This is a genomic window from Exiguobacterium sp. QJM3NY_9 (genome assembly GCF_056173545.1).
Genome location: NZ_CM149679.1, coordinates 1,016,249 through 1,073,308, shown reverse-complemented (window position 1 = coordinate 1,073,308; position 57,060 = coordinate 1,016,249). Strand labels below are relative to the sequence as shown.

59 protein-coding genes and 1 riboswitch (1 of these 60 running past the window's edge) are annotated in these 57,060 nt (G+C 47.3%); of the genes, 24 read left to right on the top strand and 35 right to left on the bottom strand.

Going from position 1 to position 57,060, the window contains the following annotated elements; genetic code table 11:
* From AC0VYQ_RS05335 to AC0VYQ_RS05305, 7 genes are all read right to left on the bottom strand, one after another.
* Positions 1-868, bottom strand: the 5' portion of a protein-coding gene (locus tag AC0VYQ_RS05335; RefSeq protein WP_214771618.1) for an ABC transporter ATP-binding protein. The gene continues 20 nt to the left of window position 1, outside the view; the window shows 868 of its 888 coding nt (coding positions 1-868); its start codon is at positions 866-868; its stop codon lies beyond the left edge, outside the window.
* Positions 852-1,586 (bottom strand): ABC transporter permease subunit, encoded by a 735-nt coding sequence (locus AC0VYQ_RS05330; RefSeq protein ID WP_029333661.1) that lies wholly within the window; start codon positions 1,584-1,586, stop codon positions 852-854. The genes AC0VYQ_RS05335 and AC0VYQ_RS05330 overlap by 17 nt, the downstream gene beginning before the upstream one ends.
* Entirely contained in the window at positions 1,583-2,347 is a 765-nt protein-coding gene (locus AC0VYQ_RS05325) for an ABC transporter permease (RefSeq protein WP_475404396.1), read from the bottom strand. The genes AC0VYQ_RS05330 and AC0VYQ_RS05325 overlap by 4 nt, the downstream gene beginning before the upstream one ends.
* On the bottom strand, positions 2,334-3,530 hold the full coding sequence (locus AC0VYQ_RS05320; protein WP_214893122.1) for an ABC transporter substrate-binding protein: 1,197 nt from the start codon (positions 3,528-3,530) through the stop codon (positions 2,334-2,336). Before AC0VYQ_RS05320 ends, AC0VYQ_RS05325 begins: the two co-directional genes overlap by 14 nt.
* A 15-nt stretch (positions 3,531-3,545) precedes the next feature.
* A complete protein-coding gene (locus AC0VYQ_RS05315; protein WP_214765320.1) occupies positions 3,546-4,304 on the bottom strand; it encodes an SDR family NAD(P)-dependent oxidoreductase in 759 nt (252 codons plus the stop codon).
* Positions 4,301-5,275 (bottom strand): MBL fold metallo-hydrolase, encoded by a 975-nt coding sequence (locus AC0VYQ_RS05310; RefSeq protein WP_214893119.1) that lies wholly within the window; start codon positions 5,273-5,275, stop codon positions 4,301-4,303. Before AC0VYQ_RS05310 ends, AC0VYQ_RS05315 begins: the two co-directional genes overlap by 4 nt.
* A 180-nt stretch (positions 5,276-5,455) precedes the next feature.
* Positions 5,456-6,898: an NADP-dependent glyceraldehyde-3-phosphate dehydrogenase gene (locus AC0VYQ_RS05305; protein WP_088836677.1), complete on the bottom strand. Its 1,443-nt coding sequence runs from the start codon at positions 6,896-6,898 to the stop codon at positions 5,456-5,458.
* 217 nt (positions 6,899-7,115) lie between these two features.
* On the opposite strand from AC0VYQ_RS05305, the gene AC0VYQ_RS05300 reads away from it, so the two are divergent.
* Complete coding sequence (locus AC0VYQ_RS05300) at positions 7,116-7,994, top strand: chemotaxis protein CheV (protein WP_029333148.1); 879 nt, start codon at positions 7,116-7,118, stop codon at positions 7,992-7,994.
* Positions 7,995-8,103: 109 nt separating this feature from the next.
* On the opposite strand, the gene AC0VYQ_RS05295 is transcribed toward AC0VYQ_RS05300, so the two are convergent.
* Positions 8,104-8,472, bottom strand: coding sequence for an Hpt domain-containing protein (locus tag AC0VYQ_RS05295; RefSeq protein WP_475404395.1), 369 nt, complete (start codon positions 8,470-8,472; stop codon positions 8,104-8,106).
* Between the two features lie 121 nt (positions 8,473-8,593).
* Between AC0VYQ_RS05295 and AC0VYQ_RS05290 the strand changes: the two genes are divergently transcribed.
* Positions 8,594-9,529 carry a magnesium transporter CorA family protein gene (locus AC0VYQ_RS05290; RefSeq protein WP_029333146.1) on the top strand — a complete coding sequence of 312 codons (936 nt, stop codon included), beginning with the start codon at positions 8,594-8,596 and terminating at the stop codon, positions 9,527-9,529.
* A 63-nt stretch (positions 9,530-9,592) separates the two neighbouring features.
* Here AC0VYQ_RS05290 and AC0VYQ_RS05285 read toward each other — a convergent pair whose 3' ends face one another.
* Positions 9,593-10,696, bottom strand: coding sequence for a PP2C family protein-serine/threonine phosphatase (locus AC0VYQ_RS05285; RefSeq protein ID WP_088836674.1), 1,104 nt, complete (start codon positions 10,694-10,696; stop codon positions 9,593-9,595).
* Positions 10,697-10,820: 124 nt separating this feature from the next.
* Between AC0VYQ_RS05285 and ytzI the strand changes: the two genes are divergently transcribed.
* Together ytzI and AC0VYQ_RS05275 are read left to right on the top strand one after the other, a co-directional pair.
* A complete protein-coding gene (gene ytzI / locus AC0VYQ_RS05280; protein ID WP_152638925.1) occupies positions 10,821-10,991 on the top strand; it encodes a YtzI protein in 171 nt (56 codons plus the stop codon).
* Between the two features lie 134 nt (positions 10,992-11,125).
* A complete protein-coding gene (locus tag AC0VYQ_RS05275) occupies positions 11,126-11,638 on the top strand; it encodes a YtxH domain-containing protein (RefSeq protein ID WP_088836673.1) in 513 nt (170 codons plus the stop codon).
* 66 nt (positions 11,639-11,704) lie between these two features.
* Here the strand turns inward: AC0VYQ_RS05275 and AC0VYQ_RS05270 are convergent, their stop codons facing one another.
* Together AC0VYQ_RS05270 and AC0VYQ_RS05265 are read right to left on the bottom strand one after the other, a co-directional pair.
* Positions 11,705-12,289 (bottom strand): YdcF family protein, encoded by a 585-nt coding sequence (locus tag AC0VYQ_RS05270; protein WP_475404394.1) that lies wholly within the window; start codon positions 12,287-12,289, stop codon positions 11,705-11,707.
* A 301-nt stretch (positions 12,290-12,590) separates the two neighbouring features.
* The gene (locus AC0VYQ_RS05265) at positions 12,591-13,412 is read right to left on the bottom strand and encodes an endonuclease I family protein (protein ID WP_214893112.1); all 822 of its coding nucleotides are present in this window, start codon (positions 13,410-13,412) and stop codon (positions 12,591-12,593) included.
* A gap of 346 nt (positions 13,413-13,758) precedes the next feature.
* Between AC0VYQ_RS05265 and amyS the strand changes: the two genes are divergently transcribed.
* Entirely contained in the window at positions 13,759-15,300 is a 1,542-nt protein-coding gene (amyS, locus tag AC0VYQ_RS05260) for an alpha-amylase (RefSeq protein WP_475404393.1), read from the top strand.
* 46 nt (positions 15,301-15,346) lie between these two features.
* On the opposite strand, the gene AC0VYQ_RS05255 is transcribed toward amyS, so the two are convergent.
* Entirely contained in the window at positions 15,347-15,961 is a 615-nt protein-coding gene (locus tag AC0VYQ_RS05255; protein ID WP_149427003.1) for an NAD(P)-dependent oxidoreductase, read from the bottom strand.
* A 181-nt stretch (positions 15,962-16,142) separates the two neighbouring features.
* On the opposite strand from AC0VYQ_RS05255, the gene AC0VYQ_RS05250 reads away from it, so the two are divergent.
* From AC0VYQ_RS05250 to AC0VYQ_RS05200, 11 genes are all read left to right on the top strand, one after another.
* Complete coding sequence (locus tag AC0VYQ_RS05250) at positions 16,143-16,832, top strand: hypothetical protein (RefSeq protein WP_029333139.1); 690 nt, start codon at positions 16,143-16,145, stop codon at positions 16,830-16,832.
* Positions 16,833-16,849: 17 nt separating this feature from the next.
* Positions 16,850-17,773, top strand: a complete 924-nt coding sequence (locus tag AC0VYQ_RS05245) for an AAA family ATPase (protein WP_029333138.1) — start codon at positions 16,850-16,852, stop codon at positions 17,771-17,773.
* Positions 17,774-17,778: 5 nt separating this feature from the next.
* Positions 17,779-18,849, top strand: coding sequence for a DUF58 domain-containing protein (locus tag AC0VYQ_RS05240; protein WP_475404392.1), 1,071 nt, complete (start codon positions 17,779-17,781; stop codon positions 18,847-18,849).
* A 23-nt stretch (positions 18,850-18,872) separates the two neighbouring features.
* A complete protein-coding gene (locus tag AC0VYQ_RS05235; RefSeq protein WP_475404391.1) occupies positions 18,873-19,739 on the top strand; it encodes an ABC transporter permease subunit in 867 nt (288 codons plus the stop codon).
* Positions 19,736-20,764, top strand: coding sequence for an ABC transporter permease subunit (locus tag AC0VYQ_RS05230; RefSeq protein ID WP_214893107.1), 1,029 nt, complete (start codon positions 19,736-19,738; stop codon positions 20,762-20,764). The genes AC0VYQ_RS05235 and AC0VYQ_RS05230 overlap by 4 nt, the downstream gene beginning before the upstream one ends.
* A 184-nt stretch (positions 20,765-20,948) precedes the next feature.
* The gene (locus AC0VYQ_RS05225; protein WP_475404740.1) at positions 20,949-22,196 is read left to right on the top strand and encodes an FAD-binding oxidoreductase; all 1,248 of its coding nucleotides are present in this window, start codon (positions 20,949-20,951) and stop codon (positions 22,194-22,196) included.
* A gap of 129 nt (positions 22,197-22,325) precedes the next feature.
* Positions 22,326-23,498, top strand: coding sequence for an IS200/IS605 family element RNA-guided endonuclease TnpB (gene tnpB / locus AC0VYQ_RS05220; protein WP_475404390.1), 1,173 nt, complete (start codon positions 22,326-22,328; stop codon positions 23,496-23,498).
* A 115-nt stretch (positions 23,499-23,613) separates the two neighbouring features.
* Entirely contained in the window at positions 23,614-24,123 is a 510-nt protein-coding gene (locus tag AC0VYQ_RS05215) for an MFS transporter (RefSeq protein ID WP_475404389.1), read from the top strand.
* A 53-nt stretch (positions 24,124-24,176) separates the two neighbouring features.
* On the top strand, positions 24,177-24,878 hold the full coding sequence (locus tag AC0VYQ_RS05210) for an ABC transporter ATP-binding protein (RefSeq protein ID WP_475404739.1): 702 nt from the start codon (positions 24,177-24,179) through the stop codon (positions 24,876-24,878).
* Positions 24,878-26,008: an ABC transporter permease gene (locus tag AC0VYQ_RS05205; protein ID WP_475404388.1), complete on the top strand. Its 1,131-nt coding sequence runs from the start codon at positions 24,878-24,880 to the stop codon at positions 26,006-26,008. Before AC0VYQ_RS05210 ends, AC0VYQ_RS05205 begins: the two co-directional genes overlap by 1 nt.
* Before the next feature lie 143 nt (positions 26,009-26,151).
* Positions 26,152-27,330: an MFS transporter gene (locus tag AC0VYQ_RS05200; RefSeq protein ID WP_475404387.1), complete on the top strand. Its 1,179-nt coding sequence runs from the start codon at positions 26,152-26,154 to the stop codon at positions 27,328-27,330.
* Between the two features lie 202 nt (positions 27,331-27,532).
* Here the strand turns inward: AC0VYQ_RS05200 and AC0VYQ_RS05195 are convergent, their stop codons facing one another.
* The 5 genes from AC0VYQ_RS05195 to AC0VYQ_RS05175 all read right to left on the bottom strand — a co-directional run bounded on the left by AC0VYQ_RS05195 (position 27,533) and on the right by AC0VYQ_RS05175 (position 34,740).
* Positions 27,533-28,645, bottom strand: a complete 1,113-nt coding sequence (locus AC0VYQ_RS05195) for an MFS transporter (RefSeq protein ID WP_475404738.1) — start codon at positions 28,643-28,645, stop codon at positions 27,533-27,535.
* 198 nt (positions 28,646-28,843) lie between these two features.
* Complete coding sequence (locus tag AC0VYQ_RS05190; protein WP_475404386.1) at positions 28,844-31,411, bottom strand: ATP-binding protein; 2,568 nt, start codon at positions 31,409-31,411, stop codon at positions 28,844-28,846.
* Positions 31,412-31,648: 237 nt separating this feature from the next.
* On the bottom strand, positions 31,649-32,134 hold the full coding sequence (locus AC0VYQ_RS05185; RefSeq protein WP_475404385.1) for a hypothetical protein: 486 nt from the start codon (positions 32,132-32,134) through the stop codon (positions 31,649-31,651).
* 60 nt (positions 32,135-32,194) lie between these two features.
* Positions 32,195-32,620: a hypothetical protein gene (locus tag AC0VYQ_RS05180; RefSeq protein WP_475404384.1), complete on the bottom strand. Its 426-nt coding sequence runs from the start codon at positions 32,618-32,620 to the stop codon at positions 32,195-32,197.
* On the bottom strand, positions 32,620-34,740 hold the full coding sequence (locus AC0VYQ_RS05175) for a type IA DNA topoisomerase (RefSeq protein ID WP_214805201.1): 2,121 nt from the start codon (positions 34,738-34,740) through the stop codon (positions 32,620-32,622). Before AC0VYQ_RS05175 ends, AC0VYQ_RS05180 begins: the two co-directional genes overlap by 1 nt.
* 43 nt (positions 34,741-34,783) lie before the next feature.
* Here AC0VYQ_RS05175 and AC0VYQ_RS05170 point away from each other — a divergent pair, with 43 nt between their 5' ends.
* A complete protein-coding gene (locus AC0VYQ_RS05170; RefSeq protein ID WP_214810768.1) occupies positions 34,784-35,680 on the top strand; it encodes a DMT family transporter in 897 nt (298 codons plus the stop codon).
* Between the two features lie 54 nt (positions 35,681-35,734).
* On the opposite strand, the gene AC0VYQ_RS05165 is transcribed toward AC0VYQ_RS05170, so the two are convergent.
* Positions 35,735-37,195: an MDR family MFS transporter gene (locus AC0VYQ_RS05165; RefSeq protein ID WP_475404383.1), complete on the bottom strand. Its 1,461-nt coding sequence runs from the start codon at positions 37,193-37,195 to the stop codon at positions 35,735-35,737.
* A 144-nt stretch (positions 37,196-37,339) separates the two neighbouring features.
* On the opposite strand from AC0VYQ_RS05165, the gene AC0VYQ_RS05160 reads away from it, so the two are divergent.
* Positions 37,340-38,152 carry an SDR family NAD(P)-dependent oxidoreductase gene (locus AC0VYQ_RS05160; protein ID WP_475404382.1) on the top strand — a complete coding sequence of 271 codons (813 nt, stop codon included), beginning with the start codon at positions 37,340-37,342 and terminating at the stop codon, positions 38,150-38,152.
* 76 nt (positions 38,153-38,228) lie between these two features.
* On the opposite strand, the gene AC0VYQ_RS05155 is transcribed toward AC0VYQ_RS05160, so the two are convergent.
* Genes AC0VYQ_RS05155 through rnz form a run of 7 tightly spaced genes read right to left on the bottom strand, consistent with a single transcriptional unit; the run spans position 38,229 to position 43,005 of the window.
* Positions 38,229-38,606, bottom strand: a complete 378-nt coding sequence (locus AC0VYQ_RS05155) for a hypothetical protein (protein ID WP_214765347.1) — start codon at positions 38,604-38,606, stop codon at positions 38,229-38,231.
* A gap of 25 nt (positions 38,607-38,631) precedes the next feature.
* Entirely contained in the window at positions 38,632-39,204 is a 573-nt protein-coding gene (locus AC0VYQ_RS05150; RefSeq protein WP_475404381.1) for an ECF transporter S component, read from the bottom strand.
* Positions 39,195-40,160, bottom strand: a complete 966-nt coding sequence (locus tag AC0VYQ_RS05145) for an ATP-binding cassette domain-containing protein (protein ID WP_475404380.1) — start codon at positions 40,158-40,160, stop codon at positions 39,195-39,197. Before AC0VYQ_RS05145 ends, AC0VYQ_RS05150 begins: the two co-directional genes overlap by 10 nt.
* On the bottom strand, positions 40,114-40,815 hold the full coding sequence (locus AC0VYQ_RS05140; RefSeq protein WP_475404379.1) for a hypothetical protein: 702 nt from the start codon (positions 40,813-40,815) through the stop codon (positions 40,114-40,116). The genes AC0VYQ_RS05145 and AC0VYQ_RS05140 overlap by 47 nt, the downstream gene beginning before the upstream one ends.
* Positions 40,793-41,203, bottom strand: coding sequence for a DUF4430 domain-containing protein (locus AC0VYQ_RS05135; protein ID WP_214893097.1), 411 nt, complete (start codon positions 41,201-41,203; stop codon positions 40,793-40,795). Before AC0VYQ_RS05135 ends, AC0VYQ_RS05140 begins: the two co-directional genes overlap by 23 nt.
* Complete coding sequence (locus AC0VYQ_RS05130; protein WP_475404378.1) at positions 41,200-42,096, bottom strand: hypothetical protein; 897 nt, start codon at positions 42,094-42,096, stop codon at positions 41,200-41,202. Before AC0VYQ_RS05130 ends, AC0VYQ_RS05135 begins: the two co-directional genes overlap by 4 nt.
* A gap of 3 nt (positions 42,097-42,099) precedes the next feature.
* Positions 42,100-43,005, bottom strand: coding sequence for a ribonuclease Z (gene rnz / locus AC0VYQ_RS05125; protein ID WP_475404377.1), 906 nt, complete (start codon positions 43,003-43,005; stop codon positions 42,100-42,102).
* Between the two features lie 108 nt (positions 43,006-43,113).
* Between rnz and AC0VYQ_RS05120 the strand changes: the two genes are divergently transcribed.
* Positions 43,114-43,293, top strand: coding sequence for a hypothetical protein (locus AC0VYQ_RS05120; RefSeq protein ID WP_029333114.1), 180 nt, complete (start codon positions 43,114-43,116; stop codon positions 43,291-43,293).
* Between the two features lie 57 nt (positions 43,294-43,350).
* On the opposite strand, the gene AC0VYQ_RS05115 is transcribed toward AC0VYQ_RS05120, so the two are convergent.
* Both AC0VYQ_RS05115 and AC0VYQ_RS05110 read right to left on the bottom strand, forming a co-directional pair.
* Positions 43,351-44,475: a M20/M25/M40 family metallo-hydrolase gene (locus AC0VYQ_RS05115; protein WP_475404376.1), complete on the bottom strand. Its 1,125-nt coding sequence runs from the start codon at positions 44,473-44,475 to the stop codon at positions 43,351-43,353.
* A 205-nt stretch (positions 44,476-44,680) separates the two neighbouring features.
* A complete protein-coding gene (locus AC0VYQ_RS05110; RefSeq protein ID WP_475404375.1) occupies positions 44,681-45,667 on the bottom strand; it encodes an aromatic acid exporter family protein in 987 nt (328 codons plus the stop codon).
* Positions 45,668-45,746: 79 nt separating this feature from the next.
* Here AC0VYQ_RS05110 and AC0VYQ_RS05105 point away from each other — a divergent pair, with 79 nt between their 5' ends.
* The 4 genes from AC0VYQ_RS05105 (at position 45,747) to AC0VYQ_RS05090 (ending at position 49,501) form a co-directional block, all read left to right on the top strand.
* Positions 45,747-46,832 carry an N-acetylglucosaminidase gene (locus AC0VYQ_RS05105; RefSeq protein ID WP_475404374.1) on the top strand — a complete coding sequence of 362 codons (1,086 nt, stop codon included), beginning with the start codon at positions 45,747-45,749 and terminating at the stop codon, positions 46,830-46,832.
* 56 nt (positions 46,833-46,888) lie between these two features.
* Positions 46,889-47,824: a manganese-dependent inorganic pyrophosphatase gene (locus AC0VYQ_RS05100; protein WP_475404373.1), complete on the top strand. Its 936-nt coding sequence runs from the start codon at positions 46,889-46,891 to the stop codon at positions 47,822-47,824.
* Positions 47,825-47,912: 88 nt separating this feature from the next.
* Positions 47,913-48,677: a 2,4-dienoyl-CoA reductase gene (gene fadH / locus AC0VYQ_RS05095; protein ID WP_088836645.1), complete on the top strand. Its 765-nt coding sequence runs from the start codon at positions 47,913-47,915 to the stop codon at positions 48,675-48,677.
* A gap of 125 nt (positions 48,678-48,802) precedes the next feature.
* Positions 48,803-49,501, top strand: a complete 699-nt coding sequence (locus AC0VYQ_RS05090) for a ZIP family metal transporter (protein ID WP_475404372.1) — start codon at positions 48,803-48,805, stop codon at positions 49,499-49,501.
* 121 nt (positions 49,502-49,622) lie between these two features.
* Here the strand turns inward: AC0VYQ_RS05090 and AC0VYQ_RS05085 are convergent, their stop codons facing one another.
* The 7 genes from AC0VYQ_RS05085 to AC0VYQ_RS05055 form a co-directional block, all read right to left on the bottom strand.
* Positions 49,623-50,222, bottom strand: a complete 600-nt coding sequence (locus AC0VYQ_RS05085) for an HD domain-containing protein (protein WP_475404371.1) — start codon at positions 50,220-50,222, stop codon at positions 49,623-49,625.
* A complete protein-coding gene (locus tag AC0VYQ_RS05080; RefSeq protein WP_475404370.1) occupies positions 50,219-50,752 on the bottom strand; it encodes a GNAT family N-acetyltransferase in 534 nt (177 codons plus the stop codon). Before AC0VYQ_RS05080 ends, AC0VYQ_RS05085 begins: the two co-directional genes overlap by 4 nt.
* 58 nt (positions 50,753-50,810) lie before the next feature.
* Entirely contained in the window at positions 50,811-51,533 is a 723-nt protein-coding gene (locus AC0VYQ_RS05075; protein WP_475404737.1) for an amino acid ABC transporter ATP-binding protein, read from the bottom strand.
* 13 nt (positions 51,534-51,546) lie between these two features.
* On the bottom strand, positions 51,547-52,206 hold the full coding sequence (locus AC0VYQ_RS05070; protein WP_214893150.1) for an amino acid ABC transporter permease: 660 nt from the start codon (positions 52,204-52,206) through the stop codon (positions 51,547-51,549).
* A 57-nt stretch (positions 52,207-52,263) separates the two neighbouring features.
* Positions 52,264-53,037 carry a transporter substrate-binding domain-containing protein gene (locus AC0VYQ_RS05065; RefSeq protein ID WP_475404369.1) on the bottom strand — a complete coding sequence of 258 codons (774 nt, stop codon included), beginning with the start codon at positions 53,035-53,037 and terminating at the stop codon, positions 52,264-52,266.
* 438 nt (positions 53,038-53,475) lie between these two features.
* A complete protein-coding gene (locus AC0VYQ_RS05060) occupies positions 53,476-53,901 on the bottom strand; it encodes a BrxA/BrxB family bacilliredoxin (RefSeq protein WP_029333102.1) in 426 nt (141 codons plus the stop codon).
* A gap of 32 nt (positions 53,902-53,933) precedes the next feature.
* Complete coding sequence (locus AC0VYQ_RS05055; RefSeq protein ID WP_475404368.1) at positions 53,934-55,118, bottom strand: class I SAM-dependent methyltransferase; 1,185 nt, start codon at positions 55,116-55,118, stop codon at positions 53,934-53,936.
* A 98-nt stretch (positions 55,119-55,216) separates the two neighbouring features.
* Here AC0VYQ_RS05055 and AC0VYQ_RS05050 point away from each other — a divergent pair, with 98 nt between their 5' ends.
* On the top strand, positions 55,217-55,990 hold the full coding sequence (locus tag AC0VYQ_RS05050) for a sporulation protein (RefSeq protein WP_475404367.1): 774 nt from the start codon (positions 55,217-55,219) through the stop codon (positions 55,988-55,990).
* Between the two features lie 150 nt (positions 55,991-56,140).
* Here AC0VYQ_RS05050 and tenA read toward each other — a convergent pair whose 3' ends face one another.
* Positions 56,141-56,842, bottom strand: a complete 702-nt coding sequence (gene tenA, locus AC0VYQ_RS05045) for a thiaminase II (protein WP_475404366.1) — start codon at positions 56,840-56,842, stop codon at positions 56,141-56,143.
* A 74-nt stretch (positions 56,843-56,916) separates the two neighbouring features.
* A riboswitch (TPP riboswitch) is annotated at positions 56,917-57,022 on the bottom strand.
* Positions 57,023-57,060: the final 38 nt, after the last annotated feature.

Genomic DNA, 57,060 nt, shown 5'->3' with positions numbered 1-57,060 from the left:
CATAAACAGTCGTCGCTTCGTCGAACGCTCTTCTTGTCTGAATGACGAGTCGCTCGCCGGTTGCCCGTTCGACTTCATAGAACCGAACACCATATTGGATTAATTCTTTCGTAATCGTAACACGTTCATTCGTTTGATTCGTCGGTCTTAAGACCAACTCGATCGCAGACAGCGGATACCATGTCCCGTCTAAGGCAAGACCATCTCCAAAAAACGGACTCGTCTCGCTTAAAGCAACAGGTCGCCCTTGCTCGATAATGCGTCCTGCCTGCATGACATACACATAGTCCGCCATTGCCATCGCTTCTTCGCGATCATGTGTGACAAGCAACGTCGTCACGCCTTGTTGCTCCGTCAGGCGACGAATCAACGTCCGTAATTCACGCCTCCGCGGCAAATCGAGGCTTGAAAACGGCTCGTCTAATAATAAAAAGTTCGGTTGACTCGCAAGGGCACGTGCTAAGCTCGCACGTTGTTGCTCGCCTCCCGACAGTTGATGGACAAAGTCCGCTTCACGTCCCGGTAACCCGACGCGGTCGAGCCACTCAGAGACTTGTCGGGCGTCCCCTCGCATGCCAAGGCGGATATTCTGCCCGATCGTGAGATGGGGAAACAGTAGTGGTCGTTGAAACAGCATCGTCACTCCGCGTTTACTCGGGACTGTTTTCGTAACGTCACGCTCTCCGAAGTGAATCGTTCCACCTGAGACCTTTTCTAATCCGGCAATCAAGCGCAGCAACGTCGTCTTCCCGCTTCCACTCGGTCCGACAAGGGCAACGCATTGTCCCGAGGCGATGGTTAGATCGATGTCTTGCAAGACGGTCGTTTTACCGAAACGCTTCATCACTTTATTAATTCTTACGTCCATCTAATAACCTCCGAACCCCTTCTATCCATAAGGTAAAGAACAACATTTGCCCTAGATAAATCAAAAATGGTAACCCGATCAACCAAATCGTCGCTTCTTTAGCCGCATCAACCGCATTCCCAGAGTAAAGGGGGAAGACTTCAAGTGCGAGCATCCGAACGACGCCACCGCCGATCAGCACGACGAGTGCATACTGACTAAGTGTGATGACGGTGACGAGCAATGTCACCGATTGTAATGTCGGACGAAGCAACGGTCCGACTAAAAAGAAAAATCGCTTCAAGCGGTTTGCCTCAACAAGGACCGTCTGTTCGAGTAGTTGTTCACCGAGCGCCTGAAATCCGTTCGTATAAAGGCGGACCGTGTACGGAAGTGTCGGTAACAAAAGGACGAGTAACACGCCAAGGAATTGATCAGCCAAACCTAAGCGGATCCACGTCAAATAAAGACCGAATGAGAGCAATAATACAGGTAAAAACAGTGGCAAACTAATCAACAACTCAGCCAGTTGAATGATTCGTCCCGTCTGAAAGGCAATGGCTTTCCCTGCCGCATAACCAATTACGTGGTTCAAAAACGTCACTGCTGCAATCATGAAGAGCGTCGTCGTCAACGTCTCGACGATTCGCGGATTTAGAGAAAATGATTTCGGAATGATTCCTAGCAGCGGTGCAACGACGAGACAAGCGATCAATAGCGTAACGATTCGTTGCTTCATTCAATCCGCCCCTTACTGATTCGCTCTGTGATCGGTCGAATCCACCACGTGAAGACGGCTAACATCATGAAGAGCAACGTCGTCAAGACGACACTGATGGCAAAAGCCGTTGGTTGTTGCGACAGGTCTCCTTGCGTATATAAATCAAATACATATACACCAATCATTTTCGGATATGTCACACCAAGCAATGCCGGCACTTCGTAGGCAAATAGAACAAATGCAAAAACGATGAAGCTTGCTTCAAGTGCCGGAAACAAAATAAAAACACCTTTCCCATGCCAAAATCGACGAATCCTAGATAATCCAAGCAGTTGCCCCAATTCCTCATACCGGTGATCGAGCCGTCGAAAAACAGGAATGAGATAAAAAAAGATGAACGGTGTTTCTTTATATACGTAAGTCAAGATGATACTGAAATGATTCGTCTCATGCGGACCAATCATCGGTACATTACTGAAGTAGAGAATCGCAAGATATGCTGCACCAAGATGCGGGATAAACAGCGGAAGTGCGAGGATTTGTTCCGCTATCCCCCCTCGCCTTGAGAAAAATTGAGCTAAGCCGAAACCGACCCCTAACGAAAGTAACGTGCTACTCAGTGCAACGTACAGACTTAACACAATGCTTTCAAGAAACACAGTATCGCTTAACAATGCACGATAATCGGCGACTGTCGTCATCGATACACTGATGAACAGTCCATAAAGAACCATTCCAGCAATCAAGAAGACGGCGGGGTAAGGATTACCGCGCCACACGTTCCGGCCAATCCTTTCGAATGACCTCGAAGAATTCCGGGTCGAGCTCCGCTCGGACTTTTCCTTCAAATGCATCTGGTGTCGGTGTCGATTTTGCTGCCGGGACATCCTTAAACGCTTGTTGTTCTGTTGACGTCAACGTACTTAAATCAAGACTCGTCCCGTCCCCCCAGTAGGTCGCGTCATATTTCTTCAACTGCGCATCTGCTGATAACAATTCGTTGATTGCAACGAGCGCCCCTTTTGGATTTGGTGCGTTAAACGGAACCGATAGGAAGTGGGTCGACGCAATCGAACCTTCTTCTAAGATGAGCGGACGCGTTTCTTCCGGGAAGGTCCCGGACGCTACTTCCTGTTCGGCCCGGCGTTCATTGAAGCCCATCGTGAACGCGACATCCCCCTTCGCATACAATTGATCGAGCTGAGCGAGCGTCTTCGGATAGGTTTTCCCTTCTTTCCAAAGGTACGGCTTTAAATCGTTTAAATAAGCCCATGTCTTTTTAAAGTCGCTTTTCGGGTTCTTCAACGTTTCATTTGATTCAACCCCGTACATGACGTGACGCACAAACGCATTTCCCGTGAAATCCGTCACTTCCGGATAAGTGAATTTTCCTGGGTTTGCTTTGACCCAGTCTTTTAACTCGTTTAAGTCCATCGGTGGTTTGGCAACACTGGCTTGATCATAATGGAACGCAAACTGGACTTTTCCCCAGGCCGCTTCGAGCCCTTCCGTCTTCGTCCCACTATCTGAAGCTTGCGCCGCGGCATCGACTTGCTTGATGTTCGGTAAGACGCGCGCGATGTCACCATATAACAGGCCGTCTTTTTTCGCATTTCGGAAATTATCGCCGTTAATCCAGACGACATCAATCACGCCTGTGTCCTTACCGGCTGTTTTTTCAGCACGCAATTTCTGAATGATGTCCGCTGTTTCTATCGGCACTCGCTTCAATGTGATTTGATGCTCTTTTTTCAACTTGGGTGCGACGTACTCGTCGATATAGGCATTGATTCCGTCATCTCCACCCCACATGTACATCCGGACCGTCGTTTTCTCTGCTTCCTGTTCAATCATTTTATAGGATGAACCTAGCACTTCGTCCTTTGCCGGCAAGTCAGAAGTTGCGCCACACCCGGCAAGCAACAACCCACCGACAGCGATACCGATTACTTTTTTTAACATTTTCATTCCACCCCATCATTTTTTGTCAAATCCGGACTTACCGAGCCATTCAATCAATCGGGGACAAACGGCATATGCTTTCGCTGAAAGTTCCATCCACCACGGTGCATTGACCTCTCGTTTTTGACGCTCGATCGCTCGGACCACCGTTTTTGCAAGCGACTCTTTCGATAACAAAATCGAGGCGACATTCTTTTCATATTTGCGACTGAGATCGGCGCGAATGAAAAATTCAGTCGCAATCGGTCCCGGATTAACCGTCATCACATGAATTCCTTTTGGTCGTAATTCAAGTCGCAATGCATTCGAGAACTGAAGCAGGCTTGCTTTTGTCATGCAGTAGATGGTCGATTTCGGAGTCGGCAGCTTTCCTGCCTGACTGGCGACATTGACAATCATTCCATTCGGACGCAGGAAAGGTAGACACGCTTTTGTCAACCGAACGGGCGTCAGGACATTGATCCGGTGCATCGATTCAATCGTCTCAATCGAGGTATCCTGCAAGAAACTGAATTCTCCGAATCCGGCATTATTGATCAATACATCAATCATGCCATAGTCGACCTGGATTCGTTCGGCTAAATGCTCCGGTGAATGTTCTAAGTCATAGACGATATAGTCAGCATGCAACTCTCTTGCTAAGCGTTCGAGCCGATCGGCACGGCGGGCAATCAAAATCAAATTCGCTCCTTGCCGGTTCAACACGCGCGCTAACGCTTCACCGAGTCCGCTCGATGCTCCCGTCAAGACAACCGTTTTATTCATTAGATTCATCCGCTAACTCCCGCCTTCGAATAATAAAGAACCGCGTCTCGTTTTTCGACTGTAATTTGACCGCTTGCGACTAAATAATCGAGTCGTGCTTTCATCTCACTCATGACGAGCGGAAACGATTTTTTTAGACGATTGCCGTACGTCAACTGCGCTAAGTCAAATAACGTCTGCTCTCCTGTCAGATGTTTCAAAAGTTGCTCACCGCGGACCTTACGTTGGAGCAACCGTTCTTCAATCAAGGATGGAACATCACGGATTGTTTCGCCATGACCGGTGTAGGCGATCGTGATCCGTTCACCTTGAAGCTTTTCGAGCGAGCGCATATATGCAAGGACAGGGCGTTTTATATCGGACGCATCTCCTGCTTGCGGCTGTTCAAGTAACGGGTTCGGCTCAATCCGTGCCAGTAAATGGTCGGCTGCGAACAATGTTCCGTCTTGACCGAGAATCCCGATCTGGTCGCTTGCGTGTCCCGGCAACTCAATCACGCGGTATGTACCTGCCGCCGTGATGGAATCTCCTTCTTTTAGGACATAGTCGAGTTGTCCTTTTCCGAGCCATTTGAGGGCCGACAGATAACTCGGTAGCAACGCTCGTATTTCTTTCGGCACCCCGAACGACATCGCTAAGCGTTGCAAAAAGGCATCGCCACTATTCAAGAAGTCCGTATCCTGTTCTAAATAGGGACGAAGTCGTGCGTGCCCGTAAATCGCAATTCCTTTTTCAGAAAAACGATAAGCCATTCCGGCATGATCGGCGTGGTGATGCGTCACGATTACTTTGTCGAGTTCTTCGACAGACAAGCCGATTTTCTGCAACCCCTCTTGCATGGCGTGCCAAGCTTCTGCCGTATCCGGTCCACAATCAATCAAAATATTTTCAGTCTCCGTTTTGAGGACGTAACAATTGATATCACCGACTGGAAACGGCGTTGGGATCGGTAGCGTGAAGATTTCATCTTTGCTGTTCACTTGGAATCCCCTCATTTCTCTCACTAGTTTCCTTCATTATAGAGAAAAATGAACCTGAGCCGCAAACTTTGTCTGTCACTCTCTTGCATCCCTTCACTAAAGCATACGTAAACCGTCTGGAATTGGATGCAAAAAAAGCGACCTTTCGCAGAATGAAAGGTCGCTCGTTTATTGCAAATCTTATTTTAAATTAAGGACAGTCAGTTTATCACGCGTCATCGAAGCAAGGCTTCGTCCGACACCTTGAACACCAAGTCCAGATGATTTAACGCCGATGAATGGGAAGTGGTCTGGGCCACGTTCCGTCCGACCGTTAATTTGAACAGAACCTGTCTCAAGGGCATCCGCTACAGCGAAAGCTGAATCAATGTTTTCCGTGAAGACACTTGCTTGAAGACCGTATTCCGATTCGTTCGAGTACGCAATCATCTCTTCGACTGAGCTGACACGAATGATTGGTAAGACGGGTCCGAACGGTTCTTCCCAAGCAACACGCATGTCACGTGTCACGTTGTCGATCAGTGTTGGTTCAATCAAGTTGTTCGTCCGGTTTCCACCAGTGACGATTGTTGCACCTTGATCTTTCGCATCCGTAATCAAGCCCTCCACGTAATCCGCTGATTTTGTATCGATCAATGGAACGACGACACTGTCGTCTTCAGGTGAACCGACCGTTAACTTCGCGATCCGTGTTGTTAGTTCGTCAACGAGCGCATCTGCTTGATGATCTAAGACGAATACACGTTTGATTGCTGTGCAACGTTGTCCAGAATAAGAGAACGCTCCACTGATGATGTGATCCGCTGCTAACGAAAGGTCCGCGTCTTCTAAGACGAGTGCCGGGTCTTTTCCACCGAGTTCAAGTACAAGTGGAATCATCGCTGATTGACGAGACAAGTGACGTCCTGTTCCTGTACCACCCGTGAAAGTAATCATATCGATTCCAGGATGTGCTGTTAAATAGTCACCGATGACTGATCCGCGACCTGTCACGACGTTGACAAGACCTGACGGAAGACCTGCTGCGACGAGCGCTTCAATCATCAAGATTCCGCTGATCGAGCCTTGTGTTGCCGGTTTGAAGACAACCGCGTTTCCTGTCATCAACGCCGGTGCAAGTTTTGCTGCCGCTAAGTTGACCGGATAGTTGAAGGGTGAAATTGCAAGAACGACGCCGAGTGGTGCTTTTTTGATGACTGCGAGTTTTTTCGCACTTCCGCCTGGGAATGAATCGCCTTGCATCATTTGACCGTCAAAACGAAGACCTTCTTCCGCTGTATAGCGAATGATTTCCGCAGTCCGTTTGACTTCTTTGACGCCATCTGCACGTCCTTTACCTACTTCACGCATGATGACTTCGCCGATTTCGTCAGCGCGTTTTTCAAGTTCTGTTGCCCATGCATGTAATAATTCAGCACGTTTGTTTGCTGGTTGTTTCGCCCAAGTCGTTTGTGCAGCTTTCGCTGAAGCAATCGCACGGTCGACTTCTGGTTTCGTCATCGCTTGTACACGACCAACGAGTTCTTCCTTATATGGTGAAGAGATTTCGATTGTCTCTTTTGATTCACTCTCATACCATTGTCCATCCAATAAAAATGTATACGTTGTTTTTGTTGTATTCATTCCACTCTACCTCCATATGTTTTTTCTCTCTGTCACTTCAGTGTGTGGCTGCATAGCTATTGTAAACAATTGGTCAGACAAATGCCAAACATTTTGCTTAACATATTATGAAAGCGATTACAATAGTTTTTTTATTGAATTTGATATGGAATGTTTTACGAAATGTGCCGATAACTAGGCAGAAGTGAATGTGCAGGAACGAAAGGGGATAAATCACGTGTACAATCAACACGATATTTTGTTAGAAGCGGGTACGAATGAATTAGAAATCGTCATTTTCCATTGTGGTCCTTATACATTTGGGATTAACGTCATGAAAGTGCGTGAAATCATCGTTCCGTTACCGATGACACCACTCCCGGGAACACCAGATGCCGTCAAAGGATTAATCGAACTACGCGGTGAAGTCATGACGGTCATAGATTTGCCGACTGTCATCGGTGTAGCCCATGACGAAGCGACGGAAGATCGGTTAATCATCTGTGAGTTCAATGGCGAGAAAAGTGTCCTTCGCGTCGATTCTGTCACGGAAATCAGACGTATCTCGTGGGAACAAATCGATACACCGAACGAACTCGCACGTGGAATCGAAGGATTGACGAACGGCGTCGTCAAGACAGGCGATAAGATGATCATCTTACTCGATTATGAAAAAATCGCACTCGAATTGTCTCGTAAAGACATCTTCGCACGTGAAGAAGGACGTCGCGTCCAACCGCGTGACCGATCGAACAAAACGATTTGGATTGCCGAAGATTCAGAAATGCTCCGGACACTCATCATTGAGACGCTTGAAGAAGCAGGATATCACGGCTTAAAATGGTTCATCAACGGAAAAGATGCGTTTGACGCCTTCGAAGCAGGTAGCGATTGTGACTTGTTGATCACAGATATTGAGATGCCGAAAATGGACGGACTTCATTTATCGAAACGCCTTCGTGAAGACGACCGGTATGCCGAACTGCCAATCATCGTCTTCTCTTCCTTGATTTCAGATGATCTTCGCCATAAAGGTGAATCTGTTGGGGTCAATGCACAAATTACAAAACCAGAAATCGGTCGTTTGATCGAAACGGTTGATGCATACGTCTTGTAAGACGTTGTTGACGGTTATGTCGGAGTTCACTTTCCAGTGAACTCCGATTTTTCAATTCACAAAAAAAGCGTCCACGAAAACGTGAACGCCGGTTTACTTTTTTCATCAATTACTTGATCGAGTCCGGATTCTTTCCAATAAAAGCATCCAACCAGACTTTTCTGAACTCCACCATAGATTGATCAATGTTTTGCAAAACTTGATTCGCATTTTCAAGCGAACCCGTTTCTGCTTCTTTTTCAAGTTGTTCGAACTCATCTGCCAAATCGTCCGCCGCGACCGAATAGGAGGCACCTTTAAGTAAATGTGCGATTTTTTCTGTCTGTCCCGGATCATTGTCATTGATCGCTTGCTCTAGTTCAGGAAATTTACGATCAAACTGCGCAATGTATGTTTCACCAATCTTTTGTAAAAATACGTGGTCCCCACCGGCGATTGAACGTAATTCCTCTAACTTCTTTTGATTAAAAAAAGGCATCTGGTTCCCCCCTCTGGTTTCATTTTAACATTAAATGTCGTAAAAAAAAATCTGAGAATCATTTACACGTCCTATCTTCTGTCCCTATAATAAGCAAGTGAAGAGCAGGAGGGATAGACATATGTTGACGATTTATCGAAGTGATGTGACCGGGGCAGTCAACGAAATTCAAGAATTCACGAAAGGTTCTTGGATTCATCTTGTCAATCCGACAAAAGACGAAGCCGACCAAGTCATTGCTGCCACAAAGATTCCTGAGGATTTTATCTATGACCCACTGGACGTTGAGGAAAAACCTCGTTTTGAAAAAGATGATGAAGGGCTCTTGATGATTGTCGATGTTCCGTACATCGAAGAAGAGTCATCGGGACGACGCTACAACACGATCCCGCTCGGTATCATCGTGACGTCGAGGCATTTCATCACCGTCTGTTCGCAACAACTCGACGTGTTGACCTTGTTCTCGAACGGTAAATTACGGACATTCCGGACGAATTATCGTTCACGCTTTGTATTTCAAATTCTTTATAAAGTCAGCTCTTCTTACCTTCGTTTCCTTCGTCAAATCGATCGCCGAATGGACGAACTCGAAGATGAACTTCAACGTTCGATGCGAAATCAAGAAATTTTTCAACTGATGAACTTACAAAAATCCCTCGTCTATTTCATGACGTCACTTAAATCAAACGATGGTGTTCTTGATCGCATCATTAAAACACCGAGTCTCGAGAAACATGAAGACGATGAAGATTTACTAGAAGATGTTTTCGTCGAGCACCGCCAGGCGATGGAGATGGCACAAATCTATAAAGATATCATCAGTTCGACGATGGATACGTTTGGTTCCGTCATCTCGAACAATGTAAACTTCGTCATGAAGTTTTTAGCCTCAATCACGATTGTTATTTCAATCCCGACAATGATTTCCGGAATGTTCGGGATGAACGTCCATGTGCCGTGGGAAGGTGAAGTCATCGGCTTTTGGATTGTCTTTGGGATGATGATTTTCTTCTCCGGACTTGCTGCCTTTATTCTGTGGCGGAGACGCTTTTTCTAGCACAAAAAAACCACCCGCTTTTACATGCTGAAGACGTAGCATGTACAAAAGCGAGTGGCTTTTTTAATTGATTTCGACCGTGACGAGACATAAATCATCGGCCTCATCACTTTGATCGGGCTGAATCAAGTGGTGAATGTTTGGTCCTTGTTGTTCGATCAACTGACGGATCGCACTGATCCCTTCGTCAATCCCTTTGCTATACAGCTCCATGAAACCATCCGTATAGAGGTAGATACATCCAGGAGACGTCAAGTCGATTGTCCGACTCGTATATTGTGAGTCCTCAAACATCCCGACTGGCAATCCTGTGTTCTCGAGGGCGATGATTTGATCCCCCATCCGTAACAAACCAGGTGGGTGTCCCGCATTCGCATAACTAAGTTTCATCTCATCCAAGTCGATGTACAAATAAACGGCAGTAAAATAAATTTCCGTTTCATCCCCTGGGAAAAGGCGGCTCATCTGACGGTTCAGTTCTTCAAGTACTTTTGCCGGATCACCGATGCGATGCACGAGTTCAAACAAGATCGAGCTCATCCCCATCGTAATCAACGCTGACGAGACACCATGGCCCATGACGTCAAACAAGATGATGCCATATTTATTTTGCGAGATGCGGTACCAGGCATACATATCTCCCGCTAGTTTTTTAGAAGGAATATAGGTTGCCATGATTCGAATGTCTTCATCTTCGATATTTGCACTCAAAACACTTTGCTGGAGCTTTTGAGCAAGATCAAAATCTTCTTGTAAGACTTTTTCATATCGTTTCCGTGCATCAATCGCTTGTTTTAATGACATCGCATTTCGAACACGAGCAAGCAATTCCGTTTTTCGAATTGGCTTTGTCGTATAGTCTGATGCTCCCGCATCCAGTCCATCCGCGATGTCCTCTTCATTGGAACGACCGGACACGATGACGATTGGCAGTTCATCTAAACCAAATCGTTTTCGGATCAACCGTGTTGTATCAATCCCACTAATGCCGGGCATCTCTACATCCAGTAATACGACATCTAAGTTGTCGATAAAGGCCGGGTCCTCCATCAATTCAATCGCTTCTTCCCCACTCATCGCTTTTACGACATCGTATCCTTCATTTTCAAGCAGTCGCTCCAAAATCATTAAATTCGTAAATTCGTCATCTACGACTAATATACTCATACCGTCACCTCGTTCCTAAACATGTTAATCTGAACATAGTTTATCACATCATGACCACTTTCGTTTAGACGAACGGACAGTTTTCCGTCATACTAAAAGAGAAGAATGAAAGGAGGAATGGATCATGTGGCTCTATGTTGTTTCCATTCTAATCATCGTGTTTGTCTTAGTTGCTTCAATCATCGTCATTTCAAAAGGCTACGGATATAAAGGCAATCAAGACGATATCGAAATTGACTACGATGAAATCAACCGTAAACTGACTGAAAAGCAGGATGAAGAGAAGCAAAACTAAACAACTTTGACCGTCTGAGACCATTTTAACATCGGTGGTCTTTTTTTGTTGCATGAAAAGTGCATGTTTTCCTTTTTTATGACGAGGGTACATATCTATCATGGTCAAATATTATCTTAAGGGAGTGTCTATTCATGGAACCTAATCTACAAAATGATCCACATGCTGCTCAACAAGAACATCCAAATCGTCAATTCGATCAAGAAGCTTCGTCAGGTCGTCGTGTCAATTTACTTACGGGGATGTTGCTAGGAGCTGTCGTCGGCGGATTGCTTACAATGCTGAGCTCAACGAATCGACAAAACACAAAACAAGGGCTTAGCGGCGCAAAAGATTCCGTTTCATCATTAGCATCTACTATTAAAGAAGATCCGTCAGGAAAAGCTTCACAAGTCATCGAACAAGTAAAAAGCGCTTCAGGAATCATTCAAGAAGTCGCTGGTGACGTCCAAAATGTGTATGACAAGGTCAACAATGAACTTGATACCGTCAAATCGGATGCTTCTTCTGTAAAAGATACTGCAACGGAAGCTAAAGGTGACCTGTCTTCAATCAGTGAAAAAGTGGTCGAAGCAAAAGACGTGGCGCTTGGAAAAGAAGAAGCCCCACAAAACAATCAATCAGACAATTCACAGCAAAATAAATAAACCGTTTTATCAGAAACCATCATGCTTCTGGCATGGTGGTTTCTTTAACGTTGTCACAACAATCCATTACTCAAAAAATTTCACGATGATTGCGACACGTTCACGCATACCATATCGCAATACACCAGATAACGGTGTTTTTGCAGGAATCGCATCACTATTCAATCCTACTTTCTTCGCTTCGGTACGAGCACGATACAAATGAAAATCTGACGTCACGATCGAGACTTGATTTTCACCTTTTGGTAATAACGATTTTGAAAAACGTAAATTTTCAGTGGTCGACGTCGATTTGTCTTCGAGCACAAGACGTTTTTCAGAGATTCCTTCGTCAATCATGCCACGGCGCATCGCTTCTGCTTCTGAAATCGCTTCACCCTGCCCCTGCCCACCGCTCAAGATAAAAGTCGTTCGCGGATATTTTTTTCCGTATGCAGCTGCAGCCTGAATCCGGTTTTCCAATATCAGTGACGGTGTTTCCCCTCTCACACCTGCACCGAGGACGATGACAAACGAGTGTTTCCCGTTCGCTGCGGGACGTTTTCCTTCTGCGACAAATAAACCGATACTAAACCAGAAAATGACGAGTCCACCTACGATTCCGGCCACTACAAGCCGATATCTTTTCAAAACGTGTTTGATCCGTTCCATGAGTCATATGATTCCTTTCAGACTGCTATTTTCGATTACATCCGTTTCTACGATGTTTTTCTAGGAAAAGTTTCAATCAAAAAAACAGGGGCGACTCAAAAATGGGGATGTCTCCCGATTAAAAGGAATCCGGACTTTTTCATGCATACCTCCGGCAAGCACTAAACTATCTTGAACAATAGAAATGACCGATGTTCCCGTGAATCGCGGGAGCATCGGTCATTTGATTAATGGAGGACGGAAACGTCCGTCACACGGATTGATGTTGGTCTGACTTCTGATTCAGACCCCTTTTGCTAGATTAATTTCCCCAAATTGCTGTCGCATATTCTGGATGATCAATGAATGGATTGCGGTTTTTTTGCCATTTTTCAAAAATGATGTCATTGCGTTTCTTTTCGAATGCATCGACTGGGTCAAGTTTGTTCCACGCTTTTAACGTCGATAATTTTCCGTGAAGCGGGTTTGAACCATTGTTGACGTTTTCTGACGTCTCTAAGTCGATTTCGCCGCCACCTTCATAACGAACCGCCATATAGAAAATCATCCGCGCGATATCACCTTTGACGCGAGTCGGTGGTTCCCATGAATCACCATCTCGGTTACAATCGCATCCGCTATATTTCGTTCCGCCATTGTCAAAATCAAGGTTTCCACGAGCACTATTGACGACGACGTCTGACGGACGTAAGTGATGCAAGTCTGTCCCTGGTCCCATGCTCGTTCCGAAGTCCCCATGCGATTTTGCCCAGACATGCTCTCGGTTCCATTGACCGACGTTCCCACCGTTGCTATTTTTTGAAATGGACTTCCCCGTGTACAGTTCGATGACGTTGTTCACATTACCTGGATCTTGATCGGTTTCTTTTAATGCCGTCCAAACCGTGTCATACGAAACTTCCGTATGATTATCGATGATGTCATGCAGTGATGCTTTTAATGCCGCACCCGTTTTCCCCGCTGCCGGCTGATAATAGGCATCGATTGTTGATTGTGACGTGACCGTCTGTGGTCCCGCTACTACCTTTGTTGAATCTGTTTTGGCGATGACCGGCGTAAAGGCAAGTGATCCTAACGCGAGTGTCGCAACAAGTGCCCCACTGATTTTCGACTTCCAGTTCATGCTTTTTCCCCCTCAGGTTAAGTATGGACATGCAATGTCAAACCGTATTACACTCCCATTTTCACATCACTTGTCTTTCTTATGGAAGATGGACGAAAGACCTCTTCTTTTTAGAGGAATCCAGAAATCAGAGTTAGCATAATTGTTCAACGGTTAGAAGGTCCTGTTTTTTAGTGAATCACGAATCAATAAACGATGAATTATTATTTAGAAGAACTATTCTAGAGGCAAAAGTCATGATTTTAAGGGATAAATAAATAAGGTTTGAGGATGATATTCCCCACGTTTCAACTTGCTATAATAATTAATGCAAGCGTTTTCATAATTTGATAGAGGAGGCTTTTTGATGAAACATAAAAGCTTGATTGTCGCATCTCTTGCAAGCGTGACGTTTTTAGTGCCACTTGCGCAACCGATTGCAGTAGGGGCAACAGCAGACAACGGGACGATGATGCAATACTTTGAATGGTATTTACCAAACGACGGGAACCACTGGAACCGTCTAGGAAACGACGCTTCTAAGCTTGATCAACTCGGAATTACATCTGTTTGGATTCCTCCTGCCTACAAAGGAACGACCCAAAATGATGTCGGCTACGGTGCCTACGATCTATATGACCTCGGTGAGTTTAATCAAAAAGGAACAGTCCAGACGAAGTACGGCACGAAAACGCAATTGAAATCCGCCATCGGACAATTGCACACGGCTGGAATCGATGTGTATGGTGATGTCGTCATGAACCACAAGGGTGGTGCTGACTTTACGGAATCCGTCACGGCCGTCGAAGTCAATCCGGGTAACCGTAATCAAGAAGTCTCTGGCGACTATCAAATCCAGGCCTGGACCGGGTTCAACTTCGCGGCGCGGAGCAACGCCTATTCAAACTTCAAATGGAAATGGTATCACTTCGACGGAACGGATTGGGATCAATCCCGCTCAAAAAGTGCCATCTATAAATTCCGCGGAACAGGTAAGTCGTGGGACTCGAATGTATCTTCTGAAAATGGAAACTATGATTACTTGATGTATGCAGACATTGATTTCGATCACCCGGAAGTGCAGCAAGAAATGAAAAACTGGGGGAAATGGTACGTCAATGAACTCGGGCTCGATGGATTCCGTCTTGATGCCGTCAAACACATCAAACATACGTATCTCGCAGATTGGTTGACGAATGTTCGTCAGACGACGGGTAAGGAATTATTCACAGTCGCCGAGTACTGGCAGAACGATCTCGGGACGCTTAAAAACTATTTAAGTCAGACGAACTATAAACAATCGGTCTTTGACGCTCCACTTCATTACAAATTCGAACAAGCGAGTAAAGGCGGCGGCTTTTATGACATGCGCACAATTTTTAACGGCACACTCGTCCAAGATAATCCGACGCTTGCCGTCACACTCGTTGAAAACCATGATTCTCAACCTGGTCAATCGCTCGAATCGACCGTTCAATCCTGGTTCAAGCCCCTTGCTTACGCGATGATTTTGACGCGGGAACAAGGGTATCCATCTGTCTTTTACGGGGACTACTACGGAACAAAAGGCTCGTCGAACCGTGAAATCCCTGCCCTCGCGTCAAAAATCGATCCGATTCTAAAAGCACGGAAGGACTTCGCGTTCGGGAAACAAAATGATTACCTCGATAACCAAGACATCATCGGTTGGACACGTGAAGGTGTCTCAGACCGGGCAAAATCAGGTCTTGCGACAATCCTTTCGGATGGTCCTGGCGGTAGCAAGTGGATGTACGTCGGACTTCAGAACAAAGGAGAAGTCTGGACAGACATCACTGGAAACAACACAGCATCGATCACGATCAACCAAGATGGCTACGGTCAATTCTTCGTTAACGGTGGTTCGGTCTCCGTCTATCGTCAACAATAAGCATTCAAAAAGGTCTCTTCCGTATGACGGGAGAGACCTTTCTTCTTCATTCAGCGAGACCGACACTCGATTTGATATGATCTTCTGTTTCAATCGCTTGTAAGAGGAAATGCGCCACATCTGCGCGATTGATTTGTTTTGCATCTTCCGGAACACCTGTATCTGCTTGACGATAAAGCCCCGTCAACGGACCGTTCAGTAAACGGAGTGGTCGGGCCACCGTATAGTTCAAATCCGCTTGTTGTAAAAGCGCGATCGCTTGGCGGTGATCCTTCAGTGGATTTTTCAGAATCCGCTGAGCGAGCATTCCTTGTACACCCGGTAATTCATCATCAACACCGGCAGACGCAACATAACCGATCCGGTCTACCCCCTGTTTTTTCATCGCTGTCACGATCCGGACGAGACTCCGTTCTAAAAAGCCGCTGTATGCAAGACTCTCTGTGCCAAGAGCCGTCAGGACAGCCTCTTGCCCGGCAACAGCAGTCGTCACCGCTTCTTGATCGAGCACGTCGCCTTTAACGACGTGTAACCGTTCGTCACGTAGTGTCAGTTTTTCCGGACTGCGGACAAATGCTGTGACCTCATGCCCGTGATCAATCGCTTGCTTGACCAGTTCTTGCCCCGTTTGACCCGTCGCTCCAAAAATAATCAATTTCATACAAAACACCCTTTCTCTTTCAAGAACCACTGATTCCATCATACCCTCACCACTTGAAAATGAATCGTCTCACCTTGTCTTTATTTTCAGAAAATTGTTTTTATTTGTTAAGCGTGTATGCTAAAATCCTCCTAAGTACATATGGATATTTTTTCCTTAAAAACAGGAAGGAGGATCGCTTGTGTTACGACAACGCTTTATCATGTCGCTTGGTGTCATTTTGATTGGTCTGTTCTTGTTTCAAAATACCGCGACGTATATTTACACGCATTACATCATGCCGGATCCTTTTAAAAAGCCTTCGATTGCAGAAACTGAAGCGAACGGCGAAATTAGTTTTAAAAACGGTCACTCACCTACTAACACAAAAGGCAAGATGCCTTTTGAACCGATTGATCCACGACCTGGTCCAAAAGAGCTCTGGAAATCCCTTAAAGCGGATGCCTCTGACTCCCCCTTTTCTTATCTACAATATGTCATTTTAATCAGCTTATTTAGTTTCATGGTCTGGAAACTCGTTCAGTCGCGTCGCGTGAAAAAACGGCGCATTCCTACAGGAGACGTAACAGATGATGTTCCATTCGCTCAGTCAATCTTTCGTCCTGCTTCTTTAAGAAAATCGCCTTATCTGTATTCATCGTATTCGTCTTCACGTGTCCGTGATCTGGTCATTCGTTTTGAGCAACATTTACCACGCAGTCAGCAACGTCGTCCGAACGAAACGCTTGAAGACTGGTTACGTCGGATTGAGGTCCCTGTCGATTTTCAGTTATATCGGAATATTCGCTACGGTGATATGTCGGAAACAATCGTCACGAACGATGAGATTCTACGTTTCGAACAACAATTAGCACGCTACTCAACCATTTGACCTTGGAGGGATTTCCTATGAAACTACAACAATTAAAAGACCAACTCAATTCCATCTATCTCGGTAAACCGGACGTCATTGATCTCTGTCTGACGGCACTCATCGCAGAAGGACATATTCTACTAGAAGATGTACCGGGAACAGGGAAAACGATGCTCGCCAAAGCGCTCGCTCAGAGCTTTGAAAGTGCCTTCTCGCGGATTCAGTTCACGGCGGATTTGCTTCCGTCCGATGTCATCGGTTCAGACTTCTTCAACTTAAAGACGCAGGAGTTCGAGAATAAGCGTGGACCGTTGTTTGCAAACGTCGTCTTAATCGATGAGATCAACCGCGCCGTCCCGCGGACACAATCGGCATTGCTCGAAGCGATGGAAGAACGTCAAGTCTCGATCGGTGGAACGACCTATCAGATGCCAGCCCCATTCTTCGTCATCGCGACACAAAACCCGATTGAATCGGCAGGAACGTTCCCACTACCGGACGCCCAACTCGACCGGTTTATGGTCGCGATCGAAGTCGGTTATCCGGATTTTGAGAACGAACGCCGCTTGCTGTCTGAGATTTTGACGAACGTCCGCCGATCAGCCGTCGGGATTGCGTCAGGAGGGGACTTGATTTCATGGCAGGAAGAAGCACGACGTGTCCATGCGTCGCAAGACGTGCTCGATTATCTGCTGCATATCGTTCAGGCGACACGGAATCATGAACTCGTTGAAGTCGGTGTCAGTCCACGTGGTGCGATTGCCCTGCTTCGCGCGTCCCAAAGCTATGCTTTCTTGAATCAACGCGACTTCATCATTCCGGAGGACATCAAACACCTTGCAAAACATGTCTTGGCCCACCGCCTGACATTGACACTTGAAGGGGGCATCAAGACGACAAAGGCCCAAGTCTTGTACCATCTCCTTGATGCCATTCCAGTTCCTGTCGAGATTGGGTGACGCGGATGAAAATCGAACGTTCCGTCCCCTTTTGGCTCGAACAAAAATTATTTCCCGTCTATTGCATATTGACATTTTTATTCTTATTCCTCCCCGTCGTCTCGGGACTCGGATTTCTTTTTGCCGCACTCGCGACGATTCATGTCGTCGTCAACCGGACGGAACGGCAACTCCGCCGGGAAGTCGCTTTAGAATGGAAACACTATGAACGATTGATGTTCAACCAAGAACAAACGGATCTCCAGCTGCTACTTTTCGGACTCGAACTTTTTTCTTCACTCGGCCTTAAGGCCTCCCTCCGTCTCCATGCTGCTGACGGGATTGTTTTCACGACGAGTGACGCGCTCCATCCCCACACGTATGATACCGAACTGGTGTTGACGGAAGAATTGTTTACGATCCCAATCCAGACCGTCAAACGTGGTCCGACGGCACTCGACGAAATCATCTTAACGATTCGTCTGCCCTGGCGGATGGGCGTTTACTTATTTTCATTCGACAGTTATCCGCAGTTCACGGTGCTACCTTCGTTAACGGCACAAGCGACCCCTTTCCTGCTGAACCGCTTACGGATTGGTGATCGTCCGGACCGCTATTCACCATTAAAAAACAAATTGGTCCAGCTTGGATCAAAAGCGTATACGACGGAACCGTCGAAGGACATCGATTGGTACGCGACAGCAAAAACCGGCCGTCTGCAAGCAAAAGTCTATGAGACGAGTAATCAGGACACATTCACCATCGCCCTCAATTTGTCGGGTCCAAGTGGATACGGCTTACATAATCAATCGGAACGCTTCATCGAACAAGCTTCGTTCTTAATCAGTGAGTTGATTAAGGAGGGCTGTAAAGTTGAATTGTTCCTAAACCGTCTCAACGAAGCGAACCACATGACCCACTTGGCGTTAGGTGAAGGACAACCGCACTTGAAGCACGTCCTTGTCCACCTGTCGACGTTATCCGACCGGGATTCCTATATCGCAACAAAACAGTTCGAACGGTATGTCGTGCGTCGAAAACATCTTAACAGTCAGCTGATCCTGGTTGGGAACGACCGGATCCAGGCGATTGGCTGACGATCAAAGAAGGAGGTTTTATCATGGTTTCCCTAGTCATTCGAAAGTCGCTTCAGTTCATCGTATCGTTGGTCGTTTTACTGTGCATCAGCGCCTTACCGGCATTGATCGTCCAGTTACGTCCGAACTTTTCGAATTACACCGATGCGCTCAAACAACAAGTCCTGTTTTTGACTGGTGTCGAACCGATTCTCTATTACAATGTGACCGCACAACAGCTTCGTCCGTTGTTGCCGGACTTACAACCGTTCATCCAGGAGACGCTGCTGATCTTCAGTAGTGCCCTTGTCTGTTCGTTTATCGCTGCGCTCGCTTATGCCTTTTTGTTTTATCGTGCGCGTCTGCGGACACGTAACCTGTTGAAGCAGACGACACGTGTGCTCGAGATGGTGCCGGATTTATTTTGGGTGATTTTTTCACAGTACATCATCATCGTTCTTTTTAAGACGACCGGTTTCGACCAAATCGAAGTCGCCGGCGGTTTTGCTGATTCGATCCGTTTCCTTCCGATTCTGACGCTGTCGCTGACGACCCTCTTCTTCTTCATCAAATGGTTGACGGGGCAGATCCAAGAAGAGGAAGGAGCCAGCTATATCGAACTTGCCCGCGCCAAAGGGACACACACGAATCATTTATTTTGGTCACACTTGATTCCGAACTTGTTTTATCGGTTCTATCTGTTTTTCCGCGCCAACGTCATCACGATTTTATCGAGTCTCGTCGTCATCGAATACACATTCAATGTCCAAGGTCTGTTTCGGTTCGTAATCATGAATCCGCAACTTCCCGTCTTGCTCGTGACGCTCCTCTTGATTTACTTACCGTTCTTTTTGATTGACTTGATTGCTGAGCTTTGTATTCCAAAAGCTTGGAAAGGTGGTGCTTTATGAGACGTGTCTTATTGCGTGATCCGTTCTTTTGGGGCTGTATCCTGATTTTTGCGACGCTACTCCTACTCAGTGTCGGACATACTCTATTTCGTGACGGACAAGTCGACCAAATCTCGAACCGGTACGCGGCGGATGGGACGTTCCTCGCGACATCTCCACTTGAACCATCGCGTGAGCAGTGGTTCGGAACTGACCGGGCGGGCAACGATTTGTTCCAAATCATGATTGCCGGTGCCAAGTGGACGATTGGGATTTGCTTTGCCGTCGCCTTCGGACGCATCCTGCTCGCTCTGTTGATCGGCGTGCCGCTCGCCTTTCGGGGTAAAAGATTAAATACGGCAATTCGTACCGTTCTTGACGGCTTTTTAATTTTACCGATTTCCTTACTGGCCTATTTCATTTTGTTGACAGGCTTATTTTTTGCAAGTCCAGAAGACATTCCGTCCTTGTCTTCCCGTGTCCTCTTTGAGACAGGCGTACTGATTTTACTCGGGTTACCTGCCTTACTGATGTATTTAGTCAGTGAAACGCGTCACTTGTTGACGCAAGAGTTCATGGTCGTCGCCCGAACACTCGGCGGCAGTCCCCATTACCAATTTAGAAAGCACATTTGGCCGCATCTTTTACCGACGCTTGCCATTGTTTTCATGCAACAGTTCGTCCAAACGTTGATGGTCTTGATTCACCTGTCCTTGTTCGGGTTATTTTTCGGCGGGACACTTTCACGCTTTGCGAACGATGTTTCACCAACGATCTTTGAATGGTCTTCCCAGTTCGGTTTCTACTTCCTTCAGTTTTCAGCCGTTTCCTGGATCAATCACCTGTTCCTGATTCCCGCAATCAGCATCGCTGCGCTCGTCTTCCTCGGGAACTTGCTGACGAGTCGTCTCGAGCGTGCCTATCGCTTGCGACGTGAACAGCTAATCTTCACGGAACCGGTCGCACAGGCAGAAGCCGCTGCGACACGTTTGACGAATCCGTTTGATTCTGTCTCACCCCACTCTATGACAAAGGAGAAATTATGAAACGAGTGTTCATCATTGCCGTCATTGGTCTCTACATGACGGCATTTGGTTTGTCTTATGTATAATACGAACAACGTGATGTCACCGTGTCGGACCAATCTCGTATTTTACCGGTACATGTCAAACAAATCCACGCGGCGACGTCGACAAATGACTTAACGACTTAACGACTTGGGTCCGGCAGCTGGCTGCCAAACAAGAACATATCTCGATTGCCGGTCTGCAACACAGTCAAGGCGGCCAGACCTACCTGCCGGGTGCGACCGTTCTCGATATGAAATCGTACAACCGGATTTTAAGCTATCAACCGAAGCAACGCAGAATCACGGTTCAAAGTGGCGTCACCTGGGCGGGCATCCAGCAAAAAATTCAGCCCGACCGCTTGGCAATCAAAGTCATGCAGTCGCAAAATATCTTCACGGTTGGTGGTGCGTTGAACGTCAATGTGCACGGTCGGGATATCCGCTATGGTTCATTACTCGATACGGTTGATTCGTTTCGCTTGTTGACTGCGGACGGTACCATCCTGAATGTCAGCCGCACCGAAAATGAGGCGCTGTTCCACCTTGTCCCGGGCGGTTACGGATTATTCGGTGTCATCCTCGACGTCACCTTACAATTGACGGAAGACGAATGGTATCAGCAACAGACAATCGGTTTATCATACGAAGATTATCCGGCTTATTTTCGGAAACAGGTGTTAGGAAACGACGCGGTTCGGATGCACATCGGTCGGATTTCGGTTGCGCCTGACGGATTTTTCCGCGACATGTATCTGACGAACTATTTGCGGTCGAGCCGTGCGGTTCCGATTGAAAACGAACCGTTAAAACAAGAGCGTATCATTGCCTTACCAAAAGCCCTGTTAGGCATGTCACGCTATAGTGATTTCGGTAAGAACCAGCTGTGGTCGTTCCAAAAATCCTACTTCTTAAACCAGAGCGGTACCTATGAATCACGCAACAACGTCATGCGTTCAGATAGTGCCTTCATGGAGTATACGAACCCGGGGCGGACCGAGCTCTTGCAGGAATATTTCATCCCGGTCGATGCGTTTGTCCCGTACATTGATCGCATCCGCTCGATCTTAACGAAGGATGACTTAAACGTCTTGAACATCACGATTCGCTACGTCGAACAGGATGAGACGGCCGAATTGTCCTATGCGAAACAGGATATGTTCGCACTCGTCTGGCTCACCCACACGAAAACTGACCCGACGTCGCTCGCTAAAACGAAACGTGTCATCCAAAAGCTGATTGATGCGACACTCGATGCGGATGGGAGCTACTATTTACCGTACTATCCATTTGCGACGCGACAACAATTCAACCGTGCCTATCCGCATGCGACAGCGTTTAAAGCGGCCAAGCAGCAGTATGACCCGCACGCCGTTTTCCTCAATCAATTTTATATCGACTACTTCCAGTAAGGAGATTTTTTATCAAAAATAGGCGAGAATACGCCCACTTCTAAACGGTCAGGGTGAAGCCCGAGTGAAAGTGGGAGATGAATCGCTACCCTCTCTTTCGGGTATATCCTTTGTAAGGAGGTGAACATCATGTTGACTCACAAGGCCTACAAATTCAGAATCTACCCGACAAAAGAACAGGAAATCCTGATTGTGAAGACGATCGGTTGTTCGCGCTTCGTCTTCAACCACTTCTTGGCGAAGTGGGATGAGACGTATAAAGCGACAGGGAAAGGACTATCCTACGGGTCTTGTTCGAAAGAACTCCCGGTGTTGAAGCAGGCGTTCGACTGTTTGAAAGAAGTCGATAGCACGTCTGTGCAGATGAGCGTCAAACATCTTGCCGATGCCTTTGACCGCTTCTTCAAGAAGCAGAACGAACGGCCTCGCTTCAAGTCGAAACGGAACCCCGTTCAATCGTACAAGACGAACATTCAAGGGAAATCTCAACTTCCCGAAGTCTCTATAATCGGCAACAAGTTAAAACTCCCGAAGTTGAAATGGGTGCGTTTCGCCAACTCGAGGCAGGTCGTCGGACGCATCTTGAACGCGACGATCCGGCGTAACGCTTCAGGAAAATACTTCGTCTCCCTGCTCGTCGAGCAGGAGAGCAACGAAATGCCGAAGACGGGCTCATCCGTCGGCGTAGATGTCGGATTGAAGCACTTCGCCATCCTGTCGGACGGCACGGTATACAAGAACGACCGTTACTTCCGTTCGCTTGAGAAGAAGCTGGCGCGCGAGCAACGCAAGCTTTCTCGTCGTCAGCGGTTGGCCTTGGACAAGAAAGTAACACTTTCCGAGGCGAAGAACTATCAGAAGCAGAAGCGGAAGGTCGCCCGCATCCACGAGAAGATCGCGAACAAGCGAACCGATTTCCTACACAAGGTATCGACCGAGATCGTCAAAAACCACGACGTCATCGGCGTCGAGACCTTGCAGGTGAAGAACATGCAGAAGAATCGCAAGTTAAGCAAGTCTATCTCGGAGGTCAGTTGGTCGGAGTTCTTCCGCATGCTCGGATACAAGGCGGAATGGTACGGGAAGACCGTCGTGAAAGTCGGCAAGACCTTCGCCTCTAGTCAACTGTGCTCCCGTTGCGGACATCAACACAAAGACGTGAAACATCTTGGATTGCGTGAATGGACATGCCCGAGTTGCGGGATCCATCACGACCGCGATGTGAACGCAGGACTGAACCTCAAACAAGAAGCTGAACGCATCCTAGCTTCTTCAACCGTCGGGACGACGGGGTTAGCCTGATCAATTTTCGACCGTTAGGTCGGATGACTCAGGAATCCTCCACCTCTAAGCGAAGCGTAGGTGGAGGTAGTTCAAGAACTATCCGCTGTTTCTCCGTGTCCAAAGTATTATTTTGATGAGCAGTAGCGTCATCTTCCCCTTTTACTTACTCTTAATTCGCGAACTGGGTGACTCGTATGCCCAGTTCGGACTCGCTTACGGCCTCTTTACCGTGACGTCCGCTTTCGCCTACTTAGCAATCGGTCGTTTCAGTGACCGGTTCGGGGACCGGGTCTTACTTGTCGTCCATACGCTCGGGATGGCGCTGTTGCTGCTATACATTCCCGTCGTGACGGCAATCAGTCATGTCTACTTCATTCAAATCGCGATGGGTCTCCTTGGTGCCATCCAGAAGAATACGGAAAAAACCGTCCTCGCGCGGCAAGAGATTGCTACGACCGTCGTCGGCCGTCACATCGGGGGCTATCATTTTAAAACGTCCCTTTGGTCAGCTGGAGGCATCATTGTCGCCGGGTATCTGATTGATTTCTTGACAATCGGCAGTCTGTTTTACATCATTTCTGCCTGTTATTTCTACGCGACGCTCCGCCTGTTACTCCCGTCTGCGACTGGACAAAAAAAGTAAGCTTCCCCTTCTATAGTTTGAGGGTATAGAAAGAGAGAAGGGACGTGAAAATGATGATTGAAGTCAGGAACTACTCCCAACGCTTCGGAAAAATCGACGTGTTGACGGATGTCAATTTTTCGATTGGTCCGAGTGAAATCGTCGGGCTGATTGGACCAAGCGGATCTGGTAAAACAACATTAATCAAGTCGCTAATCGGCCTCCAAACCCCATCAAGCGGAACCGTCACTGTACTCGGATCACAGCAGCCCTCGTTACGTCAGGCAGAAAAAATCGGCTATATGGCACAAGCTGATGCTTTGTATGAGGATTTGACAGCACGTGGCAATTTACGCTATTTCGGCAAGTTGTACGGCTTAAAAAAAGACCGCCTCCGCACCCGGATCGAATCCGTCCTCCAGTTCGTCGACTTAAAGCAGGATGCCGACCGCCCGATCCATCAATTTTCCGGTGGGATGAAGCGCCGCCTCAGTCTTGCGATTGCCTTGATTCATGAACCGACTTTGCTTCTGCTCGATGAACCGACCGTCGGAATTGATCCCGCCCTAAAGAAAACGTTCTGGCTTGAGTTCGACCAACTGCGGAAGTCTGGCGTCACAATCCTCGTCACGACACACGTCATGGATGAAGCCGAACGGTGCGATCGTCTATTATTGATTCAACATGGGCGATTGATTGACGCTGGTACGCCCGCGGAATTAATTCAACGATTCGGCTCAATCGATGAAGCCTTCATCCGAAAGGAGCAAGTCTGATGCAGACACTGACCGTAGCAGAACGTGTCATCTCGCAAATTTTTCGGGACAAACGGACCATTGCGATGATGTTCCTCGCCCCCCTATTCGTTCTCTTTTTATTGTCATCAATCCTCGGTTCGAGTTCGGACGAAGTCACGATCGGCACCGTCGGCCTACCCGAAACGTTTGATGCGGTTCTCGCATCGAAAACGGCGACGGCGACCTATCCGAGTTATGCGGACGGAAAACAGGCGATGGAAGATCAACACATCGAGGCATTGATCACGTACCGGGATGATGCCCCGGAGATTTTGATTGAAGGCGGCGACGTCTCGAAAAATGCCCACGCCATCCAGGTCATCCGCGAAACGTTAACGGCAATCGAGATGAAGCAGGCGACGACAGCGAATGCACAGTTACGCGAAACCGTTAATCAACTGCAACAACGGCTCGAACAATTGACGAATCAAAAATTGACCGTTCCCCCTACCGCCTCACGATCAATGACGGAACCAGATATTCGCTTTTTATATGGAGATAAAGATGCAGAACTGTTTGATCAAATTGCACCTGCCTTGATGGGATTTTTCATCTTTTTATTTGTCTTCATCATCGCCGGGGTCAGCTTTCTCCGTGAACGGTCCAGCGGGACGCTCGAGCGGACACTCGCTACTCCGCTCAGACGGTCGAGCATCGTCTTCGGATACTTCGTCGGCTTTTTCTTGTTCGTCACGATTCAAACTGTCCTTATTCAACTATTCATCGTTAATATCTTAAACGTGACACAACAAGGCAACTATTTTCTGTTACTCTTCGTCAATTTATTGACGGCAAGCGTCGCCCTGTCACTCGGACTCCTGCTGTCGAGTTTCGCACGGACGGAATTCCAATTGATTCAGTTCATCCCGCTCGCAATCGTCCCGCAAATCTTTTTCAGCGGTCTATTTGATTTGACGGATGCCCCGACCTGGGTCGAAGTCATCAATCGGCTGATGCCGTTGACGTACGCCGCTGATGCCCTGCAAAACATCATGATTCGCGGGTACGGCTTCCGTGAAATTTGGCTCGATCTTGTGGTCCTTGCCGGATTTATGCTTGTCTTCGTCCTCCTGAACATGCGTGCCTTACGGAAACAGCGGCCGGTGTAAGGGCACTTCGTACAAAGGGAATTGACAATCCATTATTTTCCTTATATACTTTAGTCAAAATTGACCGAAATGAGGCCGTCCAATGTAAATTCATCTAAAACACTAACCACTAACTAAATATGATTGATGTGGAGGTTTTTTAGATGAACCGTTTTACGACTTTACTGGTCAGCCAGTGGATGGCGAATGCGGGGGACGCGCTCTACATCGTCGCCCTCATCGCTACCTTGTATCAACAAACAGGACAGGCGAGCACAGCTGCGCTCTTTCCGATTGCCGTAACGGCAGGCATGACGGTCAGCGGCTTCTTTTTCGCCCGCCTTGCGAAGCAGATGCCCCATGCAACGCTTTTGTTGCTCAGTCAGCTCATGAAGACCCTCTCGCTCGCCTTGATCGTCCTGCTTGATTTACCACTCGTGGCGTTGCTCCTTCTCGTGGTTTGGATTGCCTTTCTCGACGGCTTTGCCCGACCGATTGAAAGTGCCTTCATTCCGCAAATCACGACCGATTTCCAAAAAGCAAACAGCATCGTCCAAGGAACGAATCAAGTCGTCCAACTGATCATGTGGCCGCTCGGAGCGATTTTAGTCAGTACAGGGTCGCCCCAGTCCGTCTTATTCGTCTCATTGCTGCTCTTTCTTGTTGCAAGTATCGGAACGGCGTTATTTCGTTATCAAGTGCGCTCCCTTCAAGGGCCTGTGGAAGAAGAAGGTAATGAACCGACGTTTCGTTCAAGTTTGCAGTATACACGGACTCACATACCGGCCCGTTTGAATACGGCATTGCTTGGCATCGATGCTTTCGCGAGTACCGCCTGGATTTCAGCGTTATTCCTCGTCTACATCGCTACGCACCTGCATGTGTCGGACAGTTGGTGGGGCATCTTGAATGCATTTTATCTGCTCAGCATGATTGTCGGGAGTTACCAGATGCTCCGACGCCGAAAGCAACGTTCACTGCTACAGTTCAGTGTGTTGCTCTCGATTGCCGCGACGCTTCTGTTTGGTCTCGCTCCGCATGTTGTAGTCGCCTTGATTGCTTGCGTCGTCCAGGGCTACGCCAGTCAACTCCGGGCGATAGAATTAAATACACGGCTTCAAGCAGATACCCCAATCGCACGGTTACCTTACGTTTACAGTGTTCAACAGACCGTCTATACGATTAGCTTTTGTCTCGGGAGTCTCCTGTTCGGTCTTCTCGCCGATTGGCTGAGTATCGAAGTCGTCTATCTCATCGCGAGTATAATCGCGTTGTTAATGATTCGGCCGGCCCAGCAATTACGCAAGCAAGTAGCAACCGAACGGACGCAACAGATTTCCTAAGCAACGGTTCGTTATACAGACGTGGAGCTGAAGGGATGTGTTGGAGATTCCTTGGTTTTTTCCAAACGTTTTTCTGCACACAATGAAACGCCGCTGATTCCGTTTTTCATACGGAATCAGCGGCGTTTTCGATATCTTCCATGACGACAAACACCATGTTTTAAGCAGGCCTTCCCATGTAGCCGTCAAATCGACGATGGCGTCATTCCCATCGTTTGCTTAACCACGCAACGCATAACCAAAGGACGAACGACACGAGACATAGATACACATACGCTATGTCTAAACTCGCCCACTCACTGATGAATCCGAACCCGAGACCGACGATGATGATCAGCACGCTCTCTAGCCAGGAAGCAATGGAAACGATTGTTGCCCGCTCTTTTGCTGACGCATAAGTTTGCAAGAGACTACTCGTCATCGGCTCCGACTGACCGTATAACAGAAACACCATGAACAGGAAGAGGATACTTGCCATTCCCGTCAAAGAAAAACTAATGACACTTACGAAAAAGACGACTAACATCCCGTTCAAGTTTACCGTCAACGAACCCTTCGTCAATGCGGGCAACAGGTTGCCAACGCCTTGCGCTACCATAATTAAAATGAACACGAGACCAAATCCAGTCACGGGAATGCCACGATCACGCATTGACAATTGCCAAAATTCTTCGATGAAATTAATCGTCGTCCCGAATAGGACACTAAAAAGAAAAATCCGGATCAACATGGGGCGTGTTCTCAGTTCTCGCCAAACGAGACGAAGTGGACGGGCTGTCGATTCTTCAACCACGAGTCGCGTTTCACGTAACGTCAGGCTAACCAGTGTCGCACTCATTAAACTGATGAGCGAAATCTTGTAATGAAATTCAAACATCGTATAATGCATCAACCAACTGCCGATGAGGGCAGCAAGTCCAGCTGTCATAAGGCTGACTGCATTCAGTCGACCAACTGTCCGTTCGAATCGCTCGACTCGACCGACTTGTTCAAGCGTCTCAAATAAGAAGGCTTCTTCTGTCCCGCTGATCGCAGCAGCCCCGACCCCTGCGAGTACCATCGCACCTAAAAAAGCAGTCAACGTATACGCGTTCAATAGCATTGCGAAGGATAGACATTCTGCCACCATCCCGAAGACAAGAAACCACTTTCGACCGAAGCAATCGGTGGCTCGTCCGAACGGCAACTCAAGCGACAATTGAGTCAAAGCGAAGACAATTTCTGCGTAAATCACATCGAGAACACTCATTCCACGCGCTTCCCAAAACAACCGCTCAATCACATAAGCAGGCACGAAAGCTGTTGCAAAACGCATCATGTACAATTTACGGACGTTCGCTTGAATCGCCGTTTAACAAGGAGGGCGGATTGTACGCATCAGTCAACATCCTCTCTTATTTTTAGAAAAACCGTTAGTTTCCATTTCCCGATTTCAAGCAAGTTAATCCCATGTCCGTGATTATATCGTAGATAGACAAAACCCCCTACGCCGTATGGACGCAGAGGGTTTCCTTCATTCAAAATCAGTTATTTCCAGTGTTGGTGAGAGTGCTGTCGGATTTTCTTGAATGATGGGCAATTCGACTGTAAAGCTCGAGCCGGCACCTTCTGTCGAATCGACGTGAATCATGCCTTCATGGGCACGAACGATTTCTTGACAGATTGCAAGCCCAAGTCCTGTTCCACCAATTTTTCGGCTATCGGAATTATCGACCCGGTAAAACTTGCTGAATAACTCTGGCAAGGCGTGACGGGGAATACCAATTCCTTCATCTTGAATCCGAATCCGCAATAAGTCATCGGCAGGTTCGATTCCAATCGTAATCTCGCCGCCATCCGGGGAATACTTGATGGCGTTGTTGATTAAATTACCGAACAGTTGTCGCATTTTTTGTTCATCGGCTTGAATCATTTCGACTGCTGCGTCATCCGTCTCTAGCAAGACAGTATGAGTTTGAGACGAACCGACTTGGAACTCAGCGATTTCACGAATCATCGCTACGACGTCAAGCTCTTTAAAATGATAGTGTTGCTGACTGGATTCCATCCGTTGTACGTCGAGGAAGTCATTGACGAGTCCCGTCAATCGCTCAGTCTCGGCATGAATCGTTTCGAGATAGCGTTGTTGGCGGTTAGGTGTCAACTCTTTTGCTAACATCAGTTCCGTGTAGCCAAAAATCGAAGCGAGTGGTGTCCGCAACTCATGCGACACCGTCGAGACGAATTCCGACTTCATCCGGTCGACTTCTGTTTCGACCGTGACGTCACGCAAGACGAGCATCGTCCCACGGAAACGTCCACCGTAATGAATTCCTTCTGCATAGAGCGTGACGAAACGCTCCTCTTTATTAAGTGATAGCGAAAGACTTTCCGTCGGTACTTGATGACTGCAGACTTGATTCATGTACTCAAGGAAGGCATCGTGTTGATCGACTTGAACCGCTAACTCTTCAATTTTGACATCGAGCGTCATCAAACCCTCGTCATTGAACTGATCGTGCGCTGGATGATGGAACAACGCAAGCAATGGACGATTGGCAAAAATCCGGTCTTCTTCGATATATATGACTGCCTCACGAATCGAGTGTAGCAGTTTCGATGTTTTTTCACGTTCCCGCTCAATTTCATCGAACACACGCATCCGTAGTAAGGACAAGGCGAGCTGACGAGAGAACGACCAAATTTCAGCCGTTTGGTCTTCATTGAATTGATCACGGTAACGGACAAGATAGATGCTTGCAATCATCATGTTCGTCGATGGGTCCATGACGGGTACGACCGTTTCATACATGCTATAAGGGTACGGCAACGGATGATCACTCGTCACTTGTTTCGTTGAACGTACGGCTTTTTTATGCATACGCGCTCGCTCAAGTAGAGAAAGTGATGACGTCAAAAGTTTCCGTTCTTGATCGACCGTCATGCCGTAAGAGACGATATCCGTATACTCGTCCTCGTCAAGAAAGACAATCGCTCCGAACTCGGCATCTGTAATCGAGATTAATTTTTCGATGATGGCAGGATAAGCTGTTAACGTCTCGCGTGAAGCGAGCGTTTCTGTCAATTCATTCCGGTACCGCAGATGCGTCTCATTGCGTAACGTCACATCAAGCGCTTCTTCGAGTTCTTCTTGTTGTGTTTGAAGCTCCTCTTGTTGGGCAACTAACTCTTCTTGTTGACTTTGTAATTCATCGTTACTTGAGACGAGTTGCGATTTTTGATTTGAAATCGACGCAGCCATTAAATTAAATGTCGTCGTCAACTCGCCAATCTCGTCTTTTGCATTTAAGACCTCAATAGGTGAAGCATCTTCACCTTTTGCTAATCGACTGCTCTCTCGGTTCAATTGACGCAATTGACGCGTAATTTTCGCGACAAATGGTCGAACGAATAACACGATGATGAATAAAAGAACTGCTAAGTTAATTAAGCCGAGAACTTGAGATGAGTTAACTTGTGTCCCTAGTCGATTTTGGGCAGCGAGTTCCTTCTCATTTAATGAATTACGATAATCCGTAAAGACGGTCTCCATGTCAACGATACTCGAACTCATGTCCGCAGCACTTTTCGTATCGATGTTAAATTTCCGATCCTCATCCAGGTTCGGTGTTTGCGTGACTTTACCAAGCGTCGCCATTTGTAAGAACGGTTCTTCGACTTCACCGTCTTTTTTAGCGTCAACATAATTAATCAGGCTCGGCATGACGCGCGTCGTGTATGCGTCATACAGCTCCCGTGCATCATTCGCGTATTGCTCTTCTTCTGCAAATGCCGCATTTTTTTCGAACCATGTCGTTTGTTGATCGATATTTTGTTGTTTCGCTTTAATTTCCTCTAACATTTCATCGTCTCCAAGTAAGACGAATCCCCGCATCTCGTATTGAAGACTTTGCCACGATTCATATAGATTCGTCGCATTGGTCCGGTGTTCATTTAACGTCGCTAGTTCTTGTTTAGCTCCTTGCACCTGCTGTTTCGTATAGAAATATACACCTGCTGATGTCAGCAATAACATTGCTAATATGATATAGAAAGCGGACATGATTTGGCGTCCGATTGTTCGATTAAGCCATGTTCTCATAAACGATCGATCCTCCCCCTTCTCCTCTAGTTGAATAATACGTATAGGAGATACCTGTCCTTTCTATTGTAAAGGTTTTTTATACTTTTCCATTAAATATGCTCAAAATCTTTTACTTTTCATCTAATTTTAATAAAAATAGTTGTATGTTACAAAAACATGACGAAAAGGTTCGGATTCACTCCTTTTTCTTCAGAAAAAATGCCCCGCCACATAATCGTAACCGGACATTCTTGTTCATGAATGATGCGAATGGTGTGTCGAATGATGATGGATAGGTGCTTCATCTGCCAAGATTTCGCCGTCGAGCAGACCAAGCCTTGCATACTGTGCCGTGATGTCTTGTTTCGTTACCTCGGTGATTTGGTCTGTCGCGCTGATCAACGTTGAGATTCCTTTCACCAACCGGACCGGTTCTAAATTTGTTTTCTCGACCGGAAACGTCGCCAAGGAGCGGAGATAGGCGACGTAGGCTTGTGCCCCGTCTTCAGTCGGTGTAACGAGCTCAGAAGCATGATGGCGCAAATGATTCGTCAAACTGCTTGTCGAGACGCCTTTCGTGACGGCGCTGATCAAGGCAAAAGCCATAAAAGACAAGAGGGCGATAAAAAAGATGACCATGAAGACCGGCATATCTGAAAAGAAACTTTCACCTTCGACGTAAGCCACTGCCCCTTCCGCTTTCAACAGCGACAGGAGCGGACCCGTAGTAATACCTGACATGAACATTTCCCCCTACTTCGTTTGATATCTGTTCATACGCAAACGACGTGCAAAAGGTTTCTAGTTCTTTCCATCTCCAAGTAAAACTTCCGCATTAAACCAATCTTCAACAAACAGGGATCCACCCGGTCCATCAATCTGATAGGAATACAAAACGGAAAAATCGCCTTCCGTCATCATCGGTAAGGTCAATTCGCGTAAGACCGCTTTGACTTCTTCTGTCATCCCCGTCTTATACTGAACAAATCCGTCTTCCCGCGTTTGCTGTTCTGTCAAATATGGCAACAACAGTGCTTTGCCAAATGATTGGGGGTCATCGATGACTTCAGCCACTACACCGAATAGTTCTTCCGCTTCAAAAATCAAATCATCGGCTTGTCCGATCGTCACTTCATCGGGAAACCAAACCGTCAATTTTGTTCCTTCCTTCAAAAACCGTTCGAATATCGGAATAAACGCCCTGTTCTCCATTAAATCGTAATGCATCATGACTCTCCTTTCATAAACTCGAATTTTAATTGATCGCGCTCTAGATACAACATCGCCTTGAATGTCCGACCATTTTTCTTCATCTCGAGCGGCTTTGTTTTTTGAGTCGTTAAGATTTTTTTGACTTCCGCCTGTGTCACGCGCGCTCCGAGGATTGTTTTCGGTAATGTAAAACCGCAGTTCGTTTTTTGATACCCGCTGCAGCCATAAAACTTCCCACGATCAAGCACTTCCGCCTGACAGAGCGGACATGGTCCGACCGGGCGGTTCGTTGCGGCGGCGTGACGCGTTTTTGATTTAACTTGCGACGGATCGACGTGCAGTTGCTCGACACGCGACTTCGCATCATCGACGAGGTGTTGCGACAGTTTTTTCGCTTGTTCGACGAACTGGGCAGCGGATGCTTCCCCTTTACCGATTTGGTCAAGCCGACTTTCCCACTTTGCCGTCATCTCAGGTGATGCCAAGATGCTCCCGCTGACCGCCTCGATTAAAATCCGACCTTTTGCTGTCGGATGGATCTCTTTTTTCTTCAGCTGGATGTAATCGCGTCGCTTTAATCCGTCGATGATTCCGGCACGCGTCGCCTCCGTACCAAGTCCCTCGATTTCTTTCATGATCGCCTGTAATTCATTTTCAAGGACTTTGCCCGCTGTCTTCATGCCGAGGATTAATGTTCCTTCCGTATAGCGTTTCGGTGGCTCCGTTTGTTTTTCAAGTAACTTTGCCCCTTTAATCGGGACGTGTTGTCCGTGCTCAACTGCCGGCAGTTCAACTTCCTTCGCCTCAATTTGCAAGACTTCTTTGAAACCGCGCGCAATCGTCCGGCTACCTTTTGTCAAGAAACGATCCTGCTCCCTCGTCGTGATGATGTCTGTTTTTTCAGCGCGCGCGGGGGGTGCAAAAGCTGCTAAAAACCGCCGGACGATTAAATCGTACACTTGTGCATCACGCCCCGATAACTTCGCGACCGCTCCCGCTTCTTCTGTCGGGATGATTGCATAGTGATCACTGACTTTCGCAGAATTGACATACCGTTTATCGTGTGTGGGATCTTTCGTCAAAATTTCCTTCAGTCCACCGTATTCCGGTTGCTTCAACAGTCGATTCAAAATCGTCGGGAACTGACCTGCTTCTTCCTTTGAGACGAACGATGAATCCGTCCGGGGATAACTGATCCAACCGCGAATGTAGAGTTTTTGAGCGATATCAAGTGTTTCTTTTGCGCCAAGTCCGAACCGTCGACTCGCTTCCGTTTGCAACAACGATAAACTGAACCAGAACGGCGGTTTCTCGATTTGTTCCGTCTTCGTGATGGACGCAACGATTCCTTCCCCCTTCGTCCGTGCCTTGATTGCTTCCGCGAGTGCCCGATCGGTCAGCTTCGTCTGTTTTTTTTGATCGATGTATTTTCCTTTATACAGCGAAAAGTCAGCCTCGACTTCAAAATAGGTTTCCGGCTTGAACTGTTCGATTTGTTTCTCACGTTCGACGATCAAGGCAAGTGTCGGTGTCTGGACACGCCCAAGCGAAAAGACATCGGCAATGCCTTTTTTCTTCAGTAACGTCGTATAGGCACGCGATGCATTCATCCCGATCAGCCAATCGGCGCAAGCCCGGCTCATCGCCTCATGAAAAATATTTTCCGTTGCTTTTCCGTCCAGTAGATTCGCAAATCCATGATCGACGGCTTGCGGCGTCAAACTTGAAATCCACAGTCGCTCGATCGGTTTTGCATTGTTGGCCAGGCGAAGAATTAATCGGACGATTGCCTCTCCCTCTCGCTCGGCATCAGATGCTATAATGATGGAAGTCGTCGTCCGCTCGTTCAACAGTTTTTTAATGACTTGAAACGCTTTGCTTTTCCCTTTAGCGAGCCGGTAATCGAACCGTTCCGGAATGATTGGCAGATGGTCATAGTTCCAGCGTTTCCATTTAGCATCATAATGGGCCGGTTCCTGTAATTCACAAAGGTGACCGACGGCGTAAGCCAGTTTCGCTCCACTCGGGAAACGCTCACACGGTTTGATTTCGATGTATCCGTCCCGCTTGACCGATGGATACGGCGCTGCGAGCTTTTCAGCCTGTTTTGGTTTTTCCGCAATGATCAATTGCATTGTTACACCCTCATTTCCTAACTACAGACACGTGGAGGTACTCATGCCGTATTTTACTTTATTCATGGCGTTATTCTTTATTTCGACATCGGCTATTTTCGTGAAATGGGCAGACACGCCAATCGAGGCCGTCGCTTTTTTCCGAATGTTATTCTCGACGTTTCTTTTACTGCCGCTCATTCAAGTTAAAGAATTGTTCAGCCTCAGTTCCTCAACGATTCGCCACATGATTTTAAGTGGCGTCCTGTTAGCCGGGCACTTTTGGTTATGGTTTCTCTCTCTTGATTATACGACAGTTGCCAGCTCAACGCTCTTCGTAACCGCCAGTCCCATCTTCGTCTTAGTCGGGAACGCCGTCTTCTTTAAGCAACACCCGTCGCGAAAAGCGTTGTTTTTCGTCGGCGTCGCACTGCTTGGCGGCGGACTGGTCGCATACGGTGATATCGCCGTCGGAACACGTGCCTTGATTGGTGACGGGCTGGCCCTACTCGCGACGATTTTAGTCGCCGGATACTGGTTACTCGGGCAACACGTCCGGACAAGCGTCTCGACGAATACATATTCCTTTGCCGTCTATGCTGTCGCGTCCGTCGTTTTGCTGCTGTTCTCACTGATCCAGTCCGTCGATCTCGTCTCGGCGTTTCAAACGGATTGGTTGATTTATGTGTTGCTCGCCATCTTCCCGACGTTGCTCGGGCATAACTTGTTCAACTGGGCGCTGTCCCGTGTCAGTGCGAGCATCGTCAGCATCACGATTCTCGGTGAAGCGGTCTGGGGAATGATTTTCGGGTACTTCTTATTCCAGGAATCGCTGACTTGGATTCAAATCACGGGTGCCGCGCTACTCCTTGTCGGCATCGGTCTGTTCTTACGCCGGAATGAAAAAGACATCCGGGCGCAACTCGTCGCACGTGAAACGGCGACTTCTGTTACTGAATAAACAAACCGCTGAATGTCCTCCTCTCACCTGCGAGTCGGACGTTCAGCGGTTTTTTTAGTTTGGTTTATCGTCCGGACGAACTTTTGGTAAGCGGAACGTCATCGCGAACGCGACGAGCGCACATAAGACACCGCCGATGAAGACGAGACGTAACCCGTCTGCTAAGGCCAGTTCCGCCGCCGTATGGACGGCATCTCCATACCGGTTCGCCGTCGTCGCTTGGAAAAACGGATCAATTGAATAACCGGATAATATTTTCGAATCGTTAAACGCTTGAATGATTGATAGATTAAAAATCGTCCCGAAGATGGCGACACCAAGCGTTTGTCCCGTCGTACTCAAAAAGGAGTTGACGGCCGTCGCTGAACCACGGAGCGAGCGACCGACTGATGTTTGCAAGACAACGATGAAGACCGGTTGCGATAAACCGAAGCCGATGCCAATCAAGGAAACCGCAAGATAGAGGAACACATCACTCGTCTCACGTGAGATGAAGACTAAAATAAGCATCCCGACGACGAGTAACCCCATCCCGGACATCGTTCGATAACGGGGTGACGCCGTCCCAATCGATCGGCCACCGATGATTGCCGTAATCGTCCAAAATAACGAGAGCGGCATCAACATGAAGCCGGCTTCAGTCGGACTTTTTCCGAGGACGCCTTGTGCGAAAATCGGGATATAGGCTGACATCGAGACAAGCACCCAGGCGGAGAAGAACACTGCCAGATTGATCACGGCAATGACCGGATGTTTGATAACAGCCGGTGGTAAGAGTGGATCACTCGCTTTTTTCTCGGCTTGATAGAAAAAGAATAATAAGACCGCACTGATCAAAAAACTACCGATGACCGTCGGACGTAAAAATTGTTCCGCTTCACTTCCTGATAACAGACCGTATAGTAACGCACTCATCCCGACCGCAAACAAGAGCGCTCCCCGATAATCGATTTTTCGCGACGTCTCCTTAACGGTTTCCTTGTAGAAGACGACGATCATGATGAACGACACGAGCGCAAACGGAACGTTCAACAGGAAAATATACCGCCAGGATAACGATTCGACTAAAAATCCACCGAGGAGTGGTCCAGCAACGCCGGATATCCCCCAAACGGCACTCAAGATTCCCTGAATTTTTCCACGTTCTTCATATGTATATAAATCGCCGATGATCGTCATGGCAATCGGCAGAACCGCTCCTGCTCCGATTCCTTGGACCGCGCGGAAAATGATTAGTGTCTCCATCGACTGCGCAAGCCCACACGCTAATGAAGCGAGTGTAAAAACGCCAATTCCAAATAACAAGACGCGTTTCCGCCCATATAAATCAGCCATCTTCCCGTAAATCGGCGTCGATACTGCCATAAATAAGAGAAATCCTGCAAAAATCCAACTGACGAGCTTCGCCCCATTTAATTCACTTGCCATGACGGGTGTTGCCGTCGCGACGATCGTTCCTTCGATTGCTGCTAAAAAAGTTGCTAACAACAGCGCAATCGTGACATTTTTTCTCATGCTTCCGCACTTCCTTTCTCTTTCTTATCATAACGGTTCTGCCCCTTGTTTCGAAAGTAAATGCTTACTCGGCAGGATTCAAGGGAACAATAGGGAATGGTACAATTAGAAAATGATTCAATTATGTGAATGGAGGATTTTGTTATGTTACGAAAAACTGCTTTAATTACAGGGGCTTCTGGCGGAATCGGACTTGATCTTGCCGTGCTCGCAGCGCGCGACGGGTTTGATTGTGTCTTAATCGCCCGAAACGAAAAAAAATTAACGGAACTTAAAAATGTTCTTGAAAAACGTTATCAAATCAAAGCCTATACGTTCGCAGTGGATTTATCACAGGCCGACAGCGTCTCACGTGTTCTGACGTACCTCGATGAACAAGAATTGACTGTTGATTTGTTATTCAACAACGCTGGTTTTGCGACATCCGGCCGTTTCGCGGAAATCGATCCATCGGAAGACATCGACTCGATTCATGTGAATGTCGTCGCTTTAACGGAACTGACGAAACGTTTGTTACCAGGTATGGTCGATCGTGGCTTCGGACGTATCTTGAACGTCGCTTCCGTCGCTGCTTTCATGCCGGGTCCATACATGAGCGTCTATTACGCAACAAAAGCCTACGTCCTGTCATTCTCTCAAGCACTCGCTTCTGAACTTGATGGTTCAGGTGTTACGGTCTCATGCCTCTGCCCGGGACCGACGGATACAAACTTCTTTAATCGGGCGAACATCACATTGCCTTTCCAAAGCATGCCGTCACACCTCGTCGCCTTCGCGGGTTACCGCGGTACGCTTAAAGGGAAACGTGTAATCGTTCCAGGCGCGAGCAATCGGGCAATGGTCTCACTGGCTAAATTCTTACCTCGCCGTCTCTTGACAGAATTAACAGGTCGCATCCAGGATCCTGCTCGTCAAGATCAAGACACAACGGAAGAAGATCTCGCGTACTCCAATTAATCGACGCTTTCTTAAAACAAGTCCCGCTAGCTCGGCTAGCGGGACTTGTTTTATAGAGGAGACTTTTTTAAAAGGTTTAATGTATTTGTTTTTTTCGCTCAAACCGACTCACAAATTGTGTCCGGAGCGTCTTCGGTAACGAAGTATAGCGATACAGATAACGAAACGTGACGGCACTCGTCACCATGAGCATATACCCCGTCGCTAATACGAGTAACCACGCAACACATCCTAAAAAGAGACCCGCTTCAAAGTAAAGTTGTGACATCAATGCCCCTTCAGCGGACGTGATGAGCATCGCTGCTGGAAAAATTGCTGCAGCCAGTAAATAAAAGCCCGCATAGCGTCCACGAACAGTGTGTTTTAACAATAGAATACTGCCAAACAGTAAACAACAACTCGACATAAGTAACAATAAGACGACATATGGTAGTGACACGGATGAACTAAGCATCTTTTTTCACTCCAATCGAATCAGGTTAATGTTCTTTACCCGCCTTTTGGTCGATTGAGTGCAAAATCCGTAAAAAAGTCGGATGAAGTAATAAAATAAAGCAAACATTTCCGATTCCATGTACTAAATCAAATACCCCGCCTGTGACGACAAGTGTCAAAAAAGCTTCTCGTGAAAATGCTGTAAAGATTAAAAAACCGAGGTTGCTGATCCAGCCATACAAAAATCCGGCGAGAAGCCCGTAACAGGCTAACAGCCATTTCGATTTCAATAGCGGTACGAGTCCGACGAGACTGATAGCCATGTAAGCAAGCGCTTGAAATAAAACGAACGGTCCACTCCCTAAGAATAAACTCGACAGGACGACGACCAACAAACCCGCGACTGCACCGACGACCGGACTGACGTAGACGGCAAGTAATAGAACGAGTGCCGTGGCCGGTTGAATGTTCGGCAGACTCGAAAAAAGAATCCGTCCGACGATCGCCGCCGCAGTGACGAGCGCGATGAAGCGTAACATCGCTTCTGACAACGGTCGACGCTCAAAACGGATAAACAGAATCAAAATGAACAGACAGGCGAGGAGAATCAGTCCCATCCATATAACCTACTTTGTTCTAAAAAAGTAGCCGCCGGACCATCAAACGTAATTTCACCTTGAACGAGATAAAGGACACGTGTCGCGTGACGGATTAAAAAGTCGTCATGCGTCGCCATCACGACTAACTTCATTGGTTGCTCGATGAGTGTTTCCACGAATCGCTGCCGTTGTGCGTCCGTTAATCCTGCTGTCGGTTCGTCAAAATAATAAGCATCGTCGCTCCAGTCAAGCCGTTCAAACAATCGCTGTTTTTGTGAAGCGAACGTGCCCGGTTGACTGTCAACTTGAGGCGCAAGGGCCGGATGCGCAGGCAAGTAATTCTTTCGCCCGCGTCGTTTCACTTTTCCATACAAGGGACGCTCAACGCCGAGTAAGAGCCGTAGCAACGTCGACTTCCCACTCCCGTTGGCACCGACGAGCACCACTCGTTCCCCTGCCGCTAAACTGAGGCGGGATACGTCTAACGCATAGCGCGTCTGCATCGGATAACGATGTTCGACGGCCCGCATCTCATCATAGATGTCTCCTTGAGTTGCTTGCTCGAACACAATCTGTTCTAAATCCGCTTGATCGGTGACTGAATAATAGATACGACATGTAAAACGACGTTCCATCTCATTCAGCAAATCGACCAATCGCCGTTTTCGCACGTGATCTAAAAACAGGAAGGGATTGTCTAAGAAAAGACTTGGCGGTAACGAAGCGAGCGCATATCCAACTGAAACGAGTTGCTGCTCTCCGGATGATAACTCACTTACCTCTCGCTCAAAGAACGGTTCTAGTCCGAGGAGTGTCGTAAGTTCTCCCGCGACAAACAGACTTGTTGTCGCTAGTAAATCACGGACTCGCCCATGTAGCAGTCGTTCCGGATAGATGATGGGCTGTCCCGCTTCGGCCGCGAGACGCTCAAGCTGTCCGGTCGCTTTGCTGTCGTTTGAAATAATCGTTGGCATCACGAAAAGCTCCTTTCGAACAGAGTAAAATCATCGGCAATACGACTGCACCAACATAAGCATACGAGGTCAACAACAGACTGCTGACACTAACCAAAATCACACCCGTCCGAATGTCACGCAGCGTTAGTTTTCGAAGTCTGCTCGGTACGGCGTCAATCGGTAATAAATGATACATCGCCATTCGTTCTAACTGCTCCGATAATGAATGATGCCGATGGCTCATCTTCACTTCCGGCCATGTCCGGAGCAAAGACGGAATTAGTGCAAGCACGAGCCCGGTTAGTCGCGTCAGTCGTGGTAACATCCGAAACAAAGGTCCCATCTGTTCGAGGCGAACAAGCGTGAACACGAGTTGACTTGACGTGATAAATAAGGTGATTTGTACGCTGACCGCCAGAATCCCAATCACATCAATCGATGCGCCATAGAGAAGTGGAACCATCATCATCAATGTATAGAGTAGCGGTAACATCAGATAACGAAAGACCTCGAACTGACGAATGGTAATGAAAAAGATGAGATGTACGAGCGCGAGCATTCCTATATGATCCTGCAAGACGAACGGGACCGATAGCATCACCATCAAAAAAAGAGCAACATTCAATGGATGAAGTCGCTCCCGTTCTGTCTTACTGAAAATAAGCCATTGCATCTTTTTCAAATCGCCATTCAAGGCGATCTCCGTCTTGAAGTTCGTAACTTCCCGCTCCGACCTCACCCGGTTTTTCATTGACGCCGAATACCCAGCCGCTGCTTGCTCCAGCTGACTTTTCTCGAACTCCCTCGACGGCTGTGACATAAGCCATCTCACCTTTTCCTGTTTTGACGACATCTAACTTCGTTTCTTCGAGCGCATCAAGCGCCGTCTCTTCTTGATCAAAACACATTGCTTCCTCAAACAACGTCTTGTCCTTTGCATGGTTGACGACCGAGACGTCAACCTTCACGTCGCAGGCCTCTGTTTTCGAGGTCTTAGGCTCCGCTTCCTCAGAACACCCTGCTAAGATAAGTAAACTTCCCGCTAATATCCACTGTTTCATCGAACGACTCCCTTTCGCCTTGATGTCTCAAAGCTATAATTGTACAACAAAATCTTTTTCTCACGAAGGGATTGTCCGTCCGCCCGCAAATAGGTCAAGCGAATTGCGTTCGCGAGCACGTCTTCTCCTGTATTGACATAAGGGATCAACTCCCCTTGATCATCAATTAATAACACGGTCGCATCTTGTAGACTAAACGTTTCATAAAGACCATCCATATCCATCTCGACATACGGTGTCTTTGATTCATGTAATATTTGTTTAATCGACAGCTGGCGTAACGTATCAAACGAACGAGACGCATCAATCAGTTTCTGGTAATACGATTCGAGCGATCGTTCCAGCACTTCTTCACGTGGTCGATACGTGATTGTGCCTGTGATTTCTTGATAGGAAATGTCATAGCGGACGAACCGCTTCGTGCTTTTAGCAATCACTTCGAACGTCGCATTCCGCAAATTGCCACCCTGGTCAAATAATAGTTCGCTTTGCTCGAGCCGTAACGACTCATCTCCGACCCGCTTCTCGATTTGGTTCAACAAGTGATTGAACGACTGATCCGTAATCATCACTCGCCCAATCTGTTGTGTTTCTTCACGGACTGTAAACGTATCGAATGGACCGGCGAATAATTGCAATAAGAAAAATAAAAATCCGAACAAGGCCATATACCGTTTGTAGCGTGAGTTTTTTTGCGGATGAAGCACGATTAAAAATAGAATGATTCCAAGTGGTAACTGAATATCATAGACTGGAAATGAAACGGAACCTAAGCAGGCATAAAAGACAAGTTTCATGTAGAGATAACGTTCTTTTTCCGTCCTTTTTTCTAGTAAGAATGCGAGTAGGACGGCTGCTAATAAAAAGAGTGCCCACCGAATCAATACGTCCATCACTTACGCCTTCACTTGGATGGATTGATGATCCACCATGAGATACGATTCAGGGAATACTTCCCGTGCTTCACGTTCTAAGTGATCCTCTTGCTCGACATAACGGGCTGAGACATGTGTCAATAATAACTTTTTCGCTTCCGCTTGTTTTGCAATTCCCGCCGCCTGACGTGCTGTCGAGTGTCCGAAACGTCCCGCATGTTCTGTTTCGGTATCGGCGAACGTCGCCTCATGAATCAACACATCGACACCCCGCGCTAAGCGGATGCTCGCTTCGCAAGGTGTCGTATCGCCTAAGACGGCCAACTTCACGCCTGGTTTCGGTTGCCCTAAAAAATCTGCTGACTCGTAAAGTGTTCCCTCAAACTCGAACGAATCGCTTTGTTTAATTTGTTTATAGAGTGGACCGGACGGAATACCGTGCTCCTTTAAGCGATCGACGAGCAACATCCCTGTTTCTTGATGCCCTTCGATCCGGTACCCATACGCTAAAAAACGATGCTCAAGTGCGGCGACCGTAATCGTAAATCCTTCATGTTCGTACGTTTGACCCGCTTCGACTTCAATCACGTCTAGCGGATAGCGTAAATATGTCCCTGTGACACGAAGTGTCGCATCGAGCCACTCCTGTAACCCCTTCGGTCCATAAATCGTCAATCGTGTCGTTCCTTCAAGCGCTGCCCGCGTACTGATGAAACCGGGCAAACCAAAAATATGATCCCCGTGAAGGTGAGTGATGAAAATCGTGCTGACTTTTCGTGGTTTAATCGGACTGTGTAAGATTTGGTGTTGCGTCGCCTCACCACAATCAAACAACCACGTCATCTTCGGGTGCATCAAGGCGATTGACGACACGTTGCGTTGTTTCGAAGGCATTCCTGCTCCTGTACCTAAAAAATAAAATTCCATCTTTTTCCCCTTTTCGTAAAATTAGCATTTTTTATACACAAAATACATCTTTCACACAACGAAGCATGGTAAACTGTACCCATACTGATTCGAAAGGTGGTTTTTTCCATGACCAAAATCGAACGGACCTATGCACGAATCGTACACGAAGCCCGGATGCTGAACGAGAACTATCGGCAAAAGTACGGAAAGTCGATTCAGATTCAAGAAATCGCGACGACCTTATTATGTACTGAAGAATTTGTTCTTGAGTCAATGGAGTTCGTCGAACGTCCTCAATTAACTTAATCGTAAACGAACAAAGAGTGTACCGCAATATAGCGGTACACTCTTTTCATTATCTTCTCACTTATTTGTGATGTAATCGACGAGCGTAACACATAGTTCTGCCGTCTTGACGAGTTCTTCGATCGGCATTCTTTCATTCGTCGTATGGATGTCTTCGTATCCGACGGCTAAGTTGACTGTCGGAATACCGAAACCAGCGATGACGTTCGCATCTGAACCGCCACCTGAATGAAGTAAACGTGGTGTCCGCCCAAGTTGCGCGATTGCAGCTTTCGCAACTTCGACGACTTGGTCTCCGTCTTCGAACTTGAAGCCAGGATACATGACTTTGACTTCGACTTCAGCACGTCCGCCGAGTTCAGCGGCTGCTTCTTCAAAGGCAGCTTTCATTTTTTCTGTCTGGGCTTCCATCTTCGGTGCAACGAGTGAACGTGCTTCTGCGAAGATTTCAACATAATCGCAGACGATGTTCGTCGATGGACCACCACCACTGAATCGGCCGACATTTGCTGTCGTCTCTTCATCAATTCGACCAAGCGGCATTTTCGCGATGGCTTTTGCAGCAATCGTAATGGCAGAGACACCTTTTTCAGGCGCAACCCCAGCATGTGCCGTTTTACCATAGATTTTAGCATTCACTTTCGCTTGTGTCGGGGCAGCCGTGATGATATCGCCCACTTTACCGTCTGAATCAAGGGCAAACCCATAGTCTGCATCGATTTTTGATTGATCGAGGACCATCGCCCCGACAAGACCTGATTCTTCGCCAACTGTGATGACGAATTGAATCTGTCCGTGCGGTTGCTTCGTTTCATTCAAGACATGGACCAGCTCGATGATTGACGCAAGACCCGCTTTATCATCTGCCCCGAGGATTGTCGTACCATCCGTTTTGACATACCCATCCTCGATGATCGGTTTAATCCCTTGTCCCGGGAAAACCGTATCCATATGTGACGTGAAATAAATTTTATCGACACCGTCTTTTGTTGCTGGAAGTGTGACGATTAAGTTATTTCCTTTATGTTCCGTTTTCGATGATGCATCATCTTCAAAGACGTCACATCCGAGTTCTGTGAACGTTTTTTTCAGATGGGCACAAATCTGTGCCTCTTCTTTTGATTCTGAATCGATTTGGACTAACTCTAAAAATGTATCAAGTACACGTTTCTCATTGACCATGCTAGATTCCTCCTCATGTAAGTACTATTCGACTAGCGCTTTTTCAGTATACCATCAACTGACTGATTTGCACTTCAGAAGGGTTGTTTGTACAATAACAGTAATTACGTTTGCATTTTAGAAAGGAGTTGCACCTGTCATGTCACGCCCATCCAAACAACAACGTCTCATCAAGTGGACGACGATTGCGATCTTAGCAATCTTCTTACTTGGTACGTTTGCCTCGACGATGTTTTATTTCTTCTGATCTCGCGACGAAACGCTGCTTTAATTGTAAATATTGCTCCGTTTCTTGCAACATGTGCAACAGCGCGGACCGGACTTCGAACTCTTCACGTGTCGTCGGTAACGGCGAAGCACGGAAGGTCGCGAGTAAGTCCGCCAGTTCTTGTAAAAATAACCTTGCGTCGGCCTCCGGACGGACATTGTCACCAATCGTCCGAAACAGGTCGGCGACTTTTTTGCCTTCTTCGACGATTAACACCAAATCATCGACATTACGGACGATCCCGCGGAGCAGTTCGAACTGTTGCTCCCGCATCCGGAAATAGCTGTAGTCCTCGTCATCATTTCGACGACCGATGGCATTGCCCATCCGTTTTAACGAAGCGTCCTTTCCTTCCCGCAACAATCGTTCCGTTTCTTCGAGCGTCAGCGAATGATGATTGATCCGCCCCGTCTCGATCGCCGCGGCGACTTCAAAGAACAAAGCAGCAATCCGTTTATCGATTTGCTGACGGCGCTCCGTGATGACACGGTCAAGGCTCGGCATATACATATTGACGAGTAATCCGACACCGACGCCAATCAAAATCAAGTAGACTTCATTTAAAAAAATCGCAAGGTTGAGTTGTCGTGCCGTGTAAAGATGCGTCAAGATGACGACACTCGTAATAAAACCGTCCTGTAGACGGAGGCGTTGCGTCAACGGAATGAATATAATGAAATAAAGTGCTAAAGCAACTGGCCGATAACCGATGATTTCGAAAATCAGGAAACCGATTCCGATGGCAAGAATCGACGCCATGATGCGTTCGTACGATGAACGAATTGATTTTTTCCGCGTCGCTTGAATACTCAAGATGGCGATGATGGCGGCGAAGACGTAGTAGTCGAGTTGCATCTGCTCCGCAATCCACATCGCAAGTGCGGCTGCGACGGCCGTTTTTAAAGTCCGATATCCAATGAACATCGAGTTCCCCCCCTATTCTTTGTTAGACTACCTATCCTTTACCCAAGTTGTCTATCGATTTTTTGAAGGACGTGATTTTTTGAGTACACGCACGATTCGTCCCGGTCGTCCCGCAAAAAAAGCGGGATCCCTAAAAGGACTGTTATTTTTCTTTTTGCTCGGGATCGTTCTATTCTATTTGTTGAAGGACGATCCACCGTCCGTCTTAAAACCGGCTGCTCCGTACATCGCTGAAAAATATCAAGAAGGTCAAATCGCGACGGAACAAGAATTTGATACGTTCAGCGAAGCGAAAACCTACCTTGGTGACGACCGTGGTGCCGTTAAACGAACCAAGGATGACCGTTATCTCTACTTGACTGGTCCCGGTATCGGGATCGTCGACGAAGGTGGTACGCTCAACATCTATCAAGACGAATCGTTAAAAAAACGGTTGACATATGTCGCGTCCGGTAGCCGTTTAACACTGCGCGACTTCGGTCCAGACGTCAGTCGGATTGAAATTGCCGGTGTCCGCGGCTTCGTCGCGTCGGATCGGTTGACCTTGTATCCTCTTGAACGATCGACGAACCGATCGTTTTACGAACGAACGGGTGATACGTTACGTCACTACATCGTCGCAAACGCCGGACTCGGCGGCTGGATTACCGTCGGACGTGCCCCAAAAGACATTTCGAAGCGGACGACCGACTATGTCGAAGTGACGACATTGACGAAAGATTTACGGAAACCGACTCCTTTGTCCGCAAAAGAGCTTGATGCCTTCATCAAAAACAATGCGCCCGATAGTCCGTTAATCGGTACTGGGAAGACGTTCAAAAAAGTCGAGCGTGATTTTGATATCAATGCCGCCTATCTCCTCGCTCATGCGATTCATGAATCAAATTACGGTCGGTCGACGATTGCCCGTGAAAAATTCAATCTGTTTGGCGTCAATGCGACGGATATTGCACCTGGTCAAAATGCAACGGCTTATAAATCGCTTGACGACTCGATTCGAAAAACGGGTCAGTTTATCGCCCGCGACTACCTCGCGACGGATGGTAAGTACCACCGTGGACCGTTCCTCGGAAATAAAGCAAAAGGAATGAACGTTTTTTATGCATCGGATCCTTACTGGAGCGAAAAAATCGCTGGTATCCTGTACAAAATGGACGCCTTCTAATTCCGAGATATGATACACTAATGGGCGAGACATTAACCATTGAGGAGTGATTCAGCATGGAAAAAGTATTGATTTTTGGTCATAAAAATCCGGATACGGATACGATTACGTCAGCAATCGCGTACGCTGAACTGAAGAAAGCATTAGGTGTGAATGCCGAAGCGATACGTTTAGGCGAAATCAATGATGAAACACAATTCGCACTCGATCAATTTAAAATCGCTGCACCGCGTCTTGTTACGACAGTCGCTGCCGAAGCGTCACACGTCATTCTCGTCGACCACAACGAACGTCAACAAAGTGCCGACGACATCGCTGACGTCACGGTCACAGAAGTCATCGATCACCACCGGATTGCGAACTTTGAGACATCAGATCCGATTTACTACCGCGCTGAGCCCGTCGGTTGTACGGCAACGATTTTGAACAAACTTTATAAAGAACATGGTGTCGCGATCAAACCGGAAATCGCAGGTTTGATGTTATCGGCAATCGTTTCCGATTCATTGTTGTTCAAGTCACCGACATGTACGGAAGAAGACATCGTCGCTGCACGTGAACTTGCAGAAATCGCTGGTGTCGATGCAAACGTCTACGGTTTGAACATGCTCAAAGCAGGTGCTGACTTATCGAAAAAATCAATCACAGAATTGATTTCACTTGACGCAAAAGAGTTTTCGATGGGCGCACACAAAGTCGAGATTGCTCAGGTCAATACGGTCGATACAGCTGAAGTTTTACTTCGTCAAGCTGAGCTTGAAGAGCAAATCAATACGATCATTCTCGAAAAAGAACTCGATCTGTTCGTGTTCCTCGTGACTGACATCTTAACAAATAATTCAGTTGCGCTCGTACTCGGACAACAAGCACCACTCGTCGAACAAGCTTATGGAATTGAAGCAACCAACCACCTCGTTTACCTCGAAGGTGTCGTTTCACGGAAGAAACAAGTTGTTCCAATCCTGACAGATACTGCCGTTAGTTCAAAATAATCGACTACAAAAAAGAAGGAGTTTACTCCTTCTTTTTTGAATACTAATAATGAATGGTTGTTCATTCAGACTAAAGGGGGAGAAGTTAATGGCACAAACGATCATGGTGACAGGCGGTACGAGCGGTATGGGGAAAGCAATGGCACTCGCCTTAAAAGAAGCCGGCTGGAACGTCGTCGTCACAGGACGTGACTTGGAACGGTTACAACAAACGGATCATGAACTAAAGCAGATTGAGGGGGAGCATCTGACCATTCAAATGGATGTTCGTGATACCGATGCCTGTATCGCGGCCGTCAATCAAGCACGGGAAACGTTCGGTCGCTTAGAGGCACTCGTGAACAATGCGGCCGGAAATTTCATCTGTCCGACGGATGAGCTGTCTCCGAACGGATGGAAGACGGTCATCGACATCGTCCTCAATGGGACATTCAATTGTTCACACGCGCTTGTCAAAGGCTGGCAAGAAGATGACGTCAAAGGTGGACAGATTTTAAACATCGTCGCTTCTTACGCGTGGCAAGCTGGAGCCGGTGTCGCTCCGAGTGCTGCCGCAAAAGCCGGAGTCTTGAATTTGACGCGGACGCTTGCCGTCGAGTGGGGGTATAAGTATCATGCCCGCATCAATGCGATCAGTCCGGGACCGATCGAACGGACGGGTGGTGCCGATAAACTAGCGATGTCACCGGAACACGCGGAACGAATTCGTCGCAATGTACCACTCGGACGGTTCGGGACACCAGAAGAAATCGCTGGACTCGCCGTCTGGATGGTCTCCGATCAAGCAAGCTACTTAAATGGAGAATGCATCGCACTGGACGGTGGTCACTGGCTGAACAAACAACCGTTCTGACTATCACAATCACCTTCCGAAGCGGGAGGTGATTTTTTCATTTCGTTTCTCCTCCAAAAATTAACTATGTTTATAAATCATTATCGAAAGGAAAAAAGAACAATGGAATAAGGGAGGAATCAGTTATGTGGATGGCTTTAGGTTGGGGCGCAGTCGTCATCGGAGCATTGATTGGTTTATTTTTACCGATGAAGCAACGGTACATCGGATATGTCATGTCGTTCGGTACGGGGATATTGATTGGGGCAGCGACGTTCGAGCTACTCGACGAAGCCTTGAATAAATCAACGACGTTCATTGTCGCTATCTCGTTCATCGTCGGTTCTCTCGTCTTTACAGGATTTGATTTTTTTGTTTCTTCGCGAGGTGCGAGTAAACGGAAACGTTCGGGTGGTGGAAACGAAGGCACAGGGACGGCCATCTTTTTCGGAACGATTTTAGATGCGATTCCGGAATCGATCATGATTGGGGCAAGCTTATTGTCGGGGAATGTCAGTGCGGCACTCGTTGCGGCGATTTTCGTCAGCAATATTCCGGAAGGTCTCTCGAGTACGACCGGACTTCAAAAAGACGGATTTTCAAAGAAAAAAATCTTAGTCATGTGGGGTGTCGTCTGGTTGATTTCCGCCCTCGCCTCGCTCGCCGGCTATTCCGTCCTCGCCAGTCTGCCGGATATGCAGTTTGCGATGATCGGCGCCTTCGCAAGCGGTGGCATCATCGCGATGCTCGCTTCGACGATGATGCCGGAGGCGCATGAGGAAGGTGGCACGATCGTCGGACTACTCGCCTCACTCGGTCTCATCACTGCCATCATCCTTAGCTGAAGGTCGGTGATTTTAAAAGAGCTTGACGAATAAGGACCGAGCTAGAAAGCGCACAGGACGGAACTATCGGAACAGAGCGCGCGGACGGATTGAGTCTTGAATCAACTCTTGTGTCCGTTTTTCACAACTCCCATTCCGTCTGAAAACGTTCCAAAAATTCCAGCATGAAGGCATGCCGTTCCTCTGCGATGCCTTTTGCCGTTTCGGTATTCATCAAGTCCTTTAACAAAAGTAACTTCTCATAAAAATGATTGATTGTGCTCGAAGGACTCGTCCGGTCTCCCGGCTTGCGTGGTCTTAAACCGGGTACATGCATCGGTGCTTGGGTCAATGCTCCATACTGGAAGGTCCGGGCGACCCCGATGGCACCGATCGCATCTAACCGATCTGCGTCCTGGACGATCCGTCCTTCCAGCGTCTCAAGTGGTGGACGGTCCCCCCCTTTAAATGACATCCCGTCAATGATTTGCAGGATCTGCCGCTGCCGGTCGTCCGAGACTTTTCCTGACAAAAACAGGGCGACGGAAGAAAGTGCTCCGCCGAGTTTCTCGTCCGCGACATCATGCAGGAGTGCCGCCAGTTCAATCGTCAGCAAATCTCCGCCTTCCGTCGCAGCAATCTGTAACGCCATCTTCCGGACACGCTCGATATGGGCATAGTCATGTCCTGAAAAATCCGTCGCGTGAAAGGCACGGACGAACTGTTCCGTTTCGTTAATCATAAAAAATCCTCCCATTCCGTCCGCAACAATCCGTAAAGCAGCATGTCATGCCGGATACCATCCCGCTTTAAAAATTGCCGGTATGTCCCTTCATGAACGAAGCCGAGTCGTTCGTATAGTGCAATCGCACGTTCATTATAGGCAAAGACCGTCAACTGGATCCGTTCAAGATTGAGCTCATAAAAGGCGTATCGCAGTAAGAGCTGTAATGCTTTGCGCCCATACCCTTTCCCGGCTTCGCTCGGATCGACTCCAATCATCAACCAGGCCGTCCCGTTCGACCATAAGACATCTTCGAGTGAAGCGACACCAATCAGACGCTCGGCATCCGTCCGACGAACGGCGAACCGAAACGTCTCATGGGCATCACTCGCAAGCATCCCGTTGATTTTTTCATCTGACAAGAACCGATACGGTGTCGCACTCAAGTTTCGTGCAAACGTCGCATCGTCAAGAAAGCCCCGGTAGACGTCCGTATCTGCCGCTTGGAAACGCGTCAGCCGAATGTCTTCCCCCTCTAGTAACTTCATCTATCTCGTCCTCCTCAAAAAACGCCACCCCTTTGATGAAAGAGATGGCGGTTATGTGTTATAAGACTTTTTCTAAGAATTTTTTCGCACGATCCGTTTTTGGATGATCGAACAGATCGACTGGTGTTCCTTCTTCCATCAAAATACCTTCATCGAGGAACAGGACACGGTCAGCGACTTCTTTCGCGAAGCCCATCTCATGCGTGACGATGACCATCGTCATCCCACTTTCCGCCAATTGCTTCATGACATCGAGGACTTCATTGACCATTTCCGGATCAAGTGCTGACGTCGGCTCGTCAAATAACATGACGTTCGGTTCCATCGCGAGGGCACGGGCAATCGCAACACGTTGCTTTTGACCACCGGACAGCTGATTCGGGAAGTTATCCCGTTTCTCAGCGAGACCGACGCGGTCGAGTAACACTTCTGCCCGCTTGACAGCATCCTCTTTTGATAAACCGAGGACATTGATTGGGGCATAAATTAAGTTGTCGAGCACCGACTTATGGGGGAACAGGTTAAACTGTTGAAACACCATTCCGATGTTTTGACGCGCTTTCGCGATATTCGCTTTCGGTTTTGTCAATTCGAAGCCGTCGACATTAATCATTCCACCTGTCGGTTGCTCCAAAAGGTTGATACAACGTAAGAACGTCGACTTCCCTGAACCCGACGGTCCGATGACTGCGACAACTTCCCCACGGCCGACTGTCGTCGTGATGCCTTTTAATACTTCTAACTTTCCGAACTGTTTGTACAGATCGGTGACTTGAATCATAGGTTCCATCTGATTACCCACTCTTTCTCATAGCTTTTTCGACTTGTTGACCAATCAAGGACAATCCCATGACAAGGACGAAATAGACGAGTCCCGCAAATAACAAGGGTTCGAAGTACAATGCTTTTTCTCCACCGACGACTTGCGCCCGGCGCATGATATCGAGAACACCGACTGTCGAGACGAGGGCCGATTCTTTTGTTAACGTGATCAGTTCGTTCATGATGGCTGGTAAAATGTTTTTGAACGCTTGCGGTAAGATGATTGACCGCAATTGTTTCATGTACGGGATACCGAGTGCATCTGCCGCTTCCCATTGTCCACGATCGACTGCTTGAATTCCTGCCCGGATGATTTCCGAGATGTAAGCACCCGAGTTCAATGAAAAGGCGATGACAGCGGATTGATAGCCTGTCGTGACGTAACCCGTCAGTTGCGGTAAACCGAAGTGAATGATTGCCAGTTGCAAAATCAAGGGTGTTCCACGAAAGACTGCCGTATAGGCATGGCCAATGAACCGAATGAATTTGCTTTTCGTAATTTTAAGTGCTGCCACGATGATTCCGATGAACATCCCTGCGATGGCAGCGACGATCACGACTTGGAACAGAACCGGAATCCCTTGCAGAATATATGGGATTGAATCTTGAATCTTTGTAAAGTCTATCATAATCAAACTCCTAACGTCGCACAAAAGGGATGGGGTTACCCCCACCCCTATGCGCTTCTCTTATTTTGCTTCTTTTTGGAACCATTCTTCTGCAAGTTTGTCGATTTCACCTGAATCGATCATCTTTTTCAATTCTTTGTTGAACTCGTCACGCATCTTGTCACCCTTTTTGAAAGCGGCGGCTGAACCCGTCGGTCCGTCTTCTTTAATTTCGTACGTTTTTAATGATGCGTCTTGATCCATGTATTTGACCGCTACAGCATCTTCAATGATGAGCGCATCAATTCGACCCGTATTGAGTTCTTGAATGATTTCCGGAATTTTATTCAACGATACGGCTTCACTGTCTTTATAACGATCTTTTGCAAGTCCTTCTTGAATCGATCCAAGTTGAACGCCGATTTTTTTACCTTTTAGTTCATCTTCCGAACTAATCGCTTCATCTTTTGTCATAACGAGGTTCTTTGATTCGAAATAAACATCTGTGAAATCAGCGTTTTTCTTCCGCTCGTCTGTCGGTGTCATTCCTGCCATGACAAAATCAATCCGACCTGAACTGAGTGCTCCGAGTAAGCTACCGAACTCCATATCTTCAATTTTTAGGTCATAACCGAGATTTTTTGTGACTTCCTTTGCGATTGCGACATCAAATCCAACGATGTCGTCCCCTTTCGCCGTATCGATGTATTCAAACGGGAAGTAATCTGCTGACGTTCCCATCGTCAATACTTTACTGTCATCACTTGAACCGCCTGATGAATCATCTGATGCACCACATGCTGCCATCGTAAGTGCGAGAATGCCTGCCATTGCCGTTGCTATTAATTTTTTCATGAATAAATTCCCCTTCCAACGCTCAATTGTCAGAACTTTAACAATAGTATGACTTATGTTTTTTTCTAATTCAATACTAAATAGCTCTGATCCGATTTATTACTTTTAGGATATACGAATATTTATTCATTGTAAAGTATAATTATCTCATAATAATGCATAAATCGATTCTTTTTATACAAAACATGAGTAAATAACCAACTTTGAATCCGCTTACATTTTTTATTGCTATCCTCGGATTTTAATCAAGGGTACTTTCTAATTTGAAAAAGGGGATGCTATTGATTCGATTCGTCCTTCTTTTTTCATTGCTCTTTCAATAAGTCGGCCTCTGCTTCAGGGGGGACTGCTAAAAAAACATCCCTTTCGCGCACACTCACTTTCACGACAAACTAAAAACCGTGTTTCAATTAAGAAACACGGCTCACGTTGATTCATTTATGCGTAAATTTCAATCAATGACTCTAATTTTTCAACAACTTCTTCTGCAGTAAACGATTCGATGTCGAAACGTTCAACCATCGAAAGAATGTTGCCATCTTGCATCAAAGCGAATGATGGTGATGAAGGTGGATACCCTTCAAAGTACTCGCGTGCCCGGTCCGTTGCTTCACGGTCTTGTCCCGCAAACACCGTTACGAAATGATCCGGCTTCACGCCTTCCATTCGATTGACGTAAGCAGCTGCCGGGCGAGCAATCCCACCTGCACATCCACATACTGAGTTGACAAGGACAAGTGTCAATCCTTCACGCTTCATCGCGTCATCGACGCTTTCAGCTGTCGTTAATTCTTCAAAACCAGCAGCTGCCGCTTCTTTACGTGCTGTCTGGACGACGTCTTCAAAATACATTTGGAAATCCATCGGTCTAATTCCTCCCTTATTCGTTCTCTTCCTTATTGTACGAGTTTAGATGAAATCTGTCCAAGTCTGCCGCTTAATTCTTGCGCCAAATATGGTTTCGCATGTAGTAGATCACGGAAGGCGACGTAACGGTCAATTTTTTCTTCCGACGGCTGACGGTCATTTTTATACGCACGAATCAAGACATTTTTTGGTGTATGCTCTAAATCAATGAATTCAAGCAATTGTGTCTCGTAACCGACGAGCGTCAAGATTTCGGCACGGATCGAATCCGTCGCAAGCGAAGCGAACTTCTCTTGAATCAGCCCGTGTTGCAACATGACGTCGAGTGGTGAACAGTCGAGTTGACGATTGAGTTCTTTTTGACAACACGGGACACTTAAGATAACAGACGCATTCCAATCAACGGCGCGGGCAAGTGCAACATCCGTTGCGACGTCACAGGCATGAAGCGTCACCATTAAGTCAACCTCTGTATCTTCGTTATAATCATGGACGTCCCCGACACGAAACTCGAGATTCGTATAGTCGAGATCGCGCGCAATCGCTGTACATTCTTCGATGACTTCTTTTTTGAGATCAAGTCCGGTCACTTTCAAGTCGAAGCCTTTGACGACACTCAAGTAATGATACAAGGCAAACGTCAAGTACGATTTTCCACAACCGAAATCAAGAATCCGTAACGTTCGGTCTGTCGGTAACGCTGAAATACTATCTTCGACGAACTCCAGGAACCGATTGATTTGTTTAAATTTATCGTACTTTTGCCGTTTGACTTGCCCGTCTTCCGTCATGACACCGAGTCGGACTAAAAACGGAACGGCGACACCATCTTCAAGGAGATGACTTTTTTTACGATTATGCGACAGTTCTGCTTGAAGGGGTGACTGTTGCGTTGTTTTTAACGATACTTTCATTTTTTTGGATAACTGGAACTGAACTTCTTCCGTCTTGAAACGGAATAAAAATTGACGGAATTCCTCCATCAATCCGTCGAGTCGTTCTAAAAATTCATCAACCGACAAATTTTCGTGTTTAATTATCCGTTCATATTGAAACTCTAACTGGATTGCATACGTATCTTTCAATAGAATCGGTTTTAGTTTGATTCTTCGAAGATCATTCGACTTTTGGCGCGGACCACTAATCGTTGCATGCACGAGAGCAGAAGCCTCGAGCTTTTGAGTGAGTAATTCTTTTACTTGGTGTAATTCCACTGTAGTCCCGTCCTTTTCTGATTGTTCTTTCGAAACTGTAGCAAATTCCACCCTATTCGACAAGTAAGGTAGCTTCATCATTAAAGGAGGAACGAACGATGTTCAAAAAACTTTTATCACAAATCGGAATCGGTGCCGCCACAGTCGATACACGACTCGACAGCGAGCGCTGTGAGCCCGGCGGACAGATTCACGGAACCGTTCATATTAAAGGCGGCAATGTCGACCAAGAAATCGATCGGATTTATTTAGCGTTTAATACACAATATAAGGAAGAAGTCAGGGACAGCACGACATTTACGACGTTCACACTCGATCGTTTTTCGCTAAACGAAGCCGCCTTTACGATTGAAGCAGGTGCCGAACGCGAAATTCCGTTTACGCTTCAAGTACCATTCAATACGCCGCTCTCGGTCAGTCAATCGAAGTCATGGATTGAAACGGGTCTCGATATCGCCCAGGCGGTCGATCCGTCAGACCGGGACGCCATCATCGTCCAAGCCAATGACCTCCAATCCGTCATCTTAGAAGCGATGGAAGAACTTGGATTCCGACTCAAGAAAGCGGACACGGAAAAACTTCCCGGGCGTTACCGGAAGGATTTACCGATCGCCCAGGAACTCGAGTATTCGGCACGCAATACGTACTTCGCCCATAAACTCGATGAAGTCGAAATCATCATGCTCCAAGACCGCACCGGCATCGACATCGTCTTGCAAATCGACCGTCGTGCCCACGACTTAGGTTCGCTCTTCAGTGAGATGGCGGGTGCGGATGAGACAATGACGAAGCTACCCTTATCGAACCACGATTTGATGGACCGAAACGCCGTCAAACAACAATTAAACGATTTGATTGAACGGTACAGCTGATTTCCTTACCAGAATCTTCATTATGCCTGTAATCCACCAACAAAAAAACCTGAACGATTGCCATGACTTTCTTTACGAAAGCTGAAAATTGCTCAGGTTTTGTGCGGTCTGTCGTCTGATCGCGCTGATCGACAGCGGCTAAAGCTGTACTTATCGTTTCGTTACTTTTGGTTGACGCGTAACTTGTGTAAAGAGACGTTCAAACGTTTCTTCCGTCCAGCCCATTTCCCAAAACATCAATTCGTAATAACAGCTTCTGACGAAATGGTGTTTCATCCGTTCCCGTTCTTCGGCACTCGCTCGCGCCGCCAATGCATCGAGGCGATCGACCTGTTCAAAGACGACCCGTTCGAACCATTCCGAGCTGTATGTTGCAATCCACTGTTGATAAATCGGTGACGCCGGTGACTTCGTCAACAGTTGTTGTCCGACCTCATAATAAAGCCAGTAACACGGTAAAATCGCTGCAATCGTTTCCCCGAGTGTCCCCTCGCTCGCGTGATGCATATGCGAGACATAGGCATACGCAGTCGGTGCCGGTTCGAACGCTGCTAAATCCGCTTCCGTAATAGCGAGCGGTTCAAAAAACGATTGATGAAGTGATAGCTCAGCCGCATAGGTCGATGTCGCATGTTCCGCGAGTTCCGCGATCGTCGCGAAATCCGTTGCCTTTGAGGCGGCCTGGGCTTGAATTTTTGCGAAATGTTTTAAATAATACGCATCCTGCATGACATAATGTCGAAATTTTTCGAGCGGTAACGTCCCGTCACCAATGCCTGTGACGAATGGATGGGAAAAACTGCTGTCCCAATATGTTTTTGCGGCTTGCCGAATTTCTTGACTGAATTTCAACCTAATTCCCCCTTTTGTTGAATCAAAAAACGCCACACCCTACGAACAGGGCATGACGTGAAGAGACAACAAGAGAGATATTCACGCCACTTCCCTCCGTAAGTCCAAACTTAATCAGGTTCAAAGGGTCCGAACGTCTTCGTCGTCTCAGTCGGCCTACCGACTCCCCTAGTGGTCATTATTTAATTCCTCTTCACTATATCATTTTTTCAGTCACA

Coding starts and splice junctions, on each gene's coding strand:
- AC0VYQ_RS05305 (WP_088836677.1), bottom strand. CDS start 6,898: ATGAATACAACAAAAACAACGTATACATTTTTATTGGATGGACAATGG.
- AC0VYQ_RS05290 (WP_029333146.1), top strand. CDS start 8,594: ATGTTGACGATTTATCGAAGTGATGTGACCGGGGCAGTCAACGAAATT.
- AC0VYQ_RS05175 (WP_214805201.1), bottom strand. CDS start 34,740: ATGCAATTGATCATTGCGGAAAAACCAAAACAGGCTGAAAAGCTCGCA.
- AC0VYQ_RS05235 (WP_475404391.1), top strand. CDS start 18,873: ATGGTTTCCCTAGTCATTCGAAAGTCGCTTCAGTTCATCGTATCGTTG.
- AC0VYQ_RS05140 (WP_475404379.1), bottom strand. CDS start 40,815: ATGCAATGGCTTATTTTCAGTAAGACAGAACGGGAGCGACTTCATCCA.
- fadH (WP_088836645.1), top strand. CDS start 47,913: ATGGCACAAACGATCATGGTGACAGGCGGTACGAGCGGTATGGGGAAA.
- AC0VYQ_RS05185 (WP_475404385.1), bottom strand. CDS start 32,134: ATGTCAGGTATTACTACGGGTCCGCTCCTGTCGCTGTTGAAAGCGGAA.
- AC0VYQ_RS05160 (WP_475404382.1), top strand. CDS start 37,340: ATGTTACGAAAAACTGCTTTAATTACAGGGGCTTCTGGCGGAATCGGA.
- AC0VYQ_RS05210 (WP_475404739.1), top strand. CDS start 24,177: ATGATTGAAGTCAGGAACTACTCCCAACGCTTCGGAAAAATCGACGTG.
- AC0VYQ_RS05120 (WP_029333114.1), top strand. CDS start 43,114: ATGACCAAAATCGAACGGACCTATGCACGAATCGTACACGAAGCCCGG.
- AC0VYQ_RS05265 (WP_214893112.1), bottom strand. CDS start 13,412: ATGAACTGGAAGTCGAAAATCAGTGGGGCACTTGTTGCGACACTCGCG.
- AC0VYQ_RS05165 (WP_475404383.1), bottom strand. CDS start 37,195: ATGAGAAAAAATGTCACGATTGCGCTGTTGTTAGCAACTTTTTTAGCA.
- rnz (WP_475404377.1), bottom strand. CDS start 43,005: ATGGAATTTTATTTTTTAGGTACAGGAGCAGGAATGCCTTCGAAACAA.
- AC0VYQ_RS05085 (WP_475404371.1), bottom strand. CDS start 50,222: ATGATTAACGAAACGGAACAGTTCGTCCGTGCCTTTCACGCGACGGAT.
- ytzI (WP_152638925.1), top strand. CDS start 10,821: ATGTGGCTCTATGTTGTTTCCATTCTAATCATCGTGTTTGTCTTAGTT.
- AC0VYQ_RS05240 (WP_475404392.1), top strand. CDS start 17,779: ATGAAAATCGAACGTTCCGTCCCCTTTTGGCTCGAACAAAAATTATTT.
- AC0VYQ_RS05195 (WP_475404738.1), bottom strand. CDS start 28,645: ATGCGTTTTGCAACAGCTTTCGTGCCTGCTTATGTGATTGAGCGGTTG.
- AC0VYQ_RS05285 (WP_088836674.1), bottom strand. CDS start 10,696: ATGAGTATATTAGTCGTAGATGACGAATTTACGAATTTAATGATTTTG.
- AC0VYQ_RS05115 (WP_475404376.1), bottom strand. CDS start 44,475: ATGGTCAATGAGAAACGTGTACTTGATACATTTTTAGAGTTAGTCCAA.
- AC0VYQ_RS05075 (WP_475404737.1), bottom strand. CDS start 51,533: ATGATTCAAGTCACCGATCTGTACAAACAGTTCGGAAAGTTAGAAGTA.
- AC0VYQ_RS05130 (WP_475404378.1), bottom strand. CDS start 42,096: ATGGACGTATTGATTCGGTGGGCACTCTTTTTATTAGCAGCCGTCCTA.
- AC0VYQ_RS05215 (WP_475404389.1), top strand. CDS start 23,614: ATGAGCAGTAGCGTCATCTTCCCCTTTTACTTACTCTTAATTCGCGAA.
- AC0VYQ_RS05100 (WP_475404373.1), top strand. CDS start 46,889: ATGGAAAAAGTATTGATTTTTGGTCATAAAAATCCGGATACGGATACG.
- AC0VYQ_RS05295 (WP_475404395.1), bottom strand. CDS start 8,472: ATGCCTTTTTTTAATCAAAAGAAGTTAGAGGAATTACGTTCAATCGCC.
- AC0VYQ_RS05065 (WP_475404369.1), bottom strand. CDS start 53,037: ATGAAAAAATTAATAGCAACGGCAATGGCAGGCATTCTCGCACTTACG.
- AC0VYQ_RS05200 (WP_475404387.1), top strand. CDS start 26,152: ATGAACCGTTTTACGACTTTACTGGTCAGCCAGTGGATGGCGAATGCG.
- AC0VYQ_RS05330 (WP_029333661.1), bottom strand. CDS start 1,586: ATGAAGCAACGAATCGTTACGCTATTGATCGCTTGTCTCGTCGTTGCA.
- amyS (WP_475404393.1), top strand. CDS start 13,759: ATGAAACATAAAAGCTTGATTGTCGCATCTCTTGCAAGCGTGACGTTT.
- AC0VYQ_RS05245 (WP_029333138.1), top strand. CDS start 16,850: ATGAAACTACAACAATTAAAAGACCAACTCAATTCCATCTATCTCGGT.
- AC0VYQ_RS05205 (WP_475404388.1), top strand. CDS start 24,878: ATGCAGACACTGACCGTAGCAGAACGTGTCATCTCGCAAATTTTTCGG.
- AC0VYQ_RS05060 (WP_029333102.1), bottom strand. CDS start 53,901: ATGGATTTCCAAATGTATTTTGAAGACGTCGTCCAGACAGCACGTAAA.
- AC0VYQ_RS05080 (WP_475404370.1), bottom strand. CDS start 50,752: ATGAAGTTACTAGAGGGGGAAGACATTCGGCTGACGCGTTTCCAAGCG.
- AC0VYQ_RS05145 (WP_475404380.1), bottom strand. CDS start 40,160: ATGCCAACGATTATTTCAAACGACAGCAAAGCGACCGGACAGCTTGAG.
- AC0VYQ_RS05155 (WP_214765347.1), bottom strand. CDS start 38,606: ATGCTTAGTTCATCCGTGTCACTACCATATGTCGTCTTATTGTTACTT.
- AC0VYQ_RS05110 (WP_475404375.1), bottom strand. CDS start 45,667: ATGTTCATTGGATATCGGACTTTAAAAACGGCCGTCGCAGCCGCACTT.
- AC0VYQ_RS05255 (WP_149427003.1), bottom strand. CDS start 15,961: ATGAAATTGATTATTTTTGGAGCGACGGGTCAAACGGGGCAAGAACTG.
- AC0VYQ_RS05090 (WP_475404372.1), top strand. CDS start 48,803: ATGTGGATGGCTTTAGGTTGGGGCGCAGTCGTCATCGGAGCATTGATT.
- AC0VYQ_RS05270 (WP_475404394.1), bottom strand. CDS start 12,289: ATGGAACGGATCAAACACGTTTTGAAAAGATATCGGCTTGTAGTGGCC.
- AC0VYQ_RS05150 (WP_475404381.1), bottom strand. CDS start 39,204: ATGGGACTGATTCTCCTCGCCTGTCTGTTCATTTTGATTCTGTTTATC.
- AC0VYQ_RS05180 (WP_475404384.1), bottom strand. CDS start 32,620: ATGCATTACGATTTAATGGAGAACAGGGCGTTTATTCCGATATTCGAA.
- tnpB (WP_475404390.1), top strand. CDS start 22,326: ATGTTGACTCACAAGGCCTACAAATTCAGAATCTACCCGACAAAAGAA.
- AC0VYQ_RS05050 (WP_475404367.1), top strand. CDS start 55,217: ATGTTCAAAAAACTTTTATCACAAATCGGAATCGGTGCCGCCACAGTC.
- AC0VYQ_RS05320 (WP_214893122.1), bottom strand. CDS start 3,530: ATGTTAAAAAAAGTAATCGGTATCGCTGTCGGTGGGTTGTTGCTTGCC.
- AC0VYQ_RS05190 (WP_475404386.1), bottom strand. CDS start 31,411: ATGAGAACATGGCTTAATCGAACAATCGGACGCCAAATCATGTCCGCT.
- AC0VYQ_RS05275 (WP_088836673.1), top strand. CDS start 11,126: ATGGAACCTAATCTACAAAATGATCCACATGCTGCTCAACAAGAACAT.
- AC0VYQ_RS05170 (WP_214810768.1), top strand. CDS start 34,784: ATGCCGTATTTTACTTTATTCATGGCGTTATTCTTTATTTCGACATCG.
- AC0VYQ_RS05230 (WP_214893107.1), top strand. CDS start 19,736: ATGAGACGTGTCTTATTGCGTGATCCGTTCTTTTGGGGCTGTATCCTG.
- AC0VYQ_RS05315 (WP_214765320.1), bottom strand. CDS start 4,304: ATGAATCTAATGAATAAAACGGTTGTCTTGACGGGAGCATCGAGCGGA.
- AC0VYQ_RS05135 (WP_214893097.1), bottom strand. CDS start 41,203: ATGAAACAGTGGATATTAGCGGGAAGTTTACTTATCTTAGCAGGGTGT.